The 46,972-nt window shown below is 74.1% G+C and carries 45 protein-coding genes and 1 riboswitch; of the genes, 27 read left to right on the top strand and 18 right to left on the bottom strand.

Annotation, left to right across the window (positions count from 1 at the left end; all coding sequences use genetic code 11):
• Positions 1-242: 242 nt before the first annotated feature.
• A complete protein-coding gene (locus tag E1264_RS06875) occupies positions 243-1,190 on the bottom strand; it encodes a heme o synthase (RefSeq protein WP_132170735.1) in 948 nt (315 codons plus the stop codon).
• Positions 1,191-1,758: 568 nt separating this feature from the next.
• Between E1264_RS06875 and tkt the strand changes: the two genes are divergently transcribed.
• The 13 genes from tkt (at position 1,759) to E1264_RS06810 (ending at position 17,602) form a co-directional block, all read left to right on the top strand.
• Entirely contained in the window at positions 1,759-3,810 is a 2,052-nt protein-coding gene (gene tkt, locus E1264_RS06870) for a transketolase (RefSeq protein ID WP_243710798.1), read from the top strand.
• Positions 3,811-3,821: 11 nt separating this feature from the next.
• Entirely contained in the window at positions 3,822-4,937 is a 1,116-nt protein-coding gene (gene tal / locus E1264_RS06865; protein ID WP_132170719.1) for a transaldolase, read from the top strand.
• Positions 4,934-6,598 carry a glucose-6-phosphate isomerase gene (locus tag E1264_RS06860; RefSeq protein ID WP_132170717.1) on the top strand — a complete coding sequence of 555 codons (1,665 nt, stop codon included), beginning with the start codon at positions 4,934-4,936 and terminating at the stop codon, positions 6,596-6,598. The genes tal and E1264_RS06860 overlap by 4 nt, the downstream gene beginning before the upstream one ends.
• 120 nt (positions 6,599-6,718) lie before the next feature.
• Positions 6,719-8,404 (top strand): phosphoheptose isomerase, encoded by a 1,686-nt coding sequence (locus E1264_RS06855; protein ID WP_132170715.1) that lies wholly within the window; start codon positions 6,719-6,721, stop codon positions 8,402-8,404.
• On the top strand, positions 8,401-10,038 hold the full coding sequence (locus E1264_RS06850; protein ID WP_132170713.1) for a glucose-6-phosphate isomerase: 1,638 nt from the start codon (positions 8,401-8,403) through the stop codon (positions 10,036-10,038). Before E1264_RS06855 ends, E1264_RS06850 begins: the two co-directional genes overlap by 4 nt.
• Positions 10,039-10,071: 33 nt before the next feature.
• The gene (gene zwf, locus E1264_RS06845) at positions 10,072-11,610 is read left to right on the top strand and encodes a glucose-6-phosphate dehydrogenase (protein ID WP_207935758.1); all 1,539 of its coding nucleotides are present in this window, start codon (positions 10,072-10,074) and stop codon (positions 11,608-11,610) included.
• Between the two features lie 55 nt (positions 11,611-11,665).
• Positions 11,666-12,697: a glucose-6-phosphate dehydrogenase assembly protein OpcA gene (locus E1264_RS06840; protein ID WP_132170711.1), complete on the top strand. Its 1,032-nt coding sequence runs from the start codon at positions 11,666-11,668 to the stop codon at positions 12,695-12,697.
• Positions 12,694-13,467, top strand: a complete 774-nt coding sequence (pgl, locus tag E1264_RS06835) for a 6-phosphogluconolactonase (RefSeq protein WP_132170709.1) — start codon at positions 12,694-12,696, stop codon at positions 13,465-13,467. Before E1264_RS06840 ends, pgl begins: the two co-directional genes overlap by 4 nt.
• Before the next feature lie 120 nt (positions 13,468-13,587).
• Positions 13,588-14,787, top strand: coding sequence for an Ig-like domain-containing protein (locus tag E1264_RS06830; RefSeq protein WP_243710797.1), 1,200 nt, complete (start codon positions 13,588-13,590; stop codon positions 14,785-14,787).
• A 43-nt stretch (positions 14,788-14,830) separates the two neighbouring features.
• A complete protein-coding gene (locus E1264_RS06825) occupies positions 14,831-15,163 on the top strand; it encodes a LuxR family transcriptional regulator (RefSeq protein WP_132170707.1) in 333 nt (110 codons plus the stop codon).
• A gap of 116 nt (positions 15,164-15,279) precedes the next feature.
• Positions 15,280-16,440: a histidine kinase gene (locus E1264_RS06820; RefSeq protein WP_132170705.1), complete on the top strand. Its 1,161-nt coding sequence runs from the start codon at positions 15,280-15,282 to the stop codon at positions 16,438-16,440.
• Between the two features lie 38 nt (positions 16,441-16,478).
• Positions 16,479-16,907 (top strand): pyridoxamine 5'-phosphate oxidase family protein, encoded by a 429-nt coding sequence (locus E1264_RS06815; RefSeq protein ID WP_132170703.1) that lies wholly within the window; start codon positions 16,479-16,481, stop codon positions 16,905-16,907.
• Positions 16,908-16,936: 29 nt separating this feature from the next.
• Positions 16,937-17,602, top strand: coding sequence for a response regulator transcription factor (locus E1264_RS06810; RefSeq protein ID WP_132170701.1), 666 nt, complete (start codon positions 16,937-16,939; stop codon positions 17,600-17,602).
• Here the strand turns inward: E1264_RS06810 and E1264_RS06805 are convergent.
• Positions 17,599-19,101, bottom strand: a complete 1,503-nt coding sequence (locus tag E1264_RS06805) for an MDR family MFS transporter (RefSeq protein WP_132170699.1) — start codon at positions 19,099-19,101, stop codon at positions 17,599-17,601. The genes E1264_RS06810 and E1264_RS06805 overlap by 4 nt on opposite strands.
• An 83-nt stretch (positions 19,102-19,184) precedes the next feature.
• On the opposite strand from E1264_RS06805, the gene E1264_RS06800 reads away from it, so the two are divergent.
• The 3 genes from E1264_RS06800 (at position 19,185) to E1264_RS06790 (ending at position 21,318) form a co-directional block, all read left to right on the top strand.
• The gene (locus tag E1264_RS06800) at positions 19,185-19,640 is read left to right on the top strand and encodes a MarR family transcriptional regulator (protein ID WP_207935757.1); all 456 of its coding nucleotides are present in this window, start codon (positions 19,185-19,187) and stop codon (positions 19,638-19,640) included.
• Positions 19,641-19,672: 32 nt separating this feature from the next.
• On the top strand, positions 19,673-20,674 hold the full coding sequence (locus E1264_RS06795; RefSeq protein WP_132170697.1) for a sigma-70 family RNA polymerase sigma factor: 1,002 nt from the start codon (positions 19,673-19,675) through the stop codon (positions 20,672-20,674).
• A 65-nt stretch (positions 20,675-20,739) separates the two neighbouring features.
• Entirely contained in the window at positions 20,740-21,318 is a 579-nt protein-coding gene (locus tag E1264_RS06790; protein ID WP_132170695.1) for a dihydrofolate reductase family protein, read from the top strand.
• Between the two features lie 14 nt (positions 21,319-21,332).
• Here E1264_RS06790 and E1264_RS06785 read toward each other — a convergent pair whose 3' ends face one another.
• Positions 21,333-21,704 (bottom strand): VOC family protein, encoded by a 372-nt coding sequence (locus E1264_RS06785; protein ID WP_132170693.1) that lies wholly within the window; start codon positions 21,702-21,704, stop codon positions 21,333-21,335.
• A 99-nt stretch (positions 21,705-21,803) separates the two neighbouring features.
• Between E1264_RS06785 and E1264_RS06780 the strand changes: the two genes are divergently transcribed.
• From E1264_RS06780 to E1264_RS06760, 5 genes are all read left to right on the top strand, one after another.
• Positions 21,804-22,598 carry an SDR family oxidoreductase gene (locus tag E1264_RS06780; protein WP_132170691.1) on the top strand — a complete coding sequence of 265 codons (795 nt, stop codon included), beginning with the start codon at positions 21,804-21,806 and terminating at the stop codon, positions 22,596-22,598.
• A 37-nt stretch (positions 22,599-22,635) separates the two neighbouring features.
• Positions 22,636-23,454, top strand: coding sequence for a class I SAM-dependent methyltransferase (locus E1264_RS06775; RefSeq protein WP_132170689.1), 819 nt, complete (start codon positions 22,636-22,638; stop codon positions 23,452-23,454).
• Positions 23,455-23,517: 63 nt separating this feature from the next.
• Positions 23,518-24,273 (top strand): amino acid racemase, encoded by a 756-nt coding sequence (locus tag E1264_RS06770; RefSeq protein WP_132170687.1) that lies wholly within the window; start codon positions 23,518-23,520, stop codon positions 24,271-24,273.
• Between the two features lie 9 nt (positions 24,274-24,282).
• Positions 24,283-25,131: a cytochrome P450 gene (locus tag E1264_RS06765; protein ID WP_132170685.1), complete on the top strand. Its 849-nt coding sequence runs from the start codon at positions 24,283-24,285 to the stop codon at positions 25,129-25,131.
• Positions 25,128-25,889, top strand: a complete 762-nt coding sequence (locus tag E1264_RS06760) for an isocitrate lyase/phosphoenolpyruvate mutase family protein (protein ID WP_132170683.1) — start codon at positions 25,128-25,130, stop codon at positions 25,887-25,889. Before E1264_RS06765 ends, E1264_RS06760 begins: the two co-directional genes overlap by 4 nt.
• A gap of 10 nt (positions 25,890-25,899) precedes the next feature.
• Here E1264_RS06760 and E1264_RS06755 read toward each other — a convergent pair whose 3' ends face one another.
• Together E1264_RS06755 and E1264_RS06750 are read right to left on the bottom strand one after the other, a co-directional pair.
• Positions 25,900-26,502 (bottom strand): GNAT family protein, encoded by a 603-nt coding sequence (locus tag E1264_RS06755; RefSeq protein ID WP_132170682.1) that lies wholly within the window; start codon positions 26,500-26,502, stop codon positions 25,900-25,902.
• Positions 26,495-27,226 carry a carboxymuconolactone decarboxylase family protein gene (locus E1264_RS06750; protein WP_243710796.1) on the bottom strand — a complete coding sequence of 244 codons (732 nt, stop codon included), beginning with the start codon at positions 27,224-27,226 and terminating at the stop codon, positions 26,495-26,497. Before E1264_RS06750 ends, E1264_RS06755 begins: the two co-directional genes overlap by 8 nt.
• Positions 27,227-27,357: 131 nt before the next feature.
• Here E1264_RS06750 and E1264_RS06745 point away from each other — a divergent pair, with 131 nt between their 5' ends.
• Complete coding sequence (locus tag E1264_RS06745; RefSeq protein ID WP_132170680.1) at positions 27,358-28,140, top strand: class I SAM-dependent methyltransferase; 783 nt, start codon at positions 27,358-27,360, stop codon at positions 28,138-28,140.
• Positions 28,141-28,153: 13 nt separating this feature from the next.
• On the opposite strand, the gene glyA is transcribed toward E1264_RS06745, so the two are convergent.
• From glyA to gap, 6 genes are all read right to left on the bottom strand, one after another.
• Positions 28,154-29,425: a serine hydroxymethyltransferase gene (gene glyA, locus E1264_RS06740; protein WP_132170678.1), complete on the bottom strand. Its 1,272-nt coding sequence runs from the start codon at positions 29,423-29,425 to the stop codon at positions 28,154-28,156.
• Between the two features lie 54 nt (positions 29,426-29,479).
• Positions 29,480-29,565: riboswitch (ZMP/ZTP riboswitch) on the bottom strand.
• 219 nt (positions 29,566-29,784) lie between these two features.
• Positions 29,785-30,156, bottom strand: a complete 372-nt coding sequence (locus E1264_RS06735) for an RNA polymerase-binding protein RbpA (RefSeq protein WP_132170676.1) — start codon at positions 30,154-30,156, stop codon at positions 29,785-29,787.
• A gap of 82 nt (positions 30,157-30,238) precedes the next feature.
• Entirely contained in the window at positions 30,239-30,475 is a 237-nt protein-coding gene (gene secG, locus E1264_RS06730) for a preprotein translocase subunit SecG (protein ID WP_132170674.1), read from the bottom strand.
• A gap of 151 nt (positions 30,476-30,626) precedes the next feature.
• Positions 30,627-31,439 (bottom strand): triose-phosphate isomerase, encoded by an 813-nt coding sequence (gene tpiA, locus E1264_RS06725; RefSeq protein WP_132170672.1) that lies wholly within the window; start codon positions 31,437-31,439, stop codon positions 30,627-30,629.
• A gap of 3 nt (positions 31,440-31,442) precedes the next feature.
• Positions 31,443-32,630: a phosphoglycerate kinase gene (locus E1264_RS06720; protein WP_132170670.1), complete on the bottom strand. Its 1,188-nt coding sequence runs from the start codon at positions 32,628-32,630 to the stop codon at positions 31,443-31,445.
• 93 nt (positions 32,631-32,723) lie between these two features.
• Positions 32,724-33,728, bottom strand: a complete 1,005-nt coding sequence (gene gap / locus E1264_RS06715) for a type I glyceraldehyde-3-phosphate dehydrogenase (RefSeq protein ID WP_132170668.1) — start codon at positions 33,726-33,728, stop codon at positions 32,724-32,726.
• Positions 33,729-33,906: 178 nt separating this feature from the next.
• Between gap and E1264_RS06710 the strand changes: the two genes are divergently transcribed.
• The 3 genes from E1264_RS06710 to E1264_RS06700 are packed head-to-tail and all read left to right on the top strand — an operon-like array spanning position 33,907 to position 37,119.
• Positions 33,907-34,635, top strand: coding sequence for a hypothetical protein (locus tag E1264_RS06710; protein WP_132170666.1), 729 nt, complete (start codon positions 33,907-33,909; stop codon positions 34,633-34,635).
• The gene (locus E1264_RS06705; RefSeq protein WP_132170664.1) at positions 34,632-35,903 is read left to right on the top strand and encodes a hypothetical protein; all 1,272 of its coding nucleotides are present in this window, start codon (positions 34,632-34,634) and stop codon (positions 35,901-35,903) included. Before E1264_RS06710 ends, E1264_RS06705 begins: the two co-directional genes overlap by 4 nt.
• Entirely contained in the window at positions 35,893-37,119 is a 1,227-nt protein-coding gene (locus E1264_RS06700; protein WP_132170662.1) for a hypothetical protein, read from the top strand. Before E1264_RS06705 ends, E1264_RS06700 begins: the two co-directional genes overlap by 11 nt.
• On the opposite strand, the gene E1264_RS06695 is transcribed toward E1264_RS06700, so the two are convergent.
• Positions 37,106-37,882 (bottom strand): hypothetical protein, encoded by a 777-nt coding sequence (locus E1264_RS06695; RefSeq protein ID WP_132170660.1) that lies wholly within the window; start codon positions 37,880-37,882, stop codon positions 37,106-37,108. The two genes, E1264_RS06700 and E1264_RS06695, sit on opposite strands and share 14 nt — an antisense overlap.
• The gene (locus E1264_RS06690) at positions 37,879-38,406 is read right to left on the bottom strand and encodes a sigma-70 family RNA polymerase sigma factor (protein ID WP_243710794.1); all 528 of its coding nucleotides are present in this window, start codon (positions 38,404-38,406) and stop codon (positions 37,879-37,881) included. The genes E1264_RS06695 and E1264_RS06690 overlap by 4 nt, the downstream gene beginning before the upstream one ends.
• Before the next feature lie 128 nt (positions 38,407-38,534).
• On the opposite strand from E1264_RS06690, the gene E1264_RS06685 reads away from it, so the two are divergent.
• Complete coding sequence (locus tag E1264_RS06685) at positions 38,535-40,388, top strand: heparinase II/III family protein (protein ID WP_132170658.1); 1,854 nt, start codon at positions 38,535-38,537, stop codon at positions 40,386-40,388.
• A 3-nt stretch (positions 40,389-40,391) separates the two neighbouring features.
• On the opposite strand, the gene whiA is transcribed toward E1264_RS06685, so the two are convergent.
• The 4 genes from whiA to uvrC form a co-directional block, all read right to left on the bottom strand.
• Positions 40,392-41,372 carry a DNA-binding protein WhiA gene (gene whiA / locus E1264_RS06680; protein ID WP_132170656.1) on the bottom strand — a complete coding sequence of 327 codons (981 nt, stop codon included), beginning with the start codon at positions 41,370-41,372 and terminating at the stop codon, positions 40,392-40,394.
• Positions 41,373-41,434: 62 nt separating this feature from the next.
• Complete coding sequence (gene yvcK, locus E1264_RS06675; protein ID WP_132170654.1) at positions 41,435-42,388, bottom strand: uridine diphosphate-N-acetylglucosamine-binding protein YvcK; 954 nt, start codon at positions 42,386-42,388, stop codon at positions 41,435-41,437.
• 102 nt (positions 42,389-42,490) lie between these two features.
• Positions 42,491-43,369, bottom strand: coding sequence for an RNase adapter RapZ (gene rapZ, locus E1264_RS06670; RefSeq protein WP_132170652.1), 879 nt, complete (start codon positions 43,367-43,369; stop codon positions 42,491-42,493).
• On the bottom strand, positions 43,366-45,366 hold the full coding sequence (gene uvrC, locus E1264_RS06665; RefSeq protein WP_132170650.1) for an excinuclease ABC subunit UvrC: 2,001 nt from the start codon (positions 45,364-45,366) through the stop codon (positions 43,366-43,368). Before uvrC ends, rapZ begins: the two co-directional genes overlap by 4 nt.
• A 171-nt stretch (positions 45,367-45,537) precedes the next feature.
• Here uvrC and E1264_RS06660 point away from each other — a divergent pair, with 171 nt between their 5' ends.
• Positions 45,538-46,698 (top strand): mechanosensitive ion channel domain-containing protein, encoded by a 1,161-nt coding sequence (locus tag E1264_RS06660; protein ID WP_243710793.1) that lies wholly within the window; start codon positions 45,538-45,540, stop codon positions 46,696-46,698.
• Here the strand turns inward: E1264_RS06660 and E1264_RS06655 are convergent.
• The coding region (locus E1264_RS06655) for a Rieske (2Fe-2S) protein (RefSeq protein ID WP_132170648.1) at positions 46,685-46,972 on the bottom strand (288 nt) is incomplete at its 5' end. The genes E1264_RS06660 and E1264_RS06655 overlap by 14 nt on opposite strands.

Below are 46,972 nucleotides of genomic sequence, written 5' to 3'. Positions count from 1 at the left end.
GCACCCCCACCCAGACCCCCGCCCCGCCGAGCGCGGCGGTCAGGCCGAGCGCGATGAGGACGCACACGCCCGAGACGGTCATCCCGAGGATCATTCCGAGCGGCGGTCTGCCCGGAATCCGCCCTTCGAGCACCGCCTTGGGGTCCACATGCGTCATGTGGCGAAAGCGTAACGGCCGGTACGGGCGAGTGGAGAAGCGCCCGCCGCCGGGAGCGCCGGAGGGAGCGGCGCCGGAGAGGCGCCTAGGACAGGATCGGGTCGACGGCCACGGCCGTGAACAGCAGCGCCAGGTAGACGTTCGACAGGTGGAAGAACCGCATCGGCCGGAGGTGGACGCCGCTCACCCCGGCCCGCACGGCGCGCAGCAGCCGGTGGCCCTCGGCGAGGAACACCAGCCCGAGGACGACGGCGACGGCGCCGTACACCGGCCCCATCCCGGCGACCGGCCACAGCAGCAGCGAGCACGCCACGGTGGCGTAGGTGTAGACGAGGCTCTCGGTGACGACGCGGCGCTCGGTCGCGACGACCGGCAGCATGGGGACCTTGGCGACCGCGTAGTCGTCGCGGTAGCGCATCGCGAGCGTCCAGGTGTGCGGCGGCGTCCAGAGGAACACGACGCCGAACAGGACGAACGGCGTCCAGGCGACGCCGCCGGTGACCGCCGCCCACCCGATGAGGACGGGCATGCACCCGGCGATGCCGCCCCACACGACGTTCTGCGACGTCCGCCGCTTGAGCAGCAGCGAGTACACGAAGACGTAGAACAGGATCGCGAACAGCGACCCGGCGGCGGCGACCGGGTTGACGGCGACCAGGAACCCGGCCGTGGACAGCGCGGCGAGCCCGACGCCGAAGATCAGCGCGCGGGCGGGGGTGACCTGGTGGCGGGCCAGCGGGCGGCGCCGGGTGCGGCGCATCTTGGCGTCGATGTCGCGGTCGATGTAGCAGTTGATCGCGTTGGCGGCGCCGGCGGACATGGTGCCGAACGCCAGCGTCAGCAGCACGGTGGACAGCTCCGGGACGCCGCCGGACGCCAGGAACATCACCGGGATGGTGGTGATCAGGAGCAGCTCGATCACCCGCGGCTTCGTCAGCGCCACGTAGGCGCGCACGCTCGCGCCGAACGTCCGCCGGGCGGCCGGGGCCGGGTCGAGAGCCGGTTCTGCGGTCACCGGCACGAGCGGGGCCATGGGCGCCCCCTGCGCCCGCCCGCCGGCTTCGTCGAGGTCGATCTCGTCCTCGACGCCGCGCTTGTTACTGAGCACCGTCACAATCGGGTCCACGTCCAACTAGGGATGAGAAAGTCGCGTACCACCTCGGCGGCGCCCCCGCGTTCCGGGCCGGCCTCGGCTGGATGCAACTTCCGGCTTCTTCCTGCCGCGGCCGCTGTCGTCAACCGCGCAATCACTGTAGTGCGCCCCCTCCGGGGGTCACGCACCGGGTCGCCTGATCACGCCTGCCTGGCCCCAGCGCGTGTTAGGCGCCGGTACGTCCGGGCAGGGGTGCTTGGCGATAGGCTCGCGAAGGGCGAGTCATGATCTTCGCCGGTCACGGACGGGGCGTCGCACGGGGCCGGCGGGAAGAGGCGCCGCACCGCCGGACGTTACCGCCCTTAGGGACGGGCACGCGCGGGCGGCGCACACAGCACATCCGTACACCGGTTCGAGAGGAGCCCGGCGTTCCGTGAGCAGGGCAGACAGCACGTTTGAGTGGTCCGACCAAGACCGGCGGGCGGTGGACGCGGTCCGCGCCCTGGCGATGGACGCGGTCGAGGAGGCGGGCTCCGGCCACCCGGGGACGGCGATGAGCCTCGCGCCCGCCGCCTACCTCCTCTTCCAGCGCTTCCTCCGGCACGACCCGACGGACCCGCACTGGCCCGGACGGGACAGGTTCGTGTTGTCCTGCGGCCACTCCAGCCTGACCCTCTACATCCAGCTGTACCTGTCGGGCTACCCGATGACGCTGGACGACCTGAAGTCCCTGCGCAAGTGGGGCAGCCTCACCCCCGGCCACCCGGAGTTCGGGCACACCGCGGGCGTGGAGACGACGACGGGCCCGCTGGGGCAGGGCATCGCGAACGCGGTCGGGATGGCGATGGCGGCGCGCCGCGAGCGCGGCCTGTTCGACCCGGACGCACCGCAGGGCGAGTCGCCGTTCGACCACACGGTCTGGGCGTTCGCGTCCGACGGCGACGTGCAGGAGGGCATCAGCCACGAGGCGAGCGCGCTCGCCGCGCACCAGCGGCTGGGGAACCTGGTCCTGCTGTGGGACGACAACCGCATCTCGATCGAGGACGACACCGCGATCGCGATGTCGGAGGACGTCCGGGCCCGGTACGCCGCGTACGGCTGGGACGTCCACCACGTCGACTGGACGGAGAACGGCGACTACGAGGAGAACGTCGCCGCGCTGGCCGCCGCGTTCGCCGCGGCGAAGGCGGAGACGTCCCGGCCGTCGTTCATCGCGCTGCGGACGATCATCGGCTGGCCCGCGCCGAACAAGAAGAACACCGGCAAGGCGCACGGCTCGGCGCTCGGCGCGGACGAGGTCGCGGCGACCAAGCGCATCCTCGGCCTGGACCCGGCGGAGACGTTCCACGTCGCCGACGACGTCCTGGCGCACGCCCGGGGCGTGTGCGAGCGGGGCCGCGCCGCCCACGCCGAGTGGAACACGACGTTCGAGGCGTGGCGGTCGGCGAACCCGGAGCGGGCCGCCGAGTACGACCGGATCGCGGCCCGCGCGCTGCCCTCCGACTGGGAGGCGGCCGTGCCGGGCTTCGAGGCCGGGAAGGACATCGCGACCCGCGCCGCGTCCGGGCAGATCCTCGCCGCGCTGGCGCCGGTGCTGCCGGAGCTGTGGGGCGGCTCCGCCGACCTCGCCGACAGCAACAACACGACGATGAAGGGCGAGCCGTCGTTCATCCCCGAGGAGTTCCAGACCAAGGAGTTCCCCGGCGGCCGCTACGGCCGGACTCTGCACTTCGGCGTCCGCGAGCACGCGATGGCCGCGATCTGCAACGGCATCGCGCTGCACGGCGGCACCCGCCCCTACGGCGGCACGTTCCTGGTCTTCAGCGACTACATGCGCCCGGCGGTGCGGCTGGCGGCGCTGATGAAGCTGCCGGTCACGTTCGTGTGGACGCACGACTCGATCGGGCTCGGCGAGGACGGCCCGACGCACCAGCCCGTCGAGCACCTGTGGGCGCTGCGGGCGATCCCGGGCCTGGACGTCGTCCGTCCCGGCGACGCCAACGAGACCGCGGTGGCGTGGCGGACGATCCTCGGGCACACCGACCGCCCGGCGGGGCTCGCGCTGACGCGGCAGAAGCTGCCGACGTTCGACCGGGGCGGCGAGCTGGCGTCCGCCGAGGGCACCGCGAAGGGCGGCTACGTGCTCGCGGACGCCGACGGCGGGCGGCCCGACGTGATCATCATCGCGACCGGCAGCGAGGTGCAGCTCGCGCTGGAGGCGCGCGACGCGCTGCAGGCGGAGGGCACCCCGACCCGCGTCGTGTCGATGCCGTGCGTGGAGTGGTTCGAGGCGCAGACCGACGCCTACCGGCAGGAGGTCCTGCCGCCCGGCGTGCGCGCCCGCGTCTCGGTCGAGGCTGGGGTCGCGCTCGGCTGGCGCACCTTCATCGGCGACGCCGGCGAGGCGGTGAGCCTGGAGCACTTCGGCGCGTCCGCCGACTACAAGACGCTGTTCCTGCAGTTCGGCATCACCTCCGAGCGGGTCGTCGCGGCGGCCAAGGCCAGCCTGATCAGGGCGGGCGTCAGGCACGCCGGGCGCGGCGAGACCACCGGCAACTAGGGAGAGAGACGATGAGCGACATCCTGAAGGCGCTCTCGGACGAGGGCGTGTCGATCTGGCTGGACGACATCAGCCGCGACCGGCTCAAGTCGGGCAACCTGGCCGGGCTGGTCAAGGACCGGAACGTCGTCGGGGTCACGTCCAACCCGACGATCTTCGCCAAGGCGCTGAGCAAGGGCACGGCCTACGACGACCAGGTCCGCGACCTGGCGGTGCTCGGCATGGACGTCGAGGAGGCGTCCCGCGCGATCATCACCCGCGACATCCGCTGGGGCTGCGACGTGCTGCGCCCGGTGTACGACCGGACGGACGGCCTCGACGGCCGCGTGTCGATCGAGGTCGACCCGCGCCTGGCCCGCGACACCCGCGCGACGGTCGCCGAGGCGCGGGTGCTGTGGTGGCTGGTGGACCGGCCCAACCTGTTCATCAAGATCCCGGCGACGGAGGCGGGCCTGCCCGCGATCACGGCGACGCTGGCGCAGGGCATCAGCGTGAACGTGACGCTGATCTTCTCGCTGGAGCGCTACGGCAAGGTCATCGACGCGTTCTTCGCGGGCCTGGAGCAGGCCCGGGAGAACGGCCACGACCTGTCGAAGATCGCGTCTGTGGCGTCGTTCTTCGTCAGCCGGGTCGACACCGAGATCGACAAGCGGCTGAAGAAGATCGGCACGGACGAGGCGAAGGCGCTGGAGTCCAAGGCGGGCATCGCCAACGCGCGGCTCGCGTACGCGCTGTACGAGGAGAGGTTCGGCACCGGCCGGTGGAAGGCGCTGAAGGACGCGGGGGCGCGGCCGCAGCGCCCGCTGTGGGCCTCGACCGGCGTGAAGGACCCCGACCTCGCCGACACGCTGTACGTGGACGAGCTCGTCGCGCCCGGCACGGTCAACACGATGCCGGAGGCGACGCTGGAGGCGGTGGCCGACCACGGGCAGCTGCGCGGCGACACCGTCCGCGGCACCTACGACGACGCCCGCGCGCACATGGCGGCGCTGAAGGACGCCGGGGTCGACTACGACGACGTCGTGAGGGTGCTCGAAGAGGAGGGCGTCGAGAAGTTCGCGGCCTCCTGGAAGGAGCTGCTCGACTCCATCACCGGCGAGCTGGAAGCCAAGAGGGCCGGCGCGTGACCTCGGTGGTGACCGCCGGGGGGATCTCGGTCACCATCCGCGGCGCGGTCGTCGACGAGAGCGAGACGGTCCTGGACCGTCTCGTCTCCGACGGCGTCCCGGGCTCGCTGACGTCCGGGAACGCCAACCTGTGGGGGCCCGACGCGGCCCCGCTCGCCGCCCGCAGGCTCGGCTGGCTGGACCTGCCGGAGACCTCGCGGTCGCTGGCGGCGCGGCTGGCCGACCCGGCCGCCGAGGCCCGCGAGGCCGGTCTCGACCGGGTGGTCCTGCTGGGCGCGGGCGGTTCCGCGCTCGCCGCCGACGCGATGTTCCGCACCGCGGGCGGCTCCGGGGGGACGGAGCTGATCGTCCTGGACACCTCCGACCCGCACGAGGTGTCGGGCGTGCTGTCCGGGGACCTCGATCGGACGCTCGTCGTCGTGGGCGAGGGCGTCGAGGCGGAGGCGCTGCGGCGGGTCTTCGGGCGGGCGTTCGCCGAGGCCGGGCTGGGCGGCGCCGAGCTGGCCCGCCGGTTCGTGGTCGTGGCGGAGGAGGGCTCCGAGCTCGAATACGCCGCCCAGGACGCGGGGCATCACATCGTCCACGCGGAAGGCGACGTCGACGCGCGTTTCGGTGCGCTCGGCGCGCGGGGCCTCGTGGCCGCCGCGCTCGCCGGGGTGGACGTGACCGTCCTGCTGGACGAGGCGTCCCGGCTCGCGCGGGCGCTCCGGCAGCCGTACGACAACCCGGCGCTGGCGCTGGGCGCGGCGCTCGCCGCGTCGGCTCTCGGCGCCCGCGACAAGCTGGTGATCGCCGACCACGGCTCGGGCCTCGACGGCTTCGCCGCGTGGGCGGAGCAGCTCGTCGGCGGGGCGATGGGCAAGGACGGCAAGGGCCTGCTGCCGGTCGTGGTGGAGAGCGTCGACGCTCCGGGCTTCGAGCTGTCCGACGACCTGCGCCGCGTGATCCTGGGCCGCCGCCCGGACGAGCCCGGTCCGGGACGCGAGGCGGGCGTGAGCGTCGCCGGTCCGCTCGGCGCGCAGTTCCTGCTGTGGGAGTACGCGGTCGCGGTGGCGTGCCGGGTCATCGGCGTGGACCCGTTCGCCGAGCCGGACGTCGCCCAGTCGGCCGAGAGCACGGCGGCGCTGCTGCGCTCCGAGGAGGGCGCGGCGCCCACGGTGGTGGCGCGCCCGCCGGAACTGGTGGCGGGCGCGGTGGAGGTCCACGCCCCCGAGGGCGTGCTGCGCGGCGCGCAGACCTTGACCGAGGCCCTCGACGCGGTTCTGGAGGACGTCCCGGACGGCGGCTACCTCGCCGCGGTCGCCTACCTGGACCGGGCCGGGGACGCGGCGGCGGCCGGGCTCCGGCCGCTGCTGGCCGCGCGGGGCGCGAAGGTGCGGCGGCGCCCGGCGCCCGTCACGTTCGGGTGGGGCCCTCGCGCGCTGCACACCGCTGGCCAGTACCACAAGGGCGGCCCGCCGAACGGCGCGTTCCTGCAGCTCACCGGGGCCGTCACCGGCGACGTCCCGGTCCCCGGCCGGCCCTACAGCCTCGGGGAGCTGCAGCTCGCGCAGGCGTTCGGGGACCTGCGGGTCATCCGGTCGCTCGGCCGTCCCGCCGTCCGGCTCCATCTGCGCGACCGCGCGGAGGGCCTCGCGCAGCTCGCGGAGGCGCTCGCCTGACCGGTCGGCCTTACTCCGGCCTGACCCTGCCGCCGGTCCGGGCGCCGCCGCCAAGAAGATCGATGGAGAAGGTCGCGAATGCCCTTTCTCTCCTGAAACGATGGGGGGAGGGAGGGTGCAGTGTCCGGATTCGACGTACTGACGCGCGGCGACGTGCTGGACTCGGCGCTGCAGGCGAGGGACTACCTCGTGAGCTGCGGCGTCCCCGGCGCGCTGGCCGCGAAGGACCCGCGGCTGTGGGGCCGGCGCGCGGTGGACCACAGCCGCCTCGGCTGGCTCGACCTGCCGTTCGCCTCCCGCGGGCTGCTGAACCAGGTCGACGGCCTGGTGTCGGAGGCGCGCTACTCGGGTCTCGACCACATCGTGCTGATCGGCGTCGGCGCGGAGAGCCTCGCCGCGCAGGCGATCATGGAGGCGCACGCGCCGCCCGGCGCCGCCGACCGGGACGCGAACGGGACGGGCCGCCCGGCGGGCGAGCTGACCGTCCTGGACGGCGGCGACACCGCCGCGCTCGCGTTCGCGCTGGAGCGCCTCGACCGGACGCTGGTCGTGCTGGCCAGCAAGGCGGGCGTGTCGCTCGAAGGCGACGCCTACCGCCGGATCTTCGCCGCCGCGTTCCGCGAGCGGGGCCTGTCCGAGCGGGAGATCGCGAGCCGGTTCCTCGTCATCACCGACCACGGCAGCCCGCTGCACGACTTCGCCCGCCAGTGCGGCTACCGGATCGGCCTGACCGACCCGTACCTGCCCGGGCACTACGGGGCGCTGTCGGCGTACGGGCTGGTCCCGGCCGTGCTCGCGGGCGCCGACGCGGAGCGGCTGCTGGAGGAGGCGGCGTCGCTGGTGCCCTCGCTCGGCAAGGACGAGGACAACCCGGGCCTGCTGCTCGGCGCGATCCTCGGCGGCTGCGCGCAGCAGGCGCAGGGCGGCGTCGCCCGCGACAAGGTGCTGCTGCGCGAGCCCGGCGGGACGGGCGCGCTGAGCGCCTGGATCTCCCAGCTCCTCGCCGTCGGCACCGCCAAGCGCGGCAAGGGCGTGCTGGCGCTGGAGGCGCTCGGCGGGCGCGGCGCGTTCCCCGACGTGCACGGCGTGTCGATCAACCCGCGGTCGGCGGCCGACGAGGAGTCCGACACCTCGGTGTGGGCGCCGCTCGGCGCGCAGTTCCTGATGTGGGAGTACGCGACGGCGGTCGCCGGGTGGCTGCTCGGTGTGAACCCGTTCGAGGCGGGCGGCACGGTCGTCCAGGAGGCGGAGGACGACGCCGCGGCGCTGCTGCGCACGGCGGGCGACGGGCCGCCGTCCGGGGAGCGTCCGGTGTACGTCGAGGACGGCATCGAGGTGCACGCCGACTTCCCGTGGCCGCCGGGCGCCGAGCTGCAGACCGTCCTCGGCGGGCTGGTCGCGTCGGTGCCGTCCGACGGCTACCTGTCGGTCATGACGTACCTGGGCGACTTCTCCGGGCGGTATCTGGCGCCGTCGCTGGCGCGCGCGTCCGGGCGTCCCGTCGCCTACGGGCCGGGGCCCGGCTACCCGCACGCCACCGGGCCGGTGCACAAGGACGGCCGCGGCAACGGCGCGTTCCTCATTATCACCGGCGACCCGGCGCCGGGCGACACGCTCGCCACGCAGCCCGTCCCCGGCCGCCCCTACAGCCTCGCGAAGCTGCAGATCGCGCGGGCGCTCGGCGAGCTGCGGGCGCTGCGCAGGCGGCGGCTCCCGGTGATCCGGCTGCATCTGCAGGACCCGGTGGACGGCGCGGGCAGGCTCACCGAGGCGGTGCGGGCGGTGGCCGGAGCGCGCAGGCCGTGAGCTTCACCGGCGTCGTCTCGGGAGAGACGGCCATCACCGCCCGGGGGCCCCTCCGGGCGGCCGCCGAGCGGGTCCTGGGCAGGCTCTGGATCGACGAGGTGCCCGTCCGGCTCGCCTCGGAGGACCCGGCGCTGTGGCCGTCCGCCCGGACCGCCGGGGCGGAGGGCCGCGCGCTGTGCTGGCCGAGCCAGCCGGGCCCGGGACGCGCCGCGCTCGGCCGCGCCGAGGAGCTGCGCGGGGGCGCCCGCGCGGACGGGCTGACCGAGGTCGTGCTGCTCGGGCACGGCGCCCCCGCCCGCGCCGCCGAGCTGATCGTCGCGGCGCACCGGCTCGCGGCGGACGACGCGGACGGCGACCCGGGCCTCCCGATCGTGCCGCTCACCGTCCTCGACGGGCCGGAGCCCGGCCCGCTGCTGCGCCTCGCCGACGACCCGGAGCGGCTCGGCCGTGCGCTGATCGTCGTGACGGGCGACGACCCCGCCTCCGACGCGCTCCGCCAGGTCCTGGAGGGGCTGCTGAGGGACGGCCTGGGCCTGCCGCCCGCCGAGGCCGCGCGGCGGTTCGTCACGGTCGCCGAGCCGCGCGCCGCGGCCGCCAAGCACGCCGCCGAGGCGGGCCATCCGCTGATCGAGGCGCCCGCCCCGACCGCGTTCGGCGCCCTGTCCCCCTACGCGCTGGTGCCCGCCGCCCTCGCGGGCGCGGACGTGCCCGCGCTGCTCGACGGCGCCACCGCCGTCCTGCCGTCGCTCACCCGGCCGGAGAACAACCCGGGCCTGGTCCTCGGCGCGATCCTCGGCGGCGCGGTCCGCGCCGGGCGCCGCACGGCCGTGCTCGGCGGCTACCCGGCGGCGCTGCCGGGCCTCGCGCGGTGGGTCGCGCTGCTGCTGGAGGAGACGGCGGGCGGGCGGCTGACGCCGGTCGTCCAGGACGGCGGGCTCCCCCTGCGGCCCGCCGACGACCTGTTCCTCGTGACATTCGACGGCCGCCCCCGCCAGGACGACGCCACCGTCACCGGCCCGCTCGCCGCCCAGCTCGTCGTGTGGGAGTACGCGGCGGCCGTCGCCGCCTACCTGATGGAGCTGGACCCCCTCGCGCCGCGGCACGGCGCGGCGCCGCTGTCGCTCGACGACGGGGCCGGCGCGCCGCTGCTCACCGACGGCGCCCCCGGCCGGGCCGTGGAGGCGTTCACGACCGTCCCGGAGCTGATGGCCGCGCCGGACCTGCCCGCGCTGATGGGCGCGCTCGCCGCCCGGATCGGCGCCGGGGAGCATCTCGCGATCGTCGCCTACCTGGACCCGGACGAGGCGGACGGGCAGGGCGCGCAGGTGCGCCGCCTCGCCGCGCTGCTCGCCGCCCGGTCCCGCCGCCCGGTGACCGTCGACTGGGACGCGGGCCACCCCGCGATCTGGAATGATCACCGTGACGGGGGCGTATACCTGATGGTGACCGGGAACGTCGTCCGCGACGTGCCGGTCCCCGGCCGCCACCACCGGCTCGGCATGCTGCAGCTCGCGCGGGCGCTCGGCGACGCCCGCGACGCGCGCGCCGCCGGCCGCCCGGTGGTGCGGCTGCACCTGCAGGACCGCCGGGCGGGGCTCGCCCGGCTCCTCGGCTCCGCCAGAGAAGGGGACTGAGCGCGCAGTGCGAGCACCGACGAAGGGGACCACGTGACCGACCCACTGATCAGCCCGGCCAACCCGCTCCGCGACCCCCGGGACAAGCGCCTCCCGCGCGTGGCCGGACCGTGCGTGCTCGTGCTGTTCGGCGTCACCGGCGACCTGTCGCGCAAGAAGCTGCTCCCGGCGATCTACGACCTGGCGAACCGCGGGCTGCTGCCGCCGGGCTTCTCCCTCGTCGGCTTCGCCCGCCGCGACTGGGAGCACGAGGACTTCCGCCAGATCGCGCACGACTCCATCAAGGCCCACGCCCGCACCCCGTTCCGCGAGGACGTCTGGACGCACCTGTCGGAGGGCATGCACTTCGTCCCCGGCACGTTCGACGACCCGGGCGCGTTCGACGCGCTGTCGATGGCCGTCAAGGAGCTGGACGAGAGCCGCGGCACGGGCGGCAACTACGCGTTCTACCTGTCGATCCCGCCGAAGTTCTTCCCTGTGGTCGTCGAGCAGCTGCGGCGCAGCGGCCTCGCCGAGCGCCGGGACGGGTCATGGCGGCGGGTCGTCATCGAGAAGCCGTTCGGCCGCGACCTGAAGACGGCCGTCGAGCTGAACGACACCGTGCACCGCGTCTTCCCCGAGGAGTCGATCTTCCGGATCGACCACTACCTCGGCAAGGAGACCGTGCAGAACATCCTGGCGCTGCGGTTCGCCAACTCGATGTTCGAGCCGATCTGGAACCGCTCGTTCGTCGACCACGTGCAGATCACGATGGCCGAGGACATCGGCATCGGCGGCCGGGCCGGGTACTACGACGGGATCGGCGCGGCCCGCGACGTCATCCAGAACCACCTGCTGCAGCTGCTGGCGCTGACGGCGATGGAGGAGCCGACGTCGTTCAGCGCGGAGGCCGTCCGGGCGGAGAAGGCGAAGATCCTGTCGTCGGTGCGGGTGCCGGGCGACCTGGAGGCGTCCACGGCGCGCGGGCAGTACGCGGCGGGCTGGCAGGGCGGCGTGAACGTCCGCGGCTACCTGGAGGAGGAGGGCATCCCCGCCGACTCCCGCACCGAGACCTACGCCGCGGTCAAGCTGGAGATCGACAACCGGCGCTGGGCGGGCGTCCCGTTCTACCTGCGCACCGGCAAGCGGCTCAGCCGCCGGGTGACGGAGGTGGCGATGGTGTTCCAGCAGGCGCCGCACCTGCCGTTCTCGGAGACCGACACCGAGGAGCTCGGCCAGAACGCCCTGGTCATGCGGGTGCAGCCGGACGAGGGCATCACGGTCAGGTTCGGGTCGAAGGTGCCCGGCACCTCGATGGAGATCCGCGACGTCAACATGGACTTCGCGTACGGGGAGTCGTTCACCGAGACCTCGCCGGAGGCGTACGAGCGGCTGCTGCTGGACGTCCTGATCGGCGACCCGCCGCTGTTCCCGCGCCAGGAGGAGGTCGAGCTGTCCTGGCGGATCCTCGACCCGATCGAGGAGTTCTGGGCCGGCCGGGGCGGCCTCGACCAGTACAAGTCCGGCGGCTACGGGCCCGACAGCGCCGACGAGCTGATGGCGCGCGACGGCCGCACGTGGCGGCGGCTCTAGAGCCGGGACCGCTCCACAGACGCGAACGGCCTTAGACGAACGAACGGGGCGTTAGATGAACATCGACCTCACGGGGACCACGACCCGGCAGATCCAGGACGCGCTGACGCAGAGCCGGCACCTGATGGGCGGGCCCGCCGTCGGCATGGTCCTCACGCTGATCATCGTGACCGACGAGTCCGCGCAGTACGACGCGGTGCGCGCGGCGACGGAGGCGGCGCGCGAGCATCCGTGCCGGGTGCTGACGGTGATCTCCCGCGATCCGCGCGGCGGCTCGTCCCGCCTCGACGCCGAGATCCGCATGGGCGAGACCGGGCCCGGCGAGACGGTCCTGCTGCGCATGTACGGGCCGCTGGCCGAGCACGCCGACTCGGTGGTGGTGCCGCTGCTGATGCCCGACACCCCGGTGGTGACGTGGTGGCCGGGCGGGAAGGTGCCGAAGGTCCCGGCGAAGGACCCGCTGGGCCGGCTGGCGCAGCGGCGGGTGACCGACTCCTACGCGGCCCGCGACCGGCTCGGCACCCTCGCGCAGCTCGCGGGCGGGTACCGGCCGGGCGACACCGACTTCACCTGGACGCGGCTGACGAACTGGCGGTCGCTGCTGGCCGCCGCGCTCGACCAGGACCACGACGAGATCGTGTCCGGCGAGGTGTCGGCGGAGCCGGACAGCCCGAGCGCGGAGCTGCTGGCGGCGTGGCTGTCGATCCGGCTCGGCGTCCCGATGGACCGGGCGGTGTCGGAGGGCCCGGGCATCACCGGCGTCCGGCTGGTGACGACCGGCGGCGACATCATGATCCACCGCCCGGACGGGCGGGTCGCGACGCTGTGCCGTCCCGGCCAGCCCGACCGGCAGGTGGCGCTGATGCGCCGCCCGATGTCGGACCTGCTGGCCGAGGAGCTGCGGCGGCTCGACCCCGACGAGGTGTACCGCGAGGCGGCGGCCCGGTTCGCCAAGGACCTCGCGGGCGGGACGACGGAGGAGGGCACCGCGAGCGACCCGCTGTCGGCGACGGCGGACGCGGCGCGGACCGGGCCCGCCAAGGAGGAGGCCGAGGAGCAGGGCCGCGACCACGCGGAGGGCTCGTGATCCCCCTGTCGGTCCTGCTGCACCGCGACCAGGACGTGCTCGCCGAGGCGGTGGCGGCCAGGCTGGTGACGCGGCTCGTCGACGCGCAGGCGGCGCGCGGCACGGCGTCGGTCGTGCTGACCGGCGGCGGCGTCGGCACGGCGGTGCTCGCCGCGCTGGCCGCGTCCGGCGCCCGCGACGCGGTCGACTGGGGCCGCGTGGACGTGTGGTGGGGCGACGAGCGGTTCCGGCCCGCCGGTGACCCGGAGCGCAACGAGACCGGCGCCCGCGCGGCGCTGCTCGACCACGTCCCGGTCGATCCGGCGCGGGTGCACCCGATGCCCGCGGCGGACGGCCCTGACGGCGACGACCCCGAGGTCGCCGCCGAGCGCTACGCCGCCGAGCTGCGCGCCGCCGCCCGTCCCGGGGAGGCCGTGCCGCCGTTCGACGTGCTGATGCTCGGCGTCGGCCCGGATGCGCACGTCGCGTCGCTGTTCCCGGAGATGCCCGCGCTGCGCGACGGGCGTCCGGTGGTGGCGGTGCGGGACGCGCCGAAGCCGCCGCCGATCCGGATCTCGCTGACGCTCCCGTCGCTGCAGGCGGCGGAGGAGGTGTGGCTGCTGGCGGCGGGCGGGTCGAAGGCCGAGGCCGTCCGGCTCGGGCTGACGGAGCCATCGCCCGTCCGGGCGCCGGTCGCCGGGGCGCGGGGCCGGCAGGGCACGCTGTTCTTCCTGGACAGGGCCGCCGCCGCCCGCCTCCCGCACGGCGCGGAGGGACTGGCGTCCCCGTGACCCTTGCCGGGCCTTGACCGCGACCAGGCGAAACCGGACCATTCTCCTAGCTTTCGCATGGCTCGCGTAAAACCGTGCATACCCTGACAAAGGGACGCAGTCGAGCGCGAGGAGGGCTCTGTGCTGAAGGGCCGGACCGGAACGGCGATCGCGGCGATCGCGGGGGCGGCGGCCATCGCCGTGGCCGGCTGCTCGTCCGGAGGTGACGGCGGCGACGGCGGCGGCAAGGCGGCCGAGGACGCCGTGAAGCTCGCCATCACGCCCGCGACCGGCACCCAGCAGGTCGAACCCGACAAGCCCGTCACCGTCACCGCCGACAACGGCAGGCTGACGAACATCACCCTCACCTACGGCAAGAAGAACGCCAAGGCCGAGGGGAAGCTCGCCGCCGACGGCTCGTCGTGGAAGTCGTCGTGGACGCTGCGCCCGTCCACGACGTACACGGTGACCGCGAAGGGCACCGGCGAGGGCGGCAAGGAGGCGACGGCGACGTCCACGTTCACGACGCTGACGCCGCAGAAGAAGCTGGAGAGCGGCATGTCGCCCCTCGACGGCGAGACGGTCGGCGTCGGAATGCCGGTGCAGCTGCTGCTGTCCAGGCCGGTGAGCACGAAGGCCGGGAAGATCGCCGTGGAGAAGGCCCTTGAGGTCAGGGCGTCCGAGCCGGTGGAGGGCGCCTGGCACTGGGTCAGCGACAAGGAGGTCGACTTCCGGCCCCGCGAGTACTGGGCGCCCGGGCAGAAGGTGAAGGTCATCGCGCACCTGGCGGGGCTGAAGGCCGGCGAGGGCATGTACGGCATGAAGGACCGCAGCGTGTCCTTCACCGTCGGGCCGAAGCACATCACCACCATCGACGCGAAGAAGCACCGCGCGACGGTCACCGACGGCGGCCGGACGGTCCGGTCGATGAAGGTCAGCCTCGGCAAGCCGGGCCACGAGAGCTACAGCGGCACGATGATCGTCCAGGAGAAGGCGGGCCGGATCGTCATGGACTCGGCGACCACCGGCAACCCCGGCGAGTACCGGATCAAGACGAACTGGAACGTCCGGCTGACCTACAGCGGGACGTTCGTGCACTCGGCGCCGTGGTCGACCGACTCCCAGGGCAACGACAACGTCAGCCACGGCTGCGTGAACGCCTCCCCCTCGGACGCCAAGTTCTTCTACGACTTCTCCCAGCGCGGCGACATCGTGAAGGTGACCGGCACGTCGCGGCAGTTGCGGTTCGGCAACGGCCCGACGCCGTGGGCGAAGTCCTGGCAGGACTGGCTGGCGGGTTCCGCGACGGGCGAGCCCGTCAGGTCCGCGCCGCTGGGGTGACCCGAGGCGCGTCCTTTCCGGACGTGTGGGCACACTGGGTGCCATGCAGAAGCTCTCGCTGGACGCACAGGTACGGGACCACTTGAAGCGCGCCGCGGACGGCTCCACCGGACGCAGCGCCGCGACCGTCTACGGCGGGCACGAGCACGTCCTGCGGCAGACGCTGATCGCGCTGACGGCGGGCACGGTGCTGGCGGAGCACGAGAACCCGGGCGAGGCGACGGTCATGGTCCTGCACGGCCGGGTGCGGATGGCGAGCGGCGAGCACTTCTGGGACGGGATCTCCGGCGACCTGCTCATCGTCCCGGACGCGCGGCACAGCCTGGAGGCCCTGGAGGACGCCGCCGTCCTCCTCACCGTCGCCAAAACCGGCTGAGGTCAGGCCGTCCGCAGGAGGGCGACGGCCTGGCCCTCCCGCCCCGATACCAAAGTCGATGGGGGCGGCGACCTGCGGCCACTGCCGCGCCGCCCGCCGGCGGCTAGCGTGGTGGCGTGATTCTCCGCAGGTCCGCGCGCGAGTGGAGCCGGGACGTCGCCGTCGCGGCGGCCGCCCTGATGATCGGGCTGCTGGTGCTGGCGGGCTCCCGGGAGGACTACCCGGCGCCGCCCGGCTGGATCCACGACGTGCGGGAGGCCGTGCTCGGCGGCGCCGGCATCCTGGTGCTGGTGCTGTTCCGGCGCCGGTGGCCGGTCTGGGTCTCGCTGTTCCTGACGTTCTACGAGATCACCAACTCCGTCTCGTGGGGCGCCACGGCGATGAGCCTGTTCAGCGTCGCCGTGCACCGCCGCTGGCTGCCCGCCGTGGCGCTCACCGCCCTGAACTCGGCGATCGTCATGGGCCTGTTCCAGTTGACGGAGTCGATGTCGAGCCAGCGGGAGCGCTGGGAGGCGTCTCTGGTGTTCGTGTTCGGCTACGCGGTGCTGGCCGCCGCCGGGATGCTCGTCCGGTCGCGCCGGCAGCTGATCGAGTCGCTGCACGAGCGGGCCCGCTCCCTGGAGGAGGAGCAGCGGCTGCGGGTCGAGGAGGCGCGGCTGCTGGAGCGCGAGCGGATCGCGCGCGAGATGCACGACGTGCTCGCGCACCGGATCTCGCTGCTGGCCGTGCACGCGGGGGCGCTGGAGTTCCGCCCCGACACGCCCGCCGAGCAGCGCGAGGCGGCCGGGATCATCCGGCAGAGCGCCTACGAGGCGATGGAGGACCTGCGCGAGGTCATCGGCGTGCTGCGGCGCGACACGCCCGGCGCCGAACCGGAACGGCCGCAGCCGACGCTCGCGGACGTGTCCGGGCTCGTCCAGGAGTCGCAGCGGGCCGGAGGGCGGGTCACGCTGGAGGACAACGTCCCCGACCCCGGGCGCGTCCCGTCGCGCGTGGGGCGGCACGCGTACCGGATCGTCCAGGAGGGGCTGACGAACGCCCGCAAGCACGCGCCGGGCGCCGCCGTCCGCGTCACCCTCGACGCCGGGGCCGACCTGGACATCGAGGTCGTCAACACCGTCCCGCCCGCTCCGCCCGGGCCGCCCGGGCTCGCCATGCCGGGCGCGGGCGCGGGGCTCGTCGGCCTCGCCGAGCGGGTGGCGCTGCTCGGCGGCACCCTGGAGCACGGCCGCACCGGCGACGGCCGGTTCCGGCTCCACGCCCGCCTCCCGCTCTAGATCCGAATGCCACGGCCCGGGCTGGGAAGGTCACGGTCATGGCAGCGAACTCCTCTGACCGGCCCGTTCTCGAAGAACTCGACCGCGCCGAGTGCCTGCGGCTCATCGCCGGAGGCTCGGTCGGCCGCGTCGCGTTCGACGACGGCGAGGGGCCCACGGTCGTCCCCGTGAACTACACCATGGACGGCGACGCGGTGATCTTCCGCACGTCCGCCGGGGGGCGCCTGAACCGGAGCCTGCTGACGGCCGTGCCCGGCGGGGAGGTCCGGGCGGCGTTCGAGGTCGACCGGTTCGACGAGGCGAACCGCGAGGGGTGGAGCGTGCTGCTGCGCGGCGGCGCGCACCCCCTGTCGGACGAGGAGGTCGAGCGGGCCGCGCTCGTCGAGCCGTGGCCCGGCGGGGAGCGCGACGCGTGGTTCCGGCTGCCGGCGCGGGAGCTCAGCGGACGGCGCGTGCACCGGCCCTGATGAGGCGCCGGGGGCCATAGGGTGGCGGGATGGACTCCCCTCCCATCCGCGTCCTGATCGTGGACGACGACGCGCTCGTCCGGGCCGGCCTGTCGATGATGCTGTCCAACGACGCCGGGCTGGACGTGGTGGGGGACGTCGCCGACGGCGCCGAGGTGGTCGCCGCCGTCAACCAGCACCGGCCCGACGTCGTCCTGATGGACATCCGGATGCCCCGGCTGGACGGCCTCGCCGCGACCGAGCTGCTGCGCGCCCGCCGCGACCCGCCGGAGATCATCATCCTGACGACGTTCGACACCGACGACCACATCATGCGGGCGATGCGGGCGGGCGCGAGCGGGTTCCTGCTGAAGCACACCCCGCCGCCGGAGATCGTCCGGGCGATCCGGCAGGTCGCGGCGGGCGAGCCGATGATGTCGCCGGGCGTGCTGCGCAAGATGATGTCCTATGTCGCGGGCTCCGGCGCCGACCCGCGCCAGGCCCGCGCCCGGGAGCTGCTGGAGCGGCTGAGCGACGGCGAGCGGGCCGTCGCCGCCCTCGTCGGGCGGGGCCGGACCAACAGCGAGATCGGCGCGGAGCTGTCGCTCAGCGTCGCGACCGTGAAGGCGTACGTGTCGCGGCTGCTGACGAAGCTGGAGCTGAACAACCGGGTGCAGATCGCGCTGCTCGTCCACGACGCCGACCTCGACGACTAGTCCTCGGGTCCCGCGCCGCGCGGCGCGAGCAGGACGTCCGGCAGCAGCAGCGCCGCGGCGAGCCCCACCGCGAGGAGGGGCAGCCCGGCCAGGAACAGGTCGGAGAAGGCGGCGGCGAACGCCTCGGCGACGCCGTCCCGCACCGGCCCGGGCAGCGTGTCCAGGACCTCGGGACGGACGGCGTCGCGGAACGCGGGGACGCTCCCATCCGGGACCCGGCGCCCGATCTCCTCGGCGAACCGGGACGACACGATCGCGCCGAACACCGCCGTCCCGGCCGCGGTGCCGAGCATCCTCGTCGCGAAGACCCCGGAGCTCGCCGCGCCGAGATCGCGGCGCGGCGCGGCGTTCTGCGCGATGAGCACGACGACCTGCTGCGACAGCCCCGCCCCGAACCCGAGGATCGCCATGAAGCCGCAGGCGGTGAGCAGGCCGGTGCCGGTGTCCATGGTCGCCGGCAGCGCGACGCCGAGCGCGCTGAGCGCCATGCTCGCGGCGGGCAGCCGGTGGTAGCGGCCGGTCCGGGCGATGTACCGTCCGGCGCCCATGGACGCGGCCAGCAGGCCGATCATCATCGGCAACAGCAGCAGCCCGGACTCCGTCGCCCCCGCTCCCCAGACGACCTGGAAGAACATCGGCAGGTAGATCGCGAGCCCGAACCCGGTCGCGCCGCCCACGGCCGCGACGGCGCAGGCCACCGCGAACGACCGGTCGCGGAACAGGCGCGGCGGGATCACCGGTTCGGCGGCCGTCCGCTCGGCGAGGAGCCACAGGGCGAACAGCGCCGCCGAGCCCGCCGCCAGCGCGAGGACGACCGGCGCGTCCCACGCGTACCGCGTCCCGGCCCAGCTGGTGAACAGCGTGAAGCAGGTGACCGCCGCCCCGAGCAGGACGATGCCCGCGTAGTCCACCCGCGGCCTGCCCTCGGGCTTCGGCAGCCGCAGGAACAGCACGGTCGTGGCGATGGCGGCGAGGCCGAGCGGCAGGTTGACGTAGAACACCCACCGCCAGGACGCGTGGTCGGTGAGGAACCCGCCGGTCAGCGGCCCGGCGATGCTCGACACCGCGAAGATCAGCGCCGAGTACCCCTGGTACTTCGCGCGCTCCCTCGGCTCGAACAGGTCGCCGGTCAGCGCGAACATCGAGCTCATCAGGCAGCCCCCGGCGGCGCCCTGCACCGCGCGGAACGCGATCAGCCAGTCCATGGACGGCGCCGCCCCGCACGCCGCCGACCCGGCCAGGAACCCCACCAGGCCAGCCAGCAGGACGGGGCGGCGCCCGAACAGGTCGCCGAGCCGTCCCGACAGCGGCACGGTGACGCCGGCGGCCAGCACGTACGCGGTCGACACCCAGGCCATCCGGCCGAGCCCGCCGAGGTCTCCGACGATCGCGGGCAGCGCGGTGCCGAGGACCGTCGCGTCCAGCGAGGACATGAGACCGGCGAGCATCAGCCCGCCGAACACCATCAGGCGGTGCCGGGGCGGCATCGTCACAACCATATGCACTCCTCATTCACATGTCTAAAACATTTAAATGCTAAGCGCATGCATATGAGCTGCGCAACCTAGCTAGACTGGTCCGCATGAGCGAGGAGGCACTGGACGCCGTCGAACGGAGCATGGTCAAGCTGCGGCGCGGCATGTCGCGACAGCGGCTCGGCAGGGCGGCCATCCGGGACCACAACCTCCCCGTGGACGTCCAGGTCCTGCACGTCGTGGACGTCATCGACGAGGGCCCCGACGACGCGGGCCAGGAGATGAGCGTCGGCCTGGTCGCCGCCCGCCTCGGCGTCGACGCCTCGCGCGGCAGCCGCATCGTCGCCGAGGCCGTCAAATCCGGCTACGTCCGCCGCGTCGCGTCCCAGGAGGACGGGCGCCGCATCCACCTGGAGCTCACCGCCGAGGGCCGCGCCGTCGTGGAGGCCACCCGCCGCACCCGCCTGGAGCACTTCGCCAAGGCCATGAGCGGCTGGACGGACGCAGAGCGCACCGAGTTCGCCCGCCTCCTGGCCCGCTTCGTCCACGGCTACGACGGCTGAACACGGGCCCCGCCACCGGCTAGGCTCCGCGTGTGGACGAGGCCGAACTCCTGACCAGGGCGCGCGCCGGAGACGAGGCGGCGTTCGACGTCCTGGCCGACCGGTACCGGGGCGAGCTGAGGGCGCACTGCTACCGCATGCTCGGCTCCCTGCAGGACGCCGAGGACGGCCTCCAGGAGTCGCTGCTCGCCGCCTGGCGCGGCCTCCCCGGCTTCCAGGGACGCAGCTCGCTGCGCACCTGGCTGTACCGGGTCAGCACCAACGCGTGCCTGCGGCTCGCCTCGAAGCGTCCGCGGCGCGTCCTGTCCCCCGACCACGGGCCGCCGCGCGGTGACGTCCACGACCTCGGCGAGCCGGTCACCGGCCCGGTCTTCCTGGAGCCGTGGCCGGACGACGTCGCCGCCGGCGAGCCCGGCCCGGAGGCGTCGTTCGCGCTCCGCGAGAGCGTTGAGCTGGCGTTCGTCGCCGCGCTGCAGCACCTGCCCGCGACGCAGCGCGCGGTGCTGATCCTGCGCGAGGTGCTGGAGTTCTCCGCCGCGGAGGTGGCCTCGTTCCTCGACCTCACACCGGCCGCCGTGAACAGCGCCCTGCAGCGCGCGCGGAAGGCCGTCCGGGAGCGGGTGCCGGGGCCGAGCCAGCAGACCGAGCTGGCCGCGCTCGGCACGGACGGGCGGCGCGAGCTGATCGACGCCTTCGTCACCGCCTGGGAGCGCGCCGACGTGGACGCCCTGGTCGCCCTGCTCGCCGACGACGTCCGGTTCACGATGCCGCCGCTGCCCGCCTGGTTCGACGGCCGCGACGACGTCGCCCGGTTCCTCGCCGAGCGGGTCTTCGAGACGCCCTGGCGCCTCGTCCCCCTCCGGGTGAACGGGCAGCCCGGGTTCGCCTGCTACCAGCGGGGCCCGGACGGCCGCTTCCGCACGGGCGCGATCAACGTCCTCAGCCTCCGCGACGGCCGGATCACCCGGATCTCCGCCTTCCTCGACCCCGCGCTGTACCCGCTGTTCGGCCTTCCGGAAGAAGTGCCGTCCTGACCGATGAATCCGCGGCGCGCCGTGTCTCTCCCCCTGTGAAACGCCCGAACCACAAGGAGAAACCGATGCGCAAGCTCATCGTCACCAACATCGTCTCGCTGGACGGCTACTACGAGGGCCCCGGCAACGACGTCATGGCCCTCCCCTTCCACGAGTCCTTCAGCGAATACAACGCCGAACGCCTCCGCGCCGCCGACACGCTCCTGCTGGGGCGCAGCAGCTACGAGGGCTTCAAGAGCTACTGGCCGCGCATCGCCGACGACGCCTCCCAGCCGCCCGTCGAGCGCGAGATATCCCGGCTCAACGACGCCATCGACAAGGTCGTCGTCTCCGACACGCTCACCCCGGCCCGGACGGCGCCCTGGCACAACACCGAGATCGTCCGGCGCGCCGACGCGCACGCCCGGATCGCCGAGCTCAAGAAGGCCGAGGGCAGGGAGATCCTGATGTTCGGCAGCCACACGCTGTGGAACGACCTGCTGTCCGCCGGCCTGGTCGACGAGCTGCACCTCATGATCGGCCCGGCGTTCCTCGGCGCGGGGACGCCGGTGTTCGGGGGCCGCGGGCCCGTCCCGCTCCGCCTCCTGGAGGCCCGCCCGCTCCCCGGCGAGCACCTCGTCCTCACCCGCCACGCCCCGGCCTGACCGGCGCCGGGCGCTCAGTCGAGCCGGCGCCTCAGCAGGCAGAACTCGTTGCCCTCGGGGTCGGCGAGGACGACCCAGCTCTCCTCGCCGGCCTGCCCCACGTCGGCGTGCCGTGCCCCGATGGACAGCAGCCGCTCCAGCTCGGCGTCCTGGTCGCGGTTGGTCGGGTTGACGTCGATGTGCAGCGGCAGCTTGCCGAGCCTGGGATCGTCGCTTCGGCTGAGGACGATCGTCGGCTGGAGCCCGCCGAACCCCTCCTCCGGGCCGATCTCGACGTCGCCGTCCTCCCGGTGCAGCACCACGAAGCCCAGCGCCTCGCACCAGAACGCCGCCAGCGCCTCCGGGTCGCGGCAGTCGAGCACCAGCTCGCTGATCCGACACGCCACCACCGGCTCCCCTCGTCAAGATCGACAGTACGCGTGCACCCTAACAGCGCGCGCCGCGCACCCCGGGGACGTCGGTGGCCCCGGCTAGGGTCGGGGCCCATGGATCTGGAGCTTGGCGGACGGAAGGCGCTGGTCACGGCGAGCAGCGGCGGAATCGGCGCGGCGGTGGCGGTGCGGCTGGCGGCCGAGGGATGCGCGGTGCTCGTGCACGGCCGGGACGCGGACCGCGCGGAGGCGGCCGCCGGGCGGGTGCGGTCGGCGGGCGGTACGGCGGAGGTCGTCCTCGGCGACCTCACCGACGACGCCGCGGCGGACGACGTCGCCGGGCGGGCCGCCGCCTGGGGCGTGGACGTGCTGGTCAACAACGCCGGCCCCGTCGCCGAGCACGACTGGGACGACGCCGGCCCGGGGGCGTGGCTGGCGGCGTGGAACGGCAACGTGATGTCGGCCGTCCGCGTGATCCGGGCCGTGCTGCCGGGCATGCGCGAGCGCGGCTGGGGGCGGGTCGTCAACCTGGGCAGCCGGGCGGCGACCACTCCCCTGCCCAACCTGGTCGAGTACTCGGCGGCCAAGGCGGCGGTCGTCAACCTGACCACGAGCCTGGCCCGGCATCTCGCGGGCACGGGCATCACCGCCAACACCGTCAGCCCGGGAGTGATCGTCACCGAGGGGATGCGCAGGATGTTCGAGGACGGCGCCGCCCGGCGCGGCCGGCCGCGAACCTGGGACGAGCTGGAGCCGGAGGTGACGGCCGAGTACGCGCCCAACCCGACCGGCCGGCTCGGCACCGCCGACGACATCGCCGCCACGGTGGCGTTCCTGGCCAGCCCGCTCGCCGGCTACATCAACGGGATCGACCTCCGCGTGGACGGCGGCCTCGTCCCGGTCCCCTGACCTCGACGAGTGGGCATGTGCCCACTAAGGTGGGCGGATGCCCACTCAGCCTCCGGAGCAAGCGCGCGCGAACGAGCCCCATCGGCACCGGCAGATGGCGGAGTCGTTCGGCGCCGACGCCGAGCGCTACGACCGCGCCCGCCCCCGCTACCCCGTCGAGCTGATCGAGCGGATCGTCGCCGCCGCGCCCGGCCCGGACGTCCTCGACGTCGGCTGCGGCACCGGGATCGCCGCCCGCCAGCTCCGGGCCGCCGGCGCCGAGGTCCTCGGGGTCGAGCCCGACGCGCGCATGGCCGATCTGGCGCGCCGGCGCGGGGTCGAGTCCGAGGTCGCGACGTTCGAGGACTGGGACCCGGCCGGCCGGGAGTTCGACGCGGTCGTCGCCGCCCAGGCATGGCACTGGATCGACCCTGACGCCGGGGCCGCCAAGGCGGCGCGGGTCCTGCGGCCCGGCGGCCTGCTGTCGGTGTTCTGGAACGCGCAGCAGCTTCCGCCCGAGGTCGCGGAGGCCCTCGCCGCGGTCTGCCGGCGCGTGATCCCCGACTCGCCGATCGACTTCGGCGCGCTCACGAGGTCCGCCGTGGACGTCTACACGCCCGGGCTCGACAAGGCCGCCGCCGGGATGCGCCGGGCGGGCGCGTTCGGCGAGCCGGAGCGGTGGCGCTTCGGCTGGGAGCGGCCCTGCACCCGCGACGAGTGGCTGGACCAGCTGCCGACCTTCGGCGCCTTCACCCGGCTCCCGCCGGACCGGCTCGCGGAGGTGCGCGACGGCGTCGCGCCCGCCCTCGACCGGCTCGGCGGCGGCTTCACCCTGGGCTACACCACCCTGGCGATCACCGCGGCCAGGCGCGGCTGACCAGGCGTCCTGGACGATGATGGACGCGTGACCACGCGATACCCGCACCGGACAGGACAGACCATGAAGCATCTCGGCATCCTCGCCCACAGCATGGAAGGCGCCGCGCTGTGCCTGCGCGCGTTCTGCCAGGAGGGATTCCGGGAGCTGGGCCCGGACGACCATCCGGACGTGACCCTCGACCTCATCGCCCTGGCGCGGAGCATGCCCGCGTGGGACGCCGGAGACCACGACCCGATCCGCGCGACGCTGGCCGAGAGCGTGCGGCGGCTCGCGGCGGCGGGCGCCGACTTCTTCGTCTGCCCGGACAACACCGCGCACATGGCGCTCGAACGTCCCGGCCCCGATCTGCCGCTGCCCGGCCTGCACATCGCGCAGGTCGTCGCCGACCAGGCCGCCCGGGACGGGCGGACCCGCGTCGGCGTCCTCGGCACCCGCTACACCATGGACGGCCCCCTCTACCCCCGCGAGCTGGCGGCGCGCGGCATCGCCGCCGAGGTCCCGGACGCCGCCGACCGGGACACCGTGCACCGGATCATCTTCGCGGAGCTGGTCAACGGCGTCTTCACCGACGAGTCCCGCCGCGCGTACGCGGACGTCGTCAAGCGGCTCGCCGAACGCGGCTGCGACGCCGTCGCCCTGGTGTGCACGGAGATCCCGCTGCTGGTCACGCCCGATGTGTCACCGCTGCCGACGCTCGACTCCACGCGGCTGCTCGCCCGCGCCGCCTTCGAGGTGGCCACCGGGGCCCGCCCCTTCCCGGCGTGGCGCGGCGGCCCCGCCGACGCTTCGCCCGGCGGCGAAACGACCCGGACCTAGATTCGGGGCGTGGAGAACACGGACCTGGTCATCACGCGGCACGCCGACGTCACCGTCGTCCTGGGCGACCCGCGCTTCGTCGTCCAGCCGGCCGGAAGCGGTGCCCGCCGTCACTCGCTCGCGTGGCTCCGCCAGACGGTGAGCCGGTTCAGCGAGGGCGCGGACCACGAGCGCCGCCGCGCCCTCGTCGTCCGCGCCCTGGACGCCATGTCCCCCGCGGACCTGCGGCTGCGCGCCCGTGACCGGGTCCTCGCGGGCGACGACCCGGAGCGGGCGCCGGTGCTCGCGCTCGGCGGGGCCCTCGGCGTCACCGAGCCCGGGACGCTGGCCCGGGCCGTGCCCGCCGCGGCGTCGGGGTACCTCACCGGGGAGGGCGGGCCCGGAGCTGACAGGGCCGTCGCGGCGCTCGCCCGGCTCCTCGGCCCGGGCCCGGACGAGGAGGTCGCGGGCCGGATCGCGATCCTCATGCAGGCGTGCGAGGCGACGGCGGAACTCGTCCGCAGGACGCTGCCGTACGCGCGCCGCCCCGAGTCGCGCGGCCGCCCGGCCGAGCGGGTGATCGCCGAGACGCTGCGGTTCGACCCGCCCGTGCCCGTGATGCGCCGCGTCGCCGCCACGGACGCCCGGCTCGGCTCCCGCGCGGTCCCGCGCGGGACCGTGCTCGTTCTGGATCTCAGGGCCGCCAACCGCGACCCGGCGGTGTTCGAGGACCCCGACCGTTTCGATCCCGGCCGGCGGGAAGGCCCCCATCTGACGTTCGGCGCGGGCCGGCGGCCGTGCCCCGCCGCCGATCACGCGCCGCACCTGGCCGCCGGCGTCGTCGAGGCGGTCCTGTCCGGGACGGAGGTCCACCGGTGAGCTTCCATGATCTGCACCATGGTGATCGGCCGCTGCTGCTGCCGAACGCGTGGGACTTCGCGAGCGGCGCCGCGCTGGTCAGGGCCGGGTTCCCCGCGATCGGGACGACGAGCCTCGGGGTCGCGGCGGCGGCGGGGAAGCCCGACGCGGCCGGTGACACCCGCGCCGAGACGGTCGCGCTCGCCCGCGTCCTGTCCCGCCTGCCCGTCCCGGTCACCGTCGACATCGAGGGCGGGTTCTCCGCGCGGGCCGCGGACGTCGCGGACCTGGTCGCCGAGCTGGCCACGTTCGGGATCGCCGGGATCAACCTGGAGGACGGCCGCGCCGACGGGACGCTCGCGCCGCTCGACCACCAGACGACCGTGATCGCCGCCGTGAAGCGGGCGGCGCCGCAGGTGTTCCTCAACGCCCGCACCGACACCTTCTGGCTCGGTGCCCCGGACCGGGACGAGACGCTGCGCCGGGCCCGCGCGTTCGCCGCCGCGGGCGCGGACGGGATCTTCGTCCCGGGGATCGCCGACGACGCCGACATCCGCGCCGTCATCGACGCCGCCGGAGTGCCGCTCAACGTGCTGTTCATGCCCGGCAAGACGGAGTACGAGCGGCTGGCGCGGCTCGGCGTCCACCGCGTGAGCACGGGCTCGCTGCTGTTCCGCAAGGCACTGCACGCGACGGTGACCACGGCTCTCGGCATCGCCGGAGAGGGCGGCGAACTCCCGGCGTTCTCCTACGCCGACGTCCAGGAGCTCGTCCAATGACGGGCGGGCGTCAGGGGACGGCGTCGACGATCCGGCGGGACCCGATCCAGCGGGAGCGTTCGGCGGCGTAGTAGGCGGCGCCATCGGGCCCGGCGGGACCGTCCGGGCGGCGGCGCATCCCGAGCTGCAGCGCGATCTCCGCCGACGCCGGGTTCGCCGTGTCGATCTCGGCGGTGACCCGGTGCACGCCGACCACCCCGAACGCGTAGTCGAGGACCGCGCGGGACGCCTCGGCGGCCAGGCCCTGGCCCCAGTGGTCCGGTTCCAGGCTGTAGAGGATCTCCACGTCCACGCCGTGGCCGAGCGGGCCGTCGTGATGGCTGAGCCCCGCCACGCCGATCAGCGGGTCGCCCGCGCCGGGCGCGCGGGCGTCGGTGCCGTCGATCCCGCCGGACCAGCGGGCGGGGCGCAGCGCCCACAGCCCGTAGCCCTCGGTGGCGAAGTCCCGCTCGCTGGAGTCGATGATCTCCGACACCTGGACGGCGGAGATCAGCCGGTCGTGGAAGAGGTGCCGCCGCACGAGCGGGCCCGTCCAGTGCGTCAGCAGCGCGCCGTGGTCCCTCATGGTCACCGGGTGCAGGACGAGCCGCACCGTGCGCAGGACCTCACTCATGCCCGCCCTCCGCGAGGCCGTCGGCGGGCCATTCGGGCGCGGGCTCGCCGTCGGGGACGCCGACCCGGAACACGCGCAGCTGCAGCGCCAGCGCCCGGTAGTACCCGACGAGCGTGACCAGCTCCACGACGGCGGCGCGGCCGAGCGTCGTCGCCGCCTCGGTGAACACGGCGTCGGCGAGGTCGCCGTCCGCGACGAGCTGCCGGGTCGCCTCGTACACGACGCGTTCGCGGACGTCGGCGAGCATCGGCGCGCGGCCCTCGCGCAGCGCGTCCATCTCGCCGTCGGCGAGCCCGGCGCGGCGCCCGATCCGCTCGTGCGCGTACCACTCGAAGTCCGAGCGCAGGTGCGCGGCGACGACCAGCGTCGCGATCTCCCGCTCCCGCTTGGTGAACGCGGTGCGGAATCGCAGCGCGGCGCCGAGGTCCTGCAGCGGCAGCCCGACGGACGGGCTGTAGAGCATCGCGTTGAACGGGCCGAGGAGGCGGCCGGACTCGTCGGCCAGCCCGAACGGCGGTTCCGCGGCCGAAGGGTCCGGGTCGCCGTCCTCCGGAGAGGGGCTCGTGCGGCCGGAGCCGGAGGCGCGCGGGCCGCCGGTCACCGCCTCGTAGACGGCCAGCTGCTCGTCGCTGAGCGTGCCGGGGAGCAGCAGCGGCAGCCGGGTCGCGGCCGGACCGCGCGCAGGTCGATCGTTGACGCGCTCACCGCTCACGGGGTCGATCACTTACCGCACGCTAGGCGGTCGGCCCGGACGGCTCAAGTCCCGTCCGGAATGTGAAACCCCTGCCGCACGATGACGTGGCGGTCGCGTGACACCGGCCTCGCGCCCGGCGTCCGGCCTGGCAGGATGGCCCGGTGAGCGGCATCTACGACGACCCGTGGGCGTATGAGCTGGCGTGCTCGTTCCGCGACGTGCCCGCCGAGGTGGACGCGCTGCTCGGCTGGTGCGCCGAGCACGGCGCGCTGCCCGCGTCGGTGCTGGAGCTGGCCGCCGGGCCGGGCGAGCACGCCCGGGAGTTCGCCCGCCGCGGCGTCGACGCCACGGCGCTCGACCTGAACGCGGAGATGTGCGCGTACGCGGCGCGGGAGGCGGCGCGCGGCGGCGTCGAGGTGACGGTCGTCCACGACGACATGACCCGGTTCGACCTCGGCCGCCGGTTCGACCTCGTCGTGACCATGCTGGACTCGACGTCCCACCTGATGACCCTCGACGCGATGGTCGAGCACCTGCGCCGGGTCGCCGCGCACCTGTCCCCCGGCGGCCTGTACATCGTGGAGATGTCGCATCCGCGCGACCGGCTCACCGACGACCCGACCGTCAGCACGGGCTGGACGGTCGAGCGCGGCGGCGTCCACGCCAGCGTGCGGTGGGGCGAGCCCGGCGACCGGCTCGACCCGGTCACCCAGATCGCCGACGACCACGTCACGATGACCATCACCGGGGACGGCGCCACGCGGGTGCTGCGCGACGTCGTCCCGTACCGGTTCTGGACGGCCACCGAACTCGACGCCGCGATCCGCCTCGCGGGCGGCCTCGACGTCCTGGCCCGGCACGGCGACTTCGGGGTCGGCACTGACGCGGTGGCCCTCACCGACCCCGCCGCCTGGCGGATGATCACGATCCTGCGCGGGGCGTGACCGCCCCGGGCGGCTACGGCGTGGGCGTCCAGCCGGGGATCGGGTAGGACGCGAGCATCTCCCGGACCTCCCCGGCGACCCGCTCCACGACGCTCTCGTCCTGCTTGGTCGCGGCCTGCACGACCTCGTCCATCCACGCCGCGATCTGCGGCATGTGCCGCTCGGTGAGCCCGCGGGTGGTGATCGCGCCGGTGCCGACGCGGAGCCCGGACGGGTCGAACGGCTTGCGCGTGTCGAACGGGACGGCGTTGTAGTTCAGCTCGATCCCGGCCCGGTCGAGGGCCTGCGCGGCGGGCTTGCCCCCGATGCCCTTGTTCGTCAGGTCCATCAGGGTGAGGTGGTTGTCGGTGCCGCCGGAGATCAGGTCGTAGCCGCGCTCCACCAGCGCGGCGGCGAGGGCCCTGGCGTTCGCGACGATCTGGTGCGCGTACGCCGGGAAGTCGGGCTGCGACGCCTCCTTCAGCGCGACCGCGATCGCGGCGGTGGTGTGGTCGTGCGGGCCGCCCTGCAGCCCGGGGAACACGGCCTTGTCGACCGCCTTCGCATGCTCGGCCGTCGACAGGATCATGGCGCCGCGGGGGCCGCGCAGCGTCTTGTGCGTGGTCGTGGTGATCACGTCGGCGTGGCCGACCGGGGACGGGTGCGCGCCGCCCGCGACCAGGCCCGCGATGTGCGCGATGTCGGCGGCCAGCACCGCACCGGTCTCGCGGGCGATCTCGGCGAACGCGGGGAAGTCGATGATCCGCGGGATCGCGGTGCCGCCGCACCAGATGAGCTTCGGCCGCTCCTTCAGCGCCAGGTCGCGGACCTGGTCCATGTCGACGCATCCGGTGTCGGCGCGCACGTCGTAGCGGACGGACCGGAACCACTTGCCGGTCGCCGACACCGACCACCCGTGGGTGAGGTGCCCGCCCATCGGCAGCGACAGGCCCATCACCGGGTCGCCGGGGTCGAGGAACGCCATGTAGACGGCGAGGTTGGCGGGCGACCCCGAGTACGGCTGGACGTTGGCGTGCTCGGTGCCGAACAGCTCCTTCGCGCGCTCGATCGCCACCGTCTCGATCGGGTCGACGAACTGCTGGCCCTCGTAGTACCGCCTGCCCGCGTACCCCTCGGAGTACTTGTTGGTCAGGACGGTCCCGGAGGCCTCCAGGACGGCGGGCGAGACGTAGTTCTCCGAGGCGATAAGCCGGAGCTTCTCGTACTGGCGACGTGCCTCGTCCTCGACCAGCCCGGCGATCTCGGGGTCCTGGTCGTGCAGATGGGGAACGGCCGGTTGATGCATGGGATGCCTCCGCGCTGTCCGCGCCAGGGCTCCGGGCACCCCGGCGGATGGGGACCCGTACACCCAGGCGCGCGGTGTGCGGACTACTTCGCTCCCCGGTGGTCGACTCCACCTTGACTGCGCCAGTCGCGTGACGCCATCATACCGAGCCGCTCACCGTCCGCGCGGGGTTCCGCGCCGGACCGGCGTTTTCAGCGGCGGCGGGCCTCCAGGCCGGCCAGGACGCAGTCGAGCGCGAACGCGAACCGCCGTTCCGGCTCGCGCGCCGCGCCGATCTCCGCGCCGTTCCCGGGCGGAAGGCGCATGGCCCGGCCCCCCTTGGCGGGGGCCGGGCCATGCGGTGGTCTGTGCGCGGGCCGTCAGCGGCTCGCGGACTCCAGGGCCTGCTTCACGGCGGCGCGCTTCTGGCGGAGCTTGGCCAGCGCCTCTTCGAGGATGGCCTCGCCGTCCTCGTCGCTGCGGCGCTCCTTCACGTACGCCAGGTGCGTCTTGTACGGCTCGGTCTTCGGCGGGGCCGGCGGGTTGTCCGAGTCCTGCCCGGCGGGGAACCCGCAGCGCGGGCAGTCCCAGGTCTCGGGGACCGCGACGTCCGTCGCGAAGCTGGGGCGGGTCTCGTGCCGGTTGGCGCAGTAGAAGGTCACCCATACGCGGGGGGCGGCGTCGCCGCGTTCCGCCTCTCCCATCGGACCGGCCCCGACACGGCTGCCCCGAATCGCGTTGCCACTACCCACGGAGTACTCCTCGCTTGGTCTTCCGCCGCCGCCCGTGACCTCCTGGGACGGCGCGGCGCTCGCATTGGTCGGAACGGGTTGCTCAGGCGTCGCCCTTGAAAAGGAGCCCGAGGGCGACGATCGAGGCGAACCAGATGACGCCGACGGCGATCGTCAGCCGGTCGAGGTTACGCTCGACCACGGACGACCCGCCCAGGGACGACGAGATGCCGCCGCCGAACATGTCGGACAGTCCGCCGCCCTTGCCCTTGTGCATGAGGACGAGGACGACCATCAGCAGGCTCGTGACGATGAGCACGATGGAAGATGCGATGATCACGATTCTTCAGCGCCTTGTCTGTAGTTCAGGACGGTCTGTAGTTCAGACGGTGGGTCCGGCCGTGCGGTTTACCCGTCAGCTACGAAGGGTACGACGAACATCCCGCTGGTTCGGCAAGAACCCCCGGTTCACGCGGAATTGATCAGGTTGATCAGGTGGGAAGATCCCGGTACCGGCAGATTTTGACGAATTCTCCCGGGTCCAGGCTGGCACCACCGACCAAGGCGCCGTCCACGTCGGGCTGCGCCATCAGCTTGGCGATGTTGCCGCCCTTCACCGAGCCGCCGTACAGGATACGCACCTCGTCGGCCACTCCGCCGTCGTAGAGCTCGGCGAGCCGCGTCCTGATGGCCGCGCAGACCTCCTGCGCGTCCTGCGGGGTGGCGACCTCGCCGGTGCCGATCGCCCAGACCGGCTCGTAGGCGATCACGGTGCGCCGCACCTGCTCTGCGGTGATCTTCTCCAGGCCGCCGTCGAGCTGCTCGATGACGTGCGCGACGTGCCCGCCGGCCTTGCGGACCTCCAGGCCCTCCCCGACGCAGAGGATCGGGGTGAGGTCGGCCGACAGCGCGGCCTTGGCCTTGGCGTTGACGAGCGCGTCGTCCTCGGCGTGGTACTGGCGGCGCTCGGAGTGCCCGACGAGCGCGTAGGTGCAGCGCAGCTTGGCGAGCATCGCCGCGGAGATGTCGCCGGTGTAGGCGCCGGAGGCGTGCGGCGAGACGTCCTGCGCGCCGTACTCGATCGGGTACTTGTCGGCGTCGATGAGCGTCTGCACCGAGCGGATCGCGGTGAACGGCGGGATCACGGCGACGTCGACGGCCGCGTAGTCGGCGTCCTTGAGCGCGAACGCCATCTTCTGGACGAGCGCGATCGCCTCGAGGTGGTTGTTGTTCATCTTCCAGTTGCCCGCCATCAGCGGCTTGCGGGCGTCGGGCTTGCCGGAAGAGGGAGTCGCGGGGGCCATCGGTCAGTCCTCCAGGGCCTGCAGGCCGGGCAGCGTCTTGCCTTCGAGGTATTCGAGGCTCGCGCCGCCGCCGGTCGAGATGTGGGAGAAGGCGGCCTCGTCGAAGCCGAGCCGCCGGACGGCCGCGGCGGAGTCGCCGCCGCCGACCACGGTGAACGCGCCGGAGTCGATGAGGCCCTGCGCGACGGCGCGGGTGCCGTTCGCGTACGGCTCCATCTCGAACACGCCCATGGGGCCGTTCCAGAAGATCGTGCGGGCGTCGGCGAGGCGCGCGGCGAACAGCTTGCCGGACTCGGGGCCGATGTCCAGGCCGAGCCGGTCGGACGGGATCGCGCCGGCGGGCACGGCGTCATGGTCGGCGTCGGCGGAGAAGGCCGTCGCGGCGACGATGTCGACCGGGAGCACGAACTCGACGCCGGTGTCTTCGGCGCGCAGCAGGTACTCGCGGACGGTGCCGAGCTGGTCCTCTTCGAGGAGGCTCCTGCCGACCTCGTGGCCCTGGGCCTTGAGGAACGTGAAGACCATGCCGCCGCCGACGAGGATGCGGTCGGCCTTGCCGAGCAGGTTGTCGATCACGCCGAGCTTGTCGGACACCTTGGAGCCGCCGAGGGCCACCGCGTAGGGGCGCTCGACGTCCTCGGTGAGCCGCTTCAGCACCTCGACCTCGGCGACGATCAGCCCGCCGGCGGCGTGCGGGAGCCGCTTCGGCACGTCGAACACCGACGCGTGCCTGCGGTGCACGGCGCCGAACCCGTCCCCGACGTAGAGCTCGGCGAGGGCGGCGAGCCGGTCGGCGAACGCGCCGCGCTCGGCGTCGTCCTTGCTGGTCTCGCCCGGCTCGAAGCGCAGGTTCTCCAGGAGCGCGATGCCGCCGTCGGGGAGGGCGCCGGCGGTGGCGCGGGCGGAGTCGCCGGCGACGTCGGTGGCGAACGCGACGTCCGCGCGGAGCAGCTCGCCGAGCCGCGCGGCGACGGGGGCGAGGGAGAGCCCGGGCCTGACCTCGCCCTTGGGGCGGCCGAGGTGGGCGCAGACGATGACCTTGGCGCCCCTCGTCCGCAGCGCCTCGATCGTCGGCAGGCTCGCCCGGATCCGCCCGTCGTCGGTGATCGCGCCGTCCTCCAGGGGGACGTTCAGATCGGCCCGGACGAGGACGCGGCGGCCTTCCACGTCGAGGTCGTCAATGGTGCGCATCGGGATGCTCATCCTTCCCTGCAGTCCTTCCGTACACGGACACGCCGTGGCCGCGCTGCCGGTCGCGGGCGGCCACGGCGCGAAGGGCTGCGGTTACAGCTGGGAGCCGACGAGCTTGACGAGGTCGACGAGCCGGTTGGAGTAGCCCCACTCGTTGTCGTACCAGCCGACGACCTTGACCTGGTCGCCGATGACCTTGGTCAGCCCGGAGTCGAAGATGCAGGACGCCGGGTCGGTGACGATGTCGCTGGAGACGATCGGGTCCTCGGTGTAGGTGAGGTAGCCCTTCAGCGGGCCCTCCGCGGCGGCGCGGAACGCGTCGTTGACCTCCTCGACCGTGACCTCGCGGGACAGCGTGACGGTCAGGTCGGTGGCGGAGCCGGTCGGCACCGGGACGCGCAGCGCGTAGCCGTCCAGCTTGCCCTGCAGCTCGGGCAGCACCAGGCCGATGGCCTTGGCGGCGCCGGTGGAGGTCGGGACGACGTTCAGCGCGGCGGCGCGGGCGCGGCGCAGGTCCTTGTGGGGGGCGTCCTGGAGGTTCTGGTCCTGCGTGTAGGCGTGGATCGTCGTCATCAGGCCCTTCTCGATGACGAAGCTGTCGTGCAGGACCTTCGCCAGCGGGGCCAGGCAGTTGGTGGTGCAGGACGCGTTGGAGATCACCGTGTGGTTGGCCGGGTCGTACTTGTCGTCGTTGACGCCGAGGACGAGCGTGACGTCCTCGTTCTTCGCCGGCGCGGAGATGATCACCTTCTTGGCGCCGTTGTCGGCGTGCACCTTGGCCTTGGCGGCGTCGGTGAAGAAGCCGGTGGACTCGACGACGACGTCGGCGCCGACGTCGCTCCACTTCAGGTTGGCGGGGTCGCGCTCGGCGAAGGCCTTGATGGCCTTGCCGCCCACGACGATCTCGTCGGTGGTGGCGCGCACCTCCTCGGGGAAGCGGCCGAGGATGCTGTCGTACTTGAGCAGCTGGGCGAGCGTGGCGTTGTCGGTCAGGTCGTTGACCGCCACGATCTCGATGTCGGCGCCGGACGCCTTCACGGCCCGGTAGAAGTTCCGGCCGATCCGGCCGAACCCGTTGATGCCTACGCGGATGGTCACGGAACGGCTCCTCGCACATCTAAGCGCCCGGTGGTCAGCCGGACTGTTCAGCTACGTCTGTTCGGGGTTCTCCCCCAGCCTCGACCCTATCCAATGACCCGCGGGTAGCCGGACACCGGCTGGCCTGGCGGATCCGCGGTTGAGGGCGTTTCGCCGGTCATCAGTAGAATCGCGCTCCATGCGCCCCGCCCGGTTGCTCGTCCTTGCCCTGTGCGGGGTCCTGACCTGCCTTTTCGCGGGCCCGGTCGGGCCCGCGACGGCGGCGGCCGTGGAACGTGCCGATCAGCCGTCCCGCGCCGATCACCTCGCGGCGGCGCTGCGCCGCGACCCCGTGTACGTCACCGACCACGCGCCGCGGTCGCTGCCCCCGGACGCCGCCGCGCGGATCAGGGCGTCCGTCGCCCGGCTCGGGGTGCCCGCCTACGTGGCGGTGACGCCGACCCTCGGCCTCGGGGCGGACCAGCCGCCCGGCGCGCTCACGGTGCTGCTCCGCGACCGGCTGGGCAAGGACGGGATCTACATCGTGGTCGACCCGTCCGGCGGGCACGGGGAGGCCCGGCAGTTCGGCGGCTCCCGGCGGCTTCCGGTGGACGACGCCTGGTGGGCCGCGAAGTTCGAGCTGCCCTATGACGTGAGCGCCGTCGACATGATCGGGCGATTCGTGGACATCGCCCTGTCCGGCCGGGCGAGGGAGCGGCGCGATCACCCGGGCCCGCGGCCGAAGTCGGCGACGCGCAGGGCGCTGGACGCCGACGACAAGGCCGACCGGCGTGCCGACCGGGTCGAGATGGCCGCGTTCGGCGGCGGCGCCGCGCTCGGCGGGCTGCCGCTCCTCGGCCTGCTGGTCGCCCGCCGCGTCCGCCGGGCGAACCGGCGCGAAGGCGGCGGCCGGAGGGGGCGGAAGTGATGCGGGCGGGCGTCGCGGTGCTGCTCACCGTTCTGATCACGGGCGTGGGGCCGGTCGCCGCCGCGGACGATCCGCCGCACGCCCACCAGCGCCTCGACCGGGTCGCCGCCGCGCTGGCGAAGGACCCGCTGTTCGTCGATCCCGACGTCAGCGGCGCCCTCGACAAGGCCGAGCGCGCGCGGGTCCGCCAGGCCGTCCAGACCACGGCGAAGAAGATCGGCACCGCCGTCTACGTCGTCGTGATCCCGAACCCGAACGACTCGGAGTCGCAGGGACGCGACGACGCGTTCCTGTTCGCCCTGCACGACCGGTCGCGCCGGGACGGGCTCTACCTGATGGTCAGTTCGCATGGGCGCCTGGAGTCCGAGGCGTTCCAGGTGCCGCGCGACTACGACTTCTCGCCCCTGGACAAGGACGAACCGGGTTCCTCGCGTCCGGCCGACTACGACCGCCCGTACGAGGGCCTCGCGGAGCGGATCGTGCAGCGGCTGAACGGGTACGCCGTGGCGCCGTCGGCGTCACCGTCCACGCCGCGGCTGTACTCCAGCCCCGATCCGTTCGGGGAGGAGAACAAGCTGACGCCGAGCGACCCCGAGGTCAAGGGCCCGCTCCTCACCGGGCTCCTGCTGGCCGGGCCGCCGGCCGCCGTGCTGCTGTACTGGGCGGGCATCGGCGTTCTCGCGCTGGTGCGCAGGGGACGGCCGGGCGGGGGACGGTCCGGTGCGGGCGAGGTCGAGAAGCATCCCCGGGCGCCGCGGAAGCCGGGCATGCGGTGGCTGCGGCGCACCGCGTCCAAGGAGCTGGGGCGGCTCCGCGACCTGCTCGCCACGGCCGAGGCGGAGCGCGGGCGCGACTTCGCCGTGTCGGCCTACGACGCCGGGCAGATCCTCTACGACGACGCCAAGGACGACGCGGACCGCGCCATCGATCTCGCCGGCGCGATCGTCCTGGCCCGCCGGGGACGCGCCGCGCTGACCCGGAACGTCGCCTCGCCGCCCGTCCCGTGCCTGGTGAACCCGCTGCACGGCGACTCGACGGGCCGCGCGCACGTCCCGAAGCTGGACGGCGACGGCGTCCTGCCGAAACCGTGCCCGCTCTGCGGCGCCTGCCAGGAGCGCGAGCGCCGCGGCGGGTTGCGGAGGCATCACCTGATGGAGATCGGGGGCCGCCCGCACACCGCCGTCCCGGGCGTGTGGCGTGACACGGCGTGGGGCGCGAACGGCAAGAAGTTCCTTCCCCGTGTGATGAGGTACCTGGGTGTTGAGTGAACCGTCCCCCGGCGAACGGCTGGCAGCGGCGCTGCGCCGCTCCCCCATCCACGTCGATCCGTCGATCGCGTCCGCGCTGCCGGTCGCGGAGCGGCGCAGGCTCATCGCCAGGTTCAGGCAGGCGCCGGCGCCGATCTACGTGGTGCTCGTCCCGCTGGTCACGGGCGGCACCTGGGCGGACGCCGAGCAGCTCGCCACCGTCGTCCACGACCGCCTCGGCCGCGACGGGATCTTCATCACGCTCCGCGAGGACAGCCAGGACCTGACGGCCCGCGAGTGGGGCGGCGACCACCAGGCGCGCGACGCCGCGTGGGCGGTCACGCTGGACCGCGCCATGCGCGACGCGCCGCTCGCGGCCCGGCTGTCCCGCGTCACCGAGCTGATCATCGCGGGCACCGGCAAGCGGGAGTACGACCGGGTCTCCGCCGAGATCGACCGGCGCAGCAGCGCCCGGCGGGAGTCGGCGAACCGCGCCGGCGAGCCCCGCCCAGGCCCGGCGGACGACGACGGCGGCCTCGCCCTTCCCCTCGGCGCCGGCGTGGCGGGCCTCGCGGTCGTCGGCGCGGGCGGGTTCCTGCTGTGGCGGCGGCGCCGGATGGCGTCCGCCCGCCGCGAGGGCAGCGGCCTGCTGCTGCCCCGGACGGTGTTCGCCACCGCGCGGCGGGCGAGCGAGGACCAGCTGCGCGAGCAGGCGTCCCGCGAGGTCATCGCGTTCGGCGAGCTGCTGGACGAGACCACCGTGCCCACCACCGGCGAGCGGGCCCGCACCCTGATGACCGGCGCGCTGGACGCCTACCAGGCCGCGGGCAAGACCCTCGACGCCGCCCGGGGCGTCCCCGACCTGGCCGGGGTCCTGGTGCTGCTCGACCAGGGCCGCGACGCCTTCGCCTCCGCGCAGGCCGTCGCGAACGGCGACCCCGAGATCCCGCCGGTCCCGCTCTGCTTCTTCAACCCGCTGCACGGCGACGCGACCACCGGGATCGACTGGCGGCCGCTCGGATCGCGCAAAAGCCTCCGCGTCCGGACCTGCCGCCCGTGCGCCCGCGCGGTCCGCGGCAAGGAGACGCCGGACGTCCTGATGGACCACAGAGACGGCCGCGACGTCCCCTACTACGAGGCCGACCCGTCCGAGAGCGTCTGGGCGGAGACCGGCTACGGGCAGCTCCGCGACGACCTCGTCCACCGCGTCCTGCGCGGCGACGCTACCCCGCGCTGAACGGCAGCCGTTCGAGCACCTTCCCTCCCGCGCCGAGAACGGTGACGACGCCGTGGACGGGGGCTCCTGGCTCGGGCGGGGTGTACCTGCGCGGCCTCGTGGTGAACACCGTGACCCAGCCCTTCGCGGTCGCGCGGCGCGCGCAGCCCGCCGTGTCGCCGTCGCAGGCGAACCGCAGCCGGGTGCCGTCCGCGTAGCGGACCTCGAAGGCGACGGCGGCGGCGGACGTGACGCCGGTCCAGGACACCTCTCCGCGGCCGCGCGCGCCGGCGTAGGAGGCGTACGTCCGGGTGCCGGTCCGGGACGCGGCGTACGCCCGGCAGTCGAGCCGTCCGCCGCCGCCCGTGACGCGGAGGAAGCGCAGGCCGCCCGTGCCGTCGCCGATCGCGACGAGCCAGCCCCCGCCGCCGGGAACCGGCAGCGCTCCGGCCCGCGCCAGCAGGTTCGCGTTCTCCCGGGCGGGCCGGTCGCCGGCGCACAGGCGCGGGACGATCTGCGCGACCTGCTTGTCGCCGGGCCCGGACGGCACCGGGGCCACGGCCACCGTGGGACGGGCGTCGCCGCCGGCCGCCAGGCCGGGGACGAGGGCGGCGGCGGCGATCCCGGCCGTCACCGCGGCGGCGGCGACCGGGACCGCCCGGCGGCGCCGCGCCCGCCTGGCGGCGGCGCGGGCCTGGACGCGGGCCCACGCGTCCGGGCTCACCGCGTACGACGTGCCTTCGGCGTGCAGGGCGTCCCGCAGGGCCTTCTCTGTCACGGTCATTCGGGTGCACCTCCCAGGGCGCGCTGGAGGGCGATGAGCCCGCGGCGGATGTGGGTCTTGGCCGAGCCGGGCGCGATGCCCATCGCCTCGGCCACCTCGTGGTCGGCCAGGTCGAGCCAGTACCGCAGGACGATCGCCTCGCGCTGGCGGCGGGACAGGCCGTCCAGCGCGCCGATCAGCTCGTGGTCGCCCTCCCGGTCGAGGACGACGGTCTCGGCGGCCCGGACCGGTTCGGGCGGCGGCGGCTGCCGGAGCCGGGCGATCCGCAGGTGGCGGCGCCGGTTCCGGACCAGGTTGCAGACGGTGGCGCGCAGGTAGGCCGGGGCGGTCTCGGGGCGGCGCAGCGCCGCGCGGCGGCCGTGCAGCCGCGCGAACGCCTCCTGGGCCACGTCCTCGGGGTCGTCCGCGCCCAGCAGGCCGGCGAGCCCGACCAGCCGCCGGTAGTGCGCGGCGAACAGCTCCTCCAGCGCGTCGCGTGCGGGCGCCGGCGGCTCGCGCGAGCCGAGTTCTTCGACGGAGATCACGTCATTGAGACACTCCCGGGCCGGTTTCGATGACACCGGAGGGCCCGCTCCCGCGGCCGTCGCCGAATGTTCACCGTCCCGTCACCGGGGACGGTCAGCCGGAGCGGCGCGTGGCGTGTCCTTGACGCATGATCACTCGATCTTGGAAGGGTGCCCGCCGCGCGGGGAGCGCCGTGCTGGTGCTGGCGCTGTCGGCGGGCTGCGAGCGGGCCGCCGCGCCGCCGCCCGTGGTCCCGGTGACGGCGCGGGTCGCGGCGGACAGGTCGGTGTGCCTCGGCTACAACGGCCTGGACAGGCTGAACCCGGCCGCGGAGGTCCGCGCGGGCCGGTTCAGGGTGCCGGGCGTCCCGCCCGTGCGCGTCGCCACCGGCACGGACGTGGACTGGGGCCTCGACCCGCACGGCAACCGGACGTGGCAGCTGTGGCTCCACTCCCTCGAATGGCTCGGCGGCGCGATCAAGGAGTACGGGCGGACCGGCGACCGCGCGGCGCTCGACACGGCCACCGGGATCGTCCGCGACTGGCTCGCCGACAACGACGACCCCCGGCGGTTCGGGAAGCACCGGCGGGAGGCGATCGCCGAGGGCACCAAATTCCGGCTCGCCACCCTGGTCTGCCTGCGGCGGCACCGCAGCGGCCGCTGGCTCGACGACGCGATCGCCGAGCACGCCCGGTGGCTCGCCGACCCCGCCCACTACTCGGGGCCGTGGAACCACGGCACCGACGAGTCGATGATCCTCATGACGGCGGGCTGCGGCATCGGCCGCGACGACCTCGCCGAGCTCGGCCTCCGGCGGCTGCGCGAGGCGATCCTCGACCCGCCCGGCGGCGCGCGGCCCGCCATCGACGCGGAGGGCGCGAACAACGAGCAGTCGGCGTACTACGCGGTCTACAACCGGAGCCGGTGGCGGCTCGCGTTCCGGGTGATGCACCGGTGCGGGCGGCCCGTCCCGGCCGAGCTCGCCCGGCGGCACCGGCTGCTGGACGAGTTCATCGCGTTCCAGACGACGCCCGCCGGGGACCTCGTCCAGATCGGCGAGTCGCAGGCGGCGGACGCGTCGGAGATCGGCTCTCCCGGGGACGGCCCCCTCGGGTACGTGGCGTCCCAGGGGCGCGCTGGCACCCCGCCGGCGGCGCGGGCGCGCGTCTACCAGGCCGGATACGTGATGGGGCGCTCCGGATGGGGCCGCGACGGGCGCGCGTTCACCGACGAGATGTCCTACACCGCGCGGTTCGGCCCCGGCCGGTACGCGCACGGCCAGAACGACCACATGGCGCTGACGTTCCACGCCCTCGGCCGCGACGTCCTGGTCCCGAGCGGCCACATCGGCTACAGCGACCCGGCGTGGCAGGAGTGGCTGCGCTCGCCCGACGCCCACAACACGGTCGTGGTGCGGGACGTCCCGTTCCAGCCGGGCGCGGCCACGGCCCTGACCGCGCACCGGTTCCGGCGCGGCGCCGACACGTTCTCGTTCACCGACACCGCCTTCACGGGGACGACCCGGTCGCGGTCGGTGCTCGCCGCGTCCGGCCCCGACGCCCTCGTGGTGCTGGACGACGTGCGCGCGCCCGCCCCGCGTGCCGTGGAGCAGCTCTGGCACCTGCCGCCCGCGTTCACCGCCGTCCCGCGCGGGACGGGCGCCGTCGCGACCGCCGGGCGGGTCCGCGTCCACTTCCTGCGAATACCGCTGCCGGGCACGGCGCCGTCACCCGCCCGGACCGTCCGCGGGTCGCTGAACCCCAAACAGGGGTGGGTCGCGCCGGGGCACCGCAGGAAGGCCCCCGCGCCGGTCGTGTCGCTCCCGGGACGGGGGGCGCGGGTGCGGATGCTGACGCTCATCGCCCCCGTCCGCGGCACGGAACGGCCGGACGTGCGCGTCCGCCCGCTGCGCGGCGGCGGCGTCCGCGTGGACGCGTCGTTCTCCGGTCACCGGCTGGTCTTCGTGGCCGGGCCCGACGGCGGCATCCTCCGGGTCCGCTGAGGGTCAGGGGGCGAGCATCTCGGCGGTCAGGTTGGCGTCCGTGCCCGGGATGCCCTGGTCGCCGGCGCGCTTGTCGGCCATGGCGAGCAGGCGGCGGATGCGGCCGGCGATGGCGTCCTTGGTGAGCGGCGGGTCGGCGAGCTGGCCGAGCTCCTCCAGCGACGCCTGCTTGTGCTCCAGCCGCAGCCGCCCGGCCTTGACCAGGTGCTCGGGGGCCTCGTCGCCGAGGATCTCCAGCGCGCGGGCGACGCGGGCGCCGGCGGCGACGGCGGCGCGGGCGGAGCGGCGCAGGTTCGCGTCGTCGAAGTTCGCGAGCCGGTTCGCGGTGGCGCGGACCTCGCGCCGCATCCGCCGCTCCTCCCAGGCGAGGACGCTGTCGTGCGCGCCGAGCCGGGTGAGCAGCGCGCTGATCGCGTCGCCGTCGCGGACCACGACCCGGTCGACGCCGCGGACCTCCCGCGCCTTCGCGTGGATCTTCAGGCGGCGGGCCGCGCCGACCAGCGCCAGCGCCGCCTCCGGGCCCGGGCACGTCACCTCCAGCGACATGGACCGGCCCGGCTCGGTCAGCGAGCCGTGCGCGAGGAACGCGCCCCGCCACGCCGACTCGGCGTCGCACGCAGCGCCCGCGACGACGTGCCGCGGCAGGCCGCGGACGGGCCGCCCGTTGTTGTCGATCAGCCCGGTCTGCCGGGCGAGCGACTCCCCGTCCCGGAAGACCCGGACGACATAACGGTTGCCTTTACGCAGCCCGCTCGGCGCGAGCACCACGACCTCCGAGGTGTGCCCGAACACCTCCGCGATGTCCTTGATCAGCCGCCGTGCCGCGACCCCGGTGTCGATCTCGGCCTCGATCACGATGCGCCCGCTGACCAGGTGCAAGCCGCCCGCGAAGCGCAGCAGCGTCGAGACCTCGGCCTTGCGGCAGCACGGCTTCATGACCGTCAGCCTGCTCAGCTCGTCCTTGACCACACCGGTCATCGCCATGAGTTGGACCCCTCCCCCTATCGGACTCCCAGCAGTGTCGCCGATCGCGGCGGCGCCGGGCGTCACTCACTGAATATCTGTACGAAGGCTTGGGCCAGACGGGCCGGTTCGTGGCGCGGGGACCCGTCGTCGGCGGCGACGTCGGCGAGCACGAGGCGCCCGCCGATCTCCTGGACGGCCTTGTCGAGCGCCGCCGGGTCGTCCACCACCCCGCGGTCGGCGAGGACGACGTCGATGCTCAGGTCGGGTGCGTGCGCCCGCAGGACCTCCAGATGGGTCTGCGGGGAGAAGTCGTCGGTCTCGCCGGGCTGCGGCGCGAGGTTCAGCGCGACGGCGCGGCGGGCGCTGGAGGCGGCGAGCGCGCGGGCCAGCGCCGGGACCTTCAGGTGCGGCAGGACGCTGGTGAACCACGAGCCGGGCCCGAACACGATCCAGTCGGCGTCGTCGACGGCGGCGAGCGCCTCCGGGCAGGCGGGCGGGTCGGCCGGGACGAGCGAGACGCCGAGCACGCTCCCGGGCGTCTTCGCGCACGCGACCTGCCCCTTGACGTGGGTGATCTCGTCGGGCCTGGACGGGTCGGCGCCGCGGACCTCCGCGACGATGTCCATCGGGACGGCCGCCATCGGCAGGACGCGGCCGTGCGCGCCGAGCAGCCGCCCGACCCAGTCGAGCCCGTCGACCGCGCCCTCCTGGCCGAGCAGCTCCCACAGCGCGACGATGAGGAGGTTCCCGACCGCGTGGCCCCGCAGGTCGCCCTCGCTGCGGAAGCGGTGCTGGACGACGTCGCGCCACGTCTGGCCCCACTCGTCGTCGCCGCACAGCGCGGCGAGCGCCATGCGCAGGTCGCCGGGCGGCAGGACGCCGAGCTCGCGGCGGAGCCGCCCGCTGGACCCGCCGTCGTCGGCGACGGTGACGATCGCGGTCAGCCGGTCGGTGACGCGGCGCAGCGCCGACAGCGAGGCGTAGAGGCCGTGGCCGCCGCCGAGCGCGACGACCTTCGGGCCGTTGGGCTTCACCGTGGCGTCGACCTGCTCTCCTCGTCCGGGACCCCGCCGGGCGCCGGTTCTCTACCCGGGGGGCGTGGGGGTGGTCCCCCAACAAGGGGCCGGACGGGGATTCTACTCGCGGCCGAGGTCACGGTGGGCGACCTGCACCTCGATGCCCTCGTCGCGCAGCCGGGCGGCGATCTGCTCCGCCATCGCCACACTGCGGTGCTTGCCGCCGGTGCAGCCCACGGCCAGCGTCACGTAGTGCTTGCCCTCGCGCTCGTAGCCGTCGGCGAGGAGCCGCAGCACCTCCGCGTACGCGTACAGGAACTCCTTGGCGCCGCGCTGCCCGAGGACGTAGTCGCGGACGGCGGCGTCGCGGCCCGTCTTCGGCCGCAGCTCCGGCACCCAGTGCGGGTTCGGCAGGAACCGGCAGTCGACCACCAGGTCGGCGTCGACGGGCAGCCCGTACTTGTAGCCGAACGACACGACGGTCGCGCGGAGGCTGGTCTCGCCGGTGTCGTTGCCGAAGAACCCGATGATCTTGTTGCGGAGCTCGTGCACGTTGAGGCCGCTGGTGTCGATCACCAGGTCGGCCTCGGCGCGGACCTCGCGGACCAGCTCCCGCTCGCGGGCGATGCCGTCGACCAGGCGGCCGTCGTCCTGCAGCGGGTGCGGGCGCCGGACGCTCTCGAACCGGCGCACCAGGTCGGCGTCGTTCGCCTCCAGGAAGACCACGCGGGGGTGGACGCCGCGCGCCTCCAGCTCGGCGATGGCGGAGTGCAGGTCCTCGGTGAAGGCGCGGCTGCGGACGTCGACGACGACGGCGATGCGGGGCACGGCGTCCTTCACCCGGCCGCCGAGGTCGGCCATCGTGGCCAGCAGCCCCGGCGGCAGGTTGTCGACCACGAACCAGTCGAGGTCCTCCAGGGACTTGGCCGCGGTGCTGCGGCCCGCCCCGGACATGCCGGTGACGATCACGATGTCCGGGATCTTCGTCTCGCTGGTCATGACCCTCTCCCCGTGTGCTCCCCGTCGTTTCCGCCCGTCTCGCCGCCGCCCGTCCCGTCGCCCCCGCGCGGGACCGCGGCGCCGTGCAGCGCCGCGACGATGCCCTCGGCGCTGCGCAGCCCGATCCCCGGAACCTCGGCGACCTGCTCGGGCGTCGCGTCCTTCAGCCGCTTCAGTGACCCGAAGTGTTTCAGCAGTGCCGCGCGGCGCGCCGGGCCCAGACCCGGAACGTTATCGAGTTCGCTCACCGTCATGGACTTCGAGCGCCGCTGCCGGTGGAACGCGATCGCGAACCGGTGCGCCTCGTCGCGGACCCGCTGGACGAGGAACATGCCCTCGCTGTTGCGCGGCAGGATCACCGGGTCGGCCTCGCCGGGCAGCCATATCTCCTCCAGCCGCTTGGCGATGCCGCAGACGGCGATGTCGTCGACGCCGAGCTCGTCCAGCGCCCGCTGCGCGGCGGCGACCTGCGGCGGGCCGCCGTCGACGATCACGAGGTTGGGCGGGTAGGCGAACTTGCGCGGCCTGCCGGTCTCCGGGTCGATCGGCTGGTGCGCTCCCTCCTCGTCAGGATCGCCCAGGTGATCCAGCTCGCCCATCTTCTCGCTCTCGGCGAGGTAGCGCTTGAACCGGCGGGTGATGACCTCGTGGATGGAGCGGACGTCGTCCTGCCCCTCGACGGCCTTGATCGAGAACCGGCGGTACTCGCTCTTGCGGGCCAGGCCGTCCTCGAACACGACCATCGACGCGACCACGTTGGTGCCCTGGAGGTTCGACACGTCGTAGCACTCGATGCGCAGGGGCGCGTCGTCCAGCTCCAGGGCGTCCTGGATCTCCTGGAGCGCGCGGCTGCGGGTGGTGAGGTCGGACGCGCGGCGCGTCTTGTGCTGCTTGAGCGCCTCGTGCGCGTTGCGCGCGACCGTCTCCAGCAGCGCCTTCTTGTCGCCGCGCTGCGGGACGCGGAGCCGGACCGGCCCGCCGCGCTGCTCCGACAGCAGCTCGGCCATCGCCTCCTCCTCGGGCGGCAGGGCCGGGACGAGCACCTCCCGCGGAACCGATTCGCTCTCGCTGTAGATCTGGATGAGGAAGTGCTCGACGAGGTCGGCGGTGGTGACGTCCTCGACCTTGTCGACGACCCAGCCGCGCTGCCCGCGGATCCGGCCGCCGCGCACGTAGAAGACCTGGACCGCCGCCTCCAGCTCGTCCTCCGCGAACGCGATCATGTCGCAGTCGGTGGTGTCGGCGAGGACGACGGCCTGCTTCTCCAGCGCGCGTTCGAGGGCGCGGACGTCGTCGCGGAGCCGGGCGGCGCGCTCGTACTCCTGCGACGCGGCGGCCTCGCGCATGTCGCGTTCGAGGCGCTTGGTGAACCGGGTGGTGTGGCCCGCCATGAAGTCGCAGAAGTCTTCGGCGAGCAGGCGGTGCTCCTCCGGGGTGACGCGGCCGACGCACGGCGCGGAGCATTTGCCGATGTAGCCGAGCAGGCAGGGCCGGTCGAGCTGGTGCTGCCGCTTGAACACCCCGGCGCTGCACGTCCGGACGGGGAACACGCGCAGGAGCTGGTCGACCGTCTCCCGGATCGCCCACGCGTGGGAGTACGGCCCGAAGTAGCGCACACCCTTGCGCTTGGCACCGCGCATCACCATCACCCTCGGGAACTCCTCGTTCAGGGTGACGGCGAGGTAGGGATACGACTTGTCGTCGCGGTAACGGACGTTGAACCGCGGGTCGAACTCCTTGATCCAGGAGTACTCGAGCTGGAGGGCCTCGACCTCGGTGGCGACGACCGTCCAGTCGACCTTCGCGGCCGTCCGCACCATGGTCTGCGTGCGGGGGTGCAGCGCGGAGAAGTCGGCGAAGTAGGAGTTGAGGCGCTGCCGCAGGCTCTTGGCCTTGCCCACGTAGATGACCCGGCCGTGCTCGTCTCGGAACCGGTACACCCCGGGGGACTCGGGGATCGAGCCGGGGGCGGGTCGGTAGGTCGCCGGATCTGCCACGTTCGAAAGCCTAGTGGGCGGCGCCGACACGCCGTGCTCCCGCGCGTCCCGTCCCGGGGTGTCTCCGCAGGTGACAGATATCTCGCCGTCCGTCTCACATGATCGCAAAACCCTGGGAAAGAGAAGGTCGGAAGAGGGTGCTGTGCCCGGTGGGAGGAGGTCGGAGCGAACGTGTCCGCGTTCTGGGCCTGGATCGTCCTGGCGGCGGTGGTCGCCGCGGCCGTGATCGCCGTGGAGGCGGGGCGGCGGCTGCTGGCCGGGCGGCTGTCGGCGCGCTGGCCGGGTGCCGGGCTCGTCGCCCGGCGGGTCGCCGCGCCCGCGTTCGCCTTCGCCGCGGTCGTGGGGTGCAGCACGGCGCTGCCGTTCCGGCTGCTCGCCGACCCGGCGGAGGACGCGGTCCGGCAGGTGCTGCGGATCGCGGCGATCGGCACGACGACGTGGCTGGTGCTGCGGATCGGCTACGCGCTGAGCGATCCGCCGCTGGACCGGCTGATGCGGATCGAGGGCGACCGCAACCGGCGGGCCAGGAAGGCCCGCACGCAGATGCTGCTGTTGCGGCGCATCGCGACCGTGCTGATCGTGGTGCTGGCGCTCGGCGCCGCGCTGTTCACCTTCCCGGGGGTGCGCGCGGTCGGCGCCGGGGTGCTGGCGTCGGCGGGCGTCGCCGGGCTGGTCGTCGGCATCGCGGCGCGGCCGGTGCTGGGCAACCTGCTCGCCGGGCTGCAGCTGGCGTTCAGCGACGCGCTGCGGCTGGACGACGTCGTCGTCGTGCAGGGCGAGTGGGGGCTGGTCGAGGAGCTGACCTTGTCCTACGTGTCGCTGCGGCTCTGGGACGACCGGCGGATGATCTTCCCGGTGTCGTACTTCACCGAGCAGCCGTTCGAGAACTGGACGCGGCACTCGTCCCGGCTGCTCGGCTCGGTGGACCTGCACGTCGACTGGTCGGTCCCGATCGACGAGCTGCGCGCCGAGCTGTACGCGGCGCTCCGCGACAACCCGCTGTGGGACCGGCGCGAGTGGATCCTGCAGGCGGTGGACGTCCAGCCGAACGGGCTGGTCACGATCCGCGCGATGATGAGCGCCGCGGACTCGGCGAGCACCTGGGACCTGCGCTGCGACGTGCGCGAGCATCTCATCTCCCACATCCGCCACCACTATCCCGAGGCGCTCCCCCGGATCCGCGTCGAGACCCCGGAGCCCGCCCGGGACGTGCGCGGTGACGGTGACGGGGACGGAGGCCGGAACGGTGAGCGGGACGGAGGCCCGAACGGTGACCGGGCCGCCCCCGGCGAGGACGGCCCGGCGCCCGCGAAGACGATCAGGCGAGCGTGATCTGCCCGCCCTGGACGTTGATCTTCTTCTCCTCCAGCGGCTCGTCCGCGGGCGGGCTCGCCACCGACCCGTCGGCGATCTTGAACTTGCTGCCGTGGCAGTGGCAGTTGATCGTGCCGCCGGACACCGAGCCGACGGCGCAGCCGCGGTGCGTGCAGGCGGCCGAGTACGCCTTGAACTCGCCCTGCGACGGCTGGCACACCACGACCTTGGCGTCCTTGAAGATCTTCCCGCCGCCGACCGGGATGTCGGCGGCCGCCGCGAGGGGCGTGCC

Source organism: Actinomadura sp. KC216 (assembly GCF_004348535.1).
Classification (GTDB): Bacteria; Actinomycetota; Actinomycetes; order Streptosporangiales; family Streptosporangiaceae; genus Spirillospora.
The sequence above is the reverse complement of the archived record's forward strand: the minus strand, read 5'-3'. Positions and strand labels throughout refer to the sequence as shown.

What these genes read in the sequence shown, in the direction of transcription:
- E1264_RS06875 (WP_132170735.1), bottom strand. Translation starts at nt 1,190, where the DNA reads ATGGCCCCGCTCGTGCCGGTGACCGCAGAACCGGCTCTCGACCCGGCC.
- tkt (WP_243710798.1), top strand. Translation starts at nt 1,759, where the DNA reads ATGGACGCGGTCGAGGAGGCGGGCTCCGGCCACCCGGGGACGGCGATG.
- tal (WP_132170719.1), top strand. Translation starts at nt 3,822, where the DNA reads ATGAGCGACATCCTGAAGGCGCTCTCGGACGAGGGCGTGTCGATCTGG.
- E1264_RS06840 (WP_132170711.1), top strand. Translation starts at nt 11,666, where the DNA reads ATGAACATCGACCTCACGGGGACCACGACCCGGCAGATCCAGGACGCG.
- E1264_RS06825 (WP_132170707.1), top strand. Translation starts at nt 14,831, where the DNA reads ATGCAGAAGCTCTCGCTGGACGCACAGGTACGGGACCACTTGAAGCGC.
- E1264_RS06815 (WP_132170703.1), top strand. Translation starts at nt 16,479, where the DNA reads ATGGCAGCGAACTCCTCTGACCGGCCCGTTCTCGAAGAACTCGACCGC.
- E1264_RS06810 (WP_132170701.1), top strand. Translation starts at nt 16,937, where the DNA reads ATGGACTCCCCTCCCATCCGCGTCCTGATCGTGGACGACGACGCGCTC.
- E1264_RS06805 (WP_132170699.1), bottom strand. Translation starts at nt 19,101, where the DNA reads ATGGTTGTGACGATGCCGCCCCGGCACCGCCTGATGGTGTTCGGCGGG.
- E1264_RS06800 (WP_207935757.1), top strand. Translation starts at nt 19,185, where the DNA reads ATGAGCGAGGAGGCACTGGACGCCGTCGAACGGAGCATGGTCAAGCTG.
- E1264_RS06790 (WP_132170695.1), top strand. Translation starts at nt 20,740, where the DNA reads ATGCGCAAGCTCATCGTCACCAACATCGTCTCGCTGGACGGCTACTAC.
- E1264_RS06780 (WP_132170691.1), top strand. Translation starts at nt 21,804, where the DNA reads ATGGATCTGGAGCTTGGCGGACGGAAGGCGCTGGTCACGGCGAGCAGC.
- E1264_RS06775 (WP_132170689.1), top strand. Translation starts at nt 22,636, where the DNA reads ATGCCCACTCAGCCTCCGGAGCAAGCGCGCGCGAACGAGCCCCATCGG.
- E1264_RS06770 (WP_132170687.1), top strand. Translation starts at nt 23,518, where the DNA reads ATGAAGCATCTCGGCATCCTCGCCCACAGCATGGAAGGCGCCGCGCTG.
- E1264_RS06755 (WP_132170682.1), bottom strand. Translation starts at nt 26,502, where the DNA reads ATGAGTGAGGTCCTGCGCACGGTGCGGCTCGTCCTGCACCCGGTGACC.
- glyA (WP_132170678.1), bottom strand. Translation starts at nt 29,425, where the DNA reads ATGCATCAACCGGCCGTTCCCCATCTGCACGACCAGGACCCCGAGATC.
- tpiA (WP_132170672.1), bottom strand. Translation starts at nt 31,439, where the DNA reads ATGGCCCCCGCGACTCCCTCTTCCGGCAAGCCCGACGCCCGCAAGCCG.
- E1264_RS06720 (WP_132170670.1), bottom strand. Translation starts at nt 32,630, where the DNA reads ATGCGCACCATTGACGACCTCGACGTGGAAGGCCGCCGCGTCCTCGTC.
- E1264_RS06710 (WP_132170666.1), top strand. Translation starts at nt 33,907, where the DNA reads ATGCGCCCCGCCCGGTTGCTCGTCCTTGCCCTGTGCGGGGTCCTGACC.
- E1264_RS06695 (WP_132170660.1), bottom strand. Translation starts at nt 37,882, where the DNA reads ATGACCGTGACAGAGAAGGCCCTGCGGGACGCCCTGCACGCCGAAGGC.
- E1264_RS06685 (WP_132170658.1), top strand. Translation starts at nt 38,535, where the DNA reads ATGATCACTCGATCTTGGAAGGGTGCCCGCCGCGCGGGGAGCGCCGTG.
- whiA (WP_132170656.1), bottom strand. Translation starts at nt 41,372, where the DNA reads ATGGCGATGACCGGTGTGGTCAAGGACGAGCTGAGCAGGCTGACGGTC.
- rapZ (WP_132170652.1), bottom strand. Translation starts at nt 43,369, where the DNA reads ATGACCAGCGAGACGAAGATCCCGGACATCGTGATCGTCACCGGCATG.